Here is a 54,718-nt window from a genome sequence, read left to right on the forward strand (position 1 = left end):
CGCCCGCCCCCCCGGGGAGCGGGGGAGTGGCGCCGGCGATTGCGTACAATGTTAGAGCACCCCTACCCTTTGCCGCCATTCGCGCCGCCTCCCCACAGCGCCCGCTGCAGCAGGCCGCGCTTCTTCCTCCGCGACACAAGCTCCACATCGCTGACCAGCCGCGCACCGCCCTGGCGCCGTTCCAGCGTAATCTTGCGCGTATGAAACGCTTCCAGCTCGGCGCGGTGGGCGACACTGATGATGGTGACCTTCGGCAGTTGCTCGATCACCGTGCGCATCATCTTGTCCTGGCTCTTCTCGTCCAGCGCCGAGGTCGCTTCGTCTAGCACCACGATGTCAGGGGCATGCAGCAGGAGGCGGGCGAAGGCCAGGCGCTGCTTCTCGCCGCCCGACAGCGTCTGGTCCCAGGGTGCCTCCTCCTCCAGCCGGTCCTTCAGATAGCCAAGGCCGACCTTGTCGAGAGCGGCGGCGATCTCCTTGGTCTTCCAATTGTCGGCGGCGGCCGGATAGGCGGTGGCGCGGCGCAGCGTGCCAGACGGGATATAGGGGCGCTGCGGCAGCATGAAGAGCCGCTTGCCCGGGTGGAAATCGACGCTGCCGCTGCCCCAGGGCCACAGCCCGGCGATGGCGCGCACCAGCGTCGACTTGCCGGAGCCGGATTCGCCCGAGACCAGCACGCGCTCGCCAGGCTCGATCTCCACCTCGGTTTCCTTGACCACCGAGGTGCCGTCGTCGAGCGTCACGGAAAGGTTGTTGAGGCTGAGCATCGCGCCGTCCTCGGTCTCGCCGCGCTGGATGCGGCCGAGCGTATCGTTCGTCTCGGCGCGCTCCAGCCCGTCGAGCGACATCATCAGCGAGGCGATGCGGTGTGCCGACGCGTTCCAGTCGGCCAGGCGCGGATAATTGTCGACCAGCCAGCCGAACGCCCCCTGCACGAGGGCAAAGGCCGAGGCCGCCTGCATCACCTGGCCGAGCGACATCGAGCCGTCGAGGAATTTCGGCGCGCATAAAAGCACCGGCACCACCGGCGCGAACAGGCTGGAGCCTTGCGAGACCAGCGTGGTGCGCATGTGCTGGCCGGTGAGCCGCGCCCAGCGGCCGAGTACGCCGGCGAAGGTGCGTTCGATGCCGGCGTTCTCCTCCTCCTCGCCGCCAAGCAGCGCGATGCTCTCGCCGTTCTCGCGCACGCGCGTCAGCACGTAGCGGAACTCGGCTTCCGCCTGGTTCTTGGCCTCGGAAAGCTGGACGAAGCGGCGGCCGATGGCGAACATCGAGGTCGAGGTGATGGCCGCATAGATGACCGCGGTGACGACCAGGAAGCCAGGCACGGTGATGGTGGAGCCGCCCAGCGTGAAGCTCAGCGCGCCGCCGATGGTCCACAGCACGACGATGAAGGTCGAGGCCGACAGGAAGGCGTTGAGGACGCCAGCGATGAAGTCGACTGGCGATTCCGTTGCGATGCGCAGATCCTCGGTCAGCCGCGCCTCGGGGTTGGCATGGTCGCCCTTGACGAGGTTGAGCTGGTAATAGCGGCCGCTTGCCAGCCAGCGCTGGATGACCGCCGTGGTCAGCCAGGAGCGCCAGCGGCGTTGCATGGTCATGCGCAGATAGACCTGCGCGACCACCAGGCTGATGCTGCCGGCGACCAGCGGCAGGAAGATGGCGCTCAGCCAGTAGACGGTGTGGGCGTCGCGCTGCTCGATGGCGTCGAAGATCGCGCGGTTCCAGCGGTTGATGCCATATTGGAAGCCGACATTGACGCAGATCAGCGCCAGAAGCCCGATCGTCAGCGGCCAGGCCAGCTTGTCGCCGCGCAAACCCCAATAGCCGCGCCCGCTGATCCAGAAGCGCCTGAGCAGATATTTCTTGCGCGCCCGCTCGGCCTCCTCCGGCGAAAGCGCGGGACCGGGCTCGGCGGCCTCGGGCGGCGGCGACCCGGCATGGCCGATGGCCTCCGGCGCGGCATCGGCGGGCGTCTTTTCGGGCGGGCTCTCGCCGACCGATGGCTTTGCTTGCCGCGCCTTGTCCTCTTTCAGCCTGTCGTCTGGGTTGTCTTCCTGCGCCCTCTCCGCGCGCGGCTTCAGAGCGCCACGCGGTTTCGACTGGCGCGGCTTCAACTGGTGCGGAGTCTTGGGGCGCGACGTCGCCGGGCGCGGCTTACTCGCGCCGCGCTCAATGGCGCTGTCGGCTGGTTTCGGTTTGCGTTTAGCCGGGGGCATCGCGCGACAACGGCCCAAAAATCAAAAGGTTTCATGCGGGGCCGCGCTTCACCGCCACCCGGCCCTGTCGCGGCTTCTTGCCGGCCGGATCACGATGAATGCCGATGCAGGCTTCCCGATCAGGCGGCGTTGCCGCTGCGGGGATTGCGCAGCGGCTCGAAAATGACCTCAGCGCCGGCCGCGTCGAAGGCCAGCGCGTCGCGCATCGGCAGCGCCGCCGAAAAGAGGTAGCCCTGCGCGATCATGCAGCCCAGCGAGCGCAGGATCATGCGGTCGGCGTCAGTCTCGACGCCCTCGGCCATCACCTCGATCCCGAGTGTCCGGCCAAGGCCGATGACCGCCTCGACCAGCGCCTGGTCCTCGACGGATTTCGCCAGGTCGCGCACGAAATCCTTGTCGATCTTGATCTTGCGGATACGGCTGTCCTTCAGCGACACCAGGGTCGAGAAGCCGGTGCCGAAATCGTCGAGCACGATCGATATTCCGGCATCCGCCAAATGCCCGACCTTCTCGTCGACCCGGGCGCGGTCGACCGGCGCCTCCTCGGTGATCTCAATCTCGAGCATCGCGGCCGGCACACCCCTGGCCTTCAGGCCGGTGAGGATCATGTCGTCGATATTGCCAGCCTCTAGCTCGCGCGGCGAAAGGTTCATCGCGACCCGCACGTCGCGGCGCCCCTGCCGCACCAACTCGCCGATCATGGCGCAGCAGTTGAGGAACACCGTCTCGGTCAACAACGAAAGCAGGCCGGTCTCGCGCGCGGCGGTGACGATCTCGGGCGGCGAGATAGCGCCATGGTCATCATGATGCCAGCGCAGCAGCGCCTCGAAACCGACGACCGCGCTGGTGTCGAGCCGCACCAGCGGCTGGAACCACGAGCAGAGCCGGCCTGCCTCGATCGCGCCGCGCAGGTCGCGCTCGATGCGGTTCTTGCGTTCCAGCGCGGCGTCAAGCCCGGCGTCGAAGAGGTAGTATTCGTTCCTGCCGCCGCGCTTGGCCGCATAGAGCGCGAAATCGGCCTTGAGCAACATTTCCGTCAGGCGCGGCTTTTCCGCCTGATAGATGCCGATCGACGCGCCGACGCGCACCGAGTTCAATTCCGGATCCGGATTGGCGATGGCCGCGATGATGGTGGATGCAAGCTCGCCGGCTGGCTGCCGAGACCTACCGGCGGAGAAAAGCAGCACGAACTCGTCGCCGCCGATGCGCGCGACCGTGGCACCCTGAGGGGCGTGGTCCTCGATCCTGCGCGCCACCTTGACCAAAAGGTCGTCGCCGACGGTGTGGCCATAGGTGTCGTTGACGGATTTGAAGCCGTCGAGGTCGATCAGCATGGCCACGAACGGGCCGTCGGAAAGGCCGAGCTCGTGGATGGCCTGCTCCAGGCCATAGCGGTTGAGCAGGTTCGTCAGCGGGTCGCGCCTGGAGTTGCCCTCCATCTCGGCGGCGAGCTCGCGCGCCTCGTATTTGAGGCGGCTCGTCTCGCGGAAGCGGGATTGTCCGAGAAGCGCGCTTCTGATCATGCCGCCGAGGAAAAGCAGGATGGTGAAGGCAAGCACGTAATTCTCGACGCCGCCTTTGGCCAGCACGCAGCCGGCGGCGGTGAGAAGCGGCAGTGTGATGAAGTTGATCGAGGCCGGCGCGTAGGAGGTGCCGTAGGTGACCGAACCGGCCGAAATACCGGCAAGCACGATGAGATAGAGCGGCGCCTGGCTGGTCGTGTATCCGTCGCTCAGCAGTGCCAGAAACGACCAGGCGACGCCCGAGGCCAGCGCCAGCAGGCCATAGAGAGAAAGCCGGGCGCCGACCGCCTCCGGCCTGTCGTCGGCCGCGTCCGATTGGGCGACGGCAAGCACCACGCGCGCGCCGTTTATCAAGGCGATCGCAGTAAACCACAACACCGAGGCAGGGCCGCCACCCGACAGCAACTTCACCGCCAGGATCAGGGCCGAGAGCACCGTGCCGATAGGCATCGAAATGAAGACGCCTTTGGCCAGATTGGCGAGCTGATCGCGCAGGATGCCTGCTTCCACGGCTTCGCTCCGCCCCTCGGAAGAGGGACCCGCAACCAGCCGCTCATCATGCCTTGTCATGGCCCTAGTGGTTAGGCGAGCGGGATGAAAATCGTGTTAAGGATTTCAGCGGCTTACGTCGCATTTTCGATTAGGCCTGCCAGACAGGAGCCGTCGGGCACGGTTCTGGACATTTGCGAGCGTTACGGGTGGACAGGACGATCACACGCGCAAAAGATGCCGAGATGGAAACTCTTGGTCCGAACGATCTCCGGCTGATGCAAGGCCTCGCCCAGGACGTGACGGCGCTGCGGCCGGAACTGCTCAACGGCGATGCGACCGTCGGCGAACTGGCCTGGGTCTGGGCCAAGGATTTCGATGCGTTCAGCCCCTTCTGGCGGCATCGGTTGTGGTTCGTGGACGGGCGGGTGGCGGCGTGGGGGTGGGCCTGCCTGCCCCATCGCGTGCCGCGCGGCGACGGCACCGTGATCGAGGTCGAGACCGCCAATCTGATCTGGCAGACGCATCCCGACCGCGCCGCGATGCTCGGCGAAATCCTCGACTGGTACGACGACGTCGCCGGCGATGTCGACCGACTGCTGACGGCGCAATCCGCCGATGTCGAGGCGCAGCGGATTGTCGCCGCGCATGGCTACGCCTTCGACGCTGAAGCCGGCGCGGATGACGGGCCCTGGGTGCAGTTCAACACGCGGGAATTGACCGACGTGGCCGATCCGGCGCTGCCCGAAGGGTTCCGGTTCCTCGACGCCAACGACGTCCCGGCGGCCGACGCGGTCCAGGCGCATCGCCAGGCCTGGAACGCGTCACGCTTCAACGAGGCGGCGTTCGAGCGCGTGCGGCGGACCTGGCCGTACCGTGCAGACCTGCATGTGCTGGTCGCTGCGCCCGACGGCACGCTGGCCGCGACCGCGATCATCTGGCTGGACGAGACGACGCGGACCGCCGAATTCGAACCGGTCGGCACGCATCGCGATTTTCGCCGACGCGGACTGGGCACGGCCTTGCAATTGCACGGCATGCAACTGGCGAAAGCCGCAGGCGCCAGCCGCATGCTGGTCGCCTGCCGCGGCGCGCCGGCCGATCCTGCTGCCCGGAACATGTATTACGGCGTCGGCTTCCGCCCGATCAGCCGCGACCTGCCGCAGGTGAAGGTGGCGCGATAACCCTCGAAACCACCTGCTGCGACGATTTTACGGACCCTCTCCTTGACCTGTTAATGTTGCGTTAGCTCGCTTGCTTTCAAAATCGTCGCATGAAAGTCGCGGACTCGACGAGTGCCAGGTTCGGTCAGCGCGGACGCGCCATCCACGCGCCGACCGCGCCACCCGCCCGCGTGCCGAAAGCAGCGCGCGGCATAGGTCTCGTATTGGGCCTGATTGGCGCAACGAGCATCTTGCTGGCTGCAATGTACGCCGTGCTTTGGGTCCGCCCACAAATCGAAACGCTGAATGCGGAAACAGCCCAGACCGATCAAAAGATAATGGCGATCGTCAATCAACCGATCACCCATCTGCCCCGCTCCGGGCCGGTGGCAGAGTTCTCACCAGGCTGGTTTCATCCGGGCGCCACCAAGCCCGACTTCAACACCGTCGACATCCGCGCCACCCAGGAATTTCCCTATGAAGGCCATGTCACATCGGATGTGACACCGTCCGAAATGTTCGTCGGCAGCGAGCTCGAATTCAACGCGATGACCAAGTATTTCTACACTGACCGGAACCTGCCGAAGAAGCGGCTGTCCGACAGCGAAATGACCAAGATCGACGGACTCTATCGCGTTCTTGGACGGGACGAGCAGGCCATGACCATGCAGTGGCTGACACTCGCCGGCCTGTCCGTGCTCACAATCCTCGGGATTGCGTTGCTGTTCGAGGCTCGCCGAAAACAACGCCTCTCGGCTGGTTGAGCGGTGAATGCCGATGCGACCCGTACTGGCATCCGCATCCATCTTTGAGGGATCGGCCCATGTCGCTTTGACCCTCCAACGGTGTCGCCTGTAAGGATGGCTCCGGCTCGACAGGAGGATCGGGATGGGTCTGAGCGCTCGAACGCGAATTGAAGCTGATCGAGTCTAGTCCCGACGCATATTTCCGGGAACTCGCCGATGGCCTATCCGAATTGATCGGCATGGCACGGCGCGAGAAAAGCCCTATCGTGTTTGTGTGACCGGCAAAGCCCAACCGGAGTCTCAGCCCATGACCCTGACCAACCGCGACCTCATCGAGTTGACGGAATGGCGCCGCAAGCTGCATCGGCAGCCGGAAATCTCCAATGAGGAAGAAAAGACAGCCAAGGAAGTCGTCGCCTTCCTCGCCGATACGGGACCGGACAAGGTGCTGACGGAACTGGGCGGCCATGGCGTGGCGGCGGTCTATGACAGCGGGCAGGCCGGGCCGACAGTGTTGTTCCGTTCCGAGCTCGACGCGCTGCCGATCGAGGAACTTTCGGGCGTCGCGCATAGTTCTCAGGTGCCGGGCAAGTCGCATATGTGCGGACACGACGGGCACACCGCGATCCTGGCGGCGCTCGGCCGTCAGTTCGGACGCGAAAGGCCGGCGCGCGGCCGCGTCGTTTTGATGTTCCAGCCGGCCGAGGAAACCGGCAATGGCGCGGCCGGCGTGGTCGCCGATCCGCGCTTTTCCGAGGTCTCGCCGGACTTTGCTTTTTCGCTGCACAATCTGCCGGGCGTGCCGTTCGGCGAGGTGCGGCTGAAGGCCGGCACCGTCAACTGCGCCTCGCGCGGCATGCGCATCGTGCTCGAAGGCAAGACCGCGCATTCCTCGATGCCCGAGACCGGCATCTCGCCGATGCCGGCGGTGAGCGAGCTGATGCCGGCGCTCCCCGCGCTCGGGCGCGGCACCTTCACCGATGAGGATTTCGGCATGGTGACGGTCACCCATTGCGCGATGGGCGAAGCCGTGTTCGGCATCGCGCCCGGCTATGCCGAAGTGTGGGCGACGCTGCGCACAAGGCGCGACGAGCGCATGGCCGAGCAGGTCGCCGCCGCGGAAGCGCTGGCTGGAAAGATCGCCGCAAAGCACGGTCTCTCAGCGCGCTTCGACTACCACGAGATCTTCGTCGCCAGCGTCAACGCGCCGGACGCGGTGGAGCATCTCAACCGCGCGCTCGACGAGGAAGGTGTTGCGCGCAGCGAGGATGCACTGCCGATGCGCGCCTCGGAGGATTTCGGCATTTTCGGCCACAATGCGAAGTCGGCGATGTTCTTCCTCGGTGCCGGCGAACGCATCCCCTCGCTGCACAATCCCGACTATGATTTCCCCGACGACCTAATCCCGATCGGCTCGCGGATCTTCATGCGCACAGCGCGCAACCTTTTGGGATGAAGCCATTCGAGCGAGGCGCCCGTCAGGCCCAGCGCCTCGCGATGGCGACCAGCCCGAGGATCAGTATCGACATGCCCAGCAGGCACACGCTGACGGCGGCAATGACCGGCGATATCTGCATGGTGGTGTTGTTCCAGATCGCGATCGACAGCGTCGAGGTCGAGGGATCGGACAGGAACAGCGCGATCAACAGGTCATCGAAGGACAAGAGGATCACGAACAGCGCCGCCGAAATGATTGCAGGCGCGATTATGGGCAAGGTGACAAGCCGGAAGGCGGTGAGCGGTGAGGCGCCGAATATCAACGCCGCCTGCTCAAGCCGCCTGTCGAAGCCTTGCAGGGTGGACGTTATCATGACCACCACGATGGGCATGATCACCACCGCCTGACCCAGCGCCAGCCCGCCGACGCTGCCGGTGATACCGAGCTTGCTGAAAAGGAAGAACAGCCCGAGGCCGACCACCACGGAAGGCAGGAGCATCGGCGAGAGGATGAGCGCGTAGAAAAGCGGCGTGAGCTTGAACTTTGCCCTGACGAGGGCGAAGGAGGCAGGCAGGCCGAATGCGAGCGAAAGCACGACGCACAGGCCCGCGACCTTCAGGCTCACCCAGAATGCCCTTAGCCATTCCGGACGTTCGACCAGTTCCTTGTACCACTGGAAGGAAAAGCCGGGCGGCGGAAAGGTCAGATATCGCGCGGAGCTGAAGGAAATGGGAATGATAATGAGGATCGGCGCCACCAGGAAGATGACGACGAGGCCAACGAAGCCGTAGATGCCCCAGCGCATTATCCTGTCGGAGATTGAGGAACCGGTCATCGCTTGGCCTCCAGCGCCTTGCCCAGCCCGAACACCCGCGCATACACGAAGAACACGGCGAGAGTCGTTGCGAAAAGCAGAGTGGACAGCGCCGCCGCGAACTCCCAGTTGAGCGACCTGTCGACCTGCTCGTAGACGATCATCGCGATCATCTGATCCCTGCCGCTTCCGAGCAGAGCCGGGGTGATGAAGTAACCGATCGCCAGCAGGAAGACGAGCAGCGAGCCGCCCAGCACCCCTGGCAGGCTGAGCGGGAAATAGACATGCAGGAACGCCCTGACATTGGAAGCGCCGAAGAGCCCTGCCGCGCGCATCAGTCCCGGATCGATCCCGCGGAAGACGCTGGCCAATGTGAGGACCATGTATGGCAGCAGCGAGTAGGTCATTCCGACAAGCACCGCGCCCCTGGTATAGAGCAGCGCCACAGGACCTAGGCCCAGAAGACCGAGCGCCTCGTTCAGCAGTCCTTCGGGGCTCAGGATGACCATCCAGCCATAGGTCCTAACCAGAAGGCTGGTGAAGAACGGGATCAGCGTGCAAACTGTGAGGAACAGCGACAGCGGGCGTCTGCCGGTGGCGATCAGATACGCGACGGGATACGCAAGCACCAGCGTCACCAGCGTGGTGAGCAGCGAAATCTCGAACGTGTTCCAGAGCACCCGCAGATAAATCGTCTTGGAGAAGATCGGTGCGTAATATTGCGTGGTCAGCGTTCCTTGCGTCGATCCCAGGCTGCGCGCAACCATATCGACCATCGGGTAGATGAACAGAAAGCCGATCAGCGCCAGGACCGGCAACAGCATCAGCGCATAAGAGGCTTTCGGGTTTCGAAGGCGGGCGATCGCAGACATGGGCAACTTCAACCCTATTCGGTCAGAACCGAGATATCTTCGTCGGACCATCCGACGTTGACCCGATCGTCGATCGATGGGCGATAGACCCGCCCGGTGTTTGGAACCTTGACGGACAAATCGATCCGCCCGGCACGAACCGAGTAGGACAGGCTGTCACCGGTAAATACTGCTCCGGTCACAATGCCCTGGTGGATGTGCAGGCCTTCGCTTTCCGTCCCGGATGGGAGGAGCGCGATGCGCTCGGGCCTGATTGCCAGTGTGGCGCTGCCCGGACGCGCGCGCTCGGAGCGGCCGTGGATTGCCAGCCCCTCGCCTGCGGAGGCGACGAATGAGCCGTCGGTCTTGACGTCGTCCATGTTCACTTCGATGAAGTTGGACGCGCCGAGGAACCCTGCAACGAAGCGATTTGCCGGCCACTGATACATGGTCTCCGGCGAAGCGATCTGCTCTATGCGTCCATGGTTCATCACCACGATGCGATCCGACATCGTCAGCGCCTCATGCTGGTCGTGCGTAACGTAGACGACCGTGACACCAAGGCGACGCTGTATCTCCTTGATCTCCATCTGGACCTGCTCGCGCAGGTTCTTGTCGAGCGCGCCGAGCGGCTCATCCATCAGCAGGATCGATGGGCCGAACCCGATGGCGCGCGCCAGCGCCACCCGCTGCTGCTGGCCGCCGGACAATTGCGTGGGCAGCCGGTTCTCCAGCCCCGTCAGACGCACCATTGCCAATGCTTCCGCGACCGCCGCGTCGATCTCGGAAATGCTCCTGCGCCGCATCTCCAAGGGAAAGGCGACGTTGCGCGCCACGGTCCTGTGGGGGAACAGCGCATAGTTCTGGAAGACCATGCTGAGGTTGCGGCGATATGGAGGGATCTGCGTGCAATCCTTCCCATTGATGAGAATCCTTCCAGCGGACGGCGTTTCGAACCCTGCGATCATCATCAGCGTCGTCGTCTTGCCGGAACCGCTCGGCCCAAGAAGCGTCAGGAACTCGCCCGAGCGAACCTCTAGATCGAGACCCGGCACCGCCAGGAAATCGCCATAGGATTTGGAGACGTCCGCGAGATGTACCGCGGTTCCCCCTGCCGTCTCGCCACGGGTCAAGGCTTGCATCGTCACTTGTTTCCCTGCCAATTCGAAATAGCGGAGGCCCGCCGAGGGCGGTCCTCCGCTCGTGTCCACGCAAATTACTGGAGCAGGAATTCGCGCCAGCGTTCGCGAACGCCGTCGAGATTGTCGACCCACCAGTCGGCGTTGTTGATGAAGCCGATCTTGACATGGTCGGGGGCCGTGGAAAGCGTCGCCGCAATGTCGGCCGGAATGAAATCGAAGGCCTTGCGGTTGCTTGGCGCCGCGGCCACTTCCTTGGCAATCGCGGCCTGCACTTCGGGAGAGTGCCCGTAGTCGAGGGCGGTGTAGGCCAGCTCGACGTTGGGAGCGCCCTTGACGATGCCCATCGCCCAGATGTTGCGCATGGCCTGGTTCCATTCGATCGCGATCGGAGCGCCTGCGCGGATGATGGTGTTTGCCCGGCTCTCCCACAGCGAGCCCATCACGGCGACCCGGTCCGAGAGCAGCTGGGCTGAAACCGCGCCGCTATCCCACCACTTGACGACATCGCCACGGATCGCCTCGAGCACCTTGAAAGCGCGATCGACGTCGAGCGGATAGAGGCTCTCCATCGGCACGCCATCAGCCAGCAGGGCCTGCTCCAAGTTTGGATATTCAACCGACGCATCCTGCAGCATGCGCCGGCCCGGGTACGCGCCGACGTCCCAGAAATCCTTCCAGCTTCCAGGGCGCTTGTCAGCGAAGGATTCCTTGTTGTAGCCCAGCACCGTGGCATAGAGGGTGTCCGCGAACCAGAAGTCGCTGGTGGAATCCAGATCCTTCGGATTGGTGCGGGCGAAACGGCCGTAATCCAGCCGCTCGAGACTGCCGTGACGCCCGAGGATGATCATTTCGGGCGCGGCGCCAGCGGTGATGTCCAGCGTCACGTTGCCGGCCTGCACCATCGCCGCGATCTTGGCGGTCTCGACGACGGTCGGCACCACCTCGATGCCGGTGTCGCGCAGCAGCGGATCATACCAGGCGCGCCGATAGCCGTCTTCCGCCGAGCCACCGGTCGTCCTCAGATAGACTTTCCCTTTGGTCGCGCCGCGCAGAATGGCGGGCGATGCCAGTACAACCAGGCCGGTTATGCCCGCCATCTTTAAAAACTGCCGCCTTCTCATAAGGCGCGGCTTCACTTCCCTTCTCATGACTACTCCCCTTGAGCCTCTACAGCGGGCCGGTGGTTCCCGTTCGCCAGCCAATCCGTCGACTGCCCATGGCTGCCGACCTGGAGATCGTTGCACAGACCAAAAACAGCATCAACAAAAATTTTCTCTTTCACAAAAATTTTCTCTTTTGTTTTTTGGTTCATAGAAATATGTTTGCTAATCTTTTTTGACTTTCCAAATTCGGAGGTGACTCGTGTCCCCGCGCAAGGAAGCTTTGGATTCGGTAGAGCGGGGCATCGTCAGGCTGCTCCAGGACGACGGGCGCATGTCCACGATCGAGCTTTCGAGGCGGCTGTCCGCAAGCGAGCCGACGATCCGCAAGAAGCTGAACAGACTTATCGACGACGGGATCATGAGCATCCGGGCCGTGGTCGACCCGAGCCTGATTGGTTACAAGGTGGGTGCCTTTATCGGTCTTGTTGTCGAGCGCGGTCACATTGACCAAGTATCACAGCTACTTACTTCCTACAGTTTCGTCGACAGCGTCACAATAACCGCTGGACCAAACGATATAACAATAAAGGCTTATTTCGAGACCGTTGATGATGTACTCAATTTTGTTTCAAAAACACTCGCCGACGTCGGAAGCATACGTGACACAGACTCTACTATTATATTTCGTGAGATAAAATATTTTGGCTTGAAGGGGGTCGTCGGCATCGATGTCGAGAAGGACGGCTCCATAGCAGTGAATATGAGGAATCAGTCTTGACCATGATCGCCCGCAATTTCGAGGTCCAGAAGGGGACCGAGGCAACAATCAGCAAGTTGCCTTTCTCAAACGAGGAATATGAAAGGAGATTGGAGGCGCTGCGCCGGGAGATGCGCACGGCGGGAGCCGACGTGTTCATTTCCTTCGGCCCGGAAAACATCTTCTATCTCACAGGCCACGACACGCCGGCCTACCAGTACGTCCAGGCTTGCGTGGTCACGATGGACGCCACGCCGATAAACGTGATCCGGCACATCGATGCATCCAATACCCTATACAATTCATGGTCCAAGCTGGCAGTCGGCTATCAGGACGAAGACGAGCCGATCTCGGCGATTTTCGCACTGGTGCAACAGGTAGCCAAGCCGGATGCAACGATCGGCCTGGAGGATGAGGCCTTTTTCGTGTCGCCCAAGCGCTATGCGATGCTGACGGGCCTGCTGCAGGGCGCCGGTTACAAGACGACGGCGACGAACCCGGTCGGCACGCTGCGGCTGACAAAGTCGGCGGAAGAGATTTCCTGCATCAGGCGCGCCGCGCGTATCTCCGAAAAGGCGATGGCCGCCGCGATCGGCGCAGCCGGCGAAGGCGTCAACGAGAACTTCATCGCGGCGGAGGTCTGGCGCGTTCTCGTCGGCAATGGCGGAGAGTTTCCCGGGCTGCCGCCTTTTGTGACCAGCGGACCGAGGATGTGCCTGGCGCATGCCACGTGGTCCGGAAGGCAGCTCCAGGCCGGCGATTCGCTCGGTTTTGAAATTCCTGGAGTGGTGAACCGGTACGTGGCACCTATCTACAGATGCGGTACCATCGGCAAACCCAATGCGGGATTCGAGAAGCTGGCGGAAGCCTGCATCACTTCTCTCGAGGTGCTTACAGCCAGCATAAAACCCGGCGCGGTCGCGGCGGATATCCACCAGGTCCATGTCGACAATTTCTCACGCTACAAACTTATCGTGGATCACCGCACCGGCTACTCGGTCGGCGTCAACTATGCTCCCGATTGGGGCGAAGGCAACGAGTTGTCGATTACCAGAACCGAACGGCGCGAGCTCAAGCCGGGCATGGTCTTCCATTTGGTGCCCGGCGTCTTCATCGATGACCGCACGCATATCACGATCTCCGAGACGGTCCTTGTCACGGAAACCGGGTGCGAGGTCATCACACAGTATCCGAGGCCGCTCTTCATCGTCTGAGGCCATCCTTCCCGCGCCGGAGCTGCACGACCTGCCCAGAATTCTGCGAGGGGTCCATTCATGGCGCGGGCTTCCGCCGGGTATCAATCGCCATGCCGTCTAGGGCCGGCTCCGCTTCATCGAACGACTTCTTCGCGCGCGACGCGCTTGTGGTGGCACGCGCGCTGATCGGCGCCGAGCTTGCGTTGAACGGTGTCGGCGGCATCATTGTCGAGACCGAGGCTTACCGGCCCGACGATCCCGCCTCGCATGCCTATCGCGGCCGCACGCCGCGCAACGCGCCGATGTATGGCGCGCCCGGCACCGCCTATGTGTACCGCTCCTACGGGCTGCACTGGTGCCTGAACGCGGTGTGCCTGCCGGGCAGCGCGGTGCTGATCCGGGCGATCCAGCCGCAATCCGGCATCGCTGCCATGCGCGAACGGCGCGGCACCGACAACGACAGGCTGCTCTGCTCCGGCCCCGGCAAGCTCTGCCAGGCACTCGGTGTCGATGCCTCGCATAACGGGCTCTCGCTTGTCGCACCGCCCTTCGAGTTTGCACGATCGCAGACCGATCCGGCCGCTGTCGTGAGCGGACGCCGGATCGGCCTTACCAAGGCAGTGGACTTCGAGTGGCGGTTCGGCCTCGCCGGATCTGCCTATCTCAGCCGGAAACTCTGAGCGGCTGGCGACGGCCTTCAATCATGGTCAGGGTGCTGGCGGCTGGCATAGGTCTTGAGCGCGGCCGCCGGCGTCGTCGCCTCGGTCGTGGATCGCGGCAGGCTGCCGATCCGCTCCAGCCAGGCGATGCGGCTTTCGCAACCGAACTCCTGCTCGGGCGCGATGGCCTCCGGATGGTCGAGGCTGGCCAGCGCCACATCGAGCCGGTCCGCGCCGACATAGCGAAAATGCAGCGAAGTGCCGCATCTGGCGCAGAAGCCGCGTTCGACCGCTTCGGACGAGCGGAACCAGGCCGGCTCGCCCCGGGTCCAGGCGAAGGATGCCGCGTCGGTCTCCGCCAGCGCCCAGAACGGCGCGCCCACGGCCTTCTGGCACATGCGGCAATGGCAGACATGCGGCTTGGCGAGCCGCCCGCCGATGCGATAGCGGATGGCGCCGCACTGGCATCCGCCCGTCAGGTCATTGTCGCTTGCCAAGGCCAATCCTTTCGCCGGGACAAATTCATGGTTCAAGCCTAAGACCGATGAACCGGGTTGCCGGAAATCAGCAGCCGCAGCCCAAGGCCGACCATGACGAAGCCGCCTATAGCCTATGTATCCGACCCTGTCCTGTGCCACCGGCGACCTCGGCCTGTCGGCCAAACCAGCCGGCTCCGTCCAGCCCGGAAGGACAGCCGATCCGGGCGCGGTCTCACGGACGGACCGTCCCGTCCCAGTCGCAGGTTCTAAACTTCCCTGCTGTCGAAAAGGAATATCTGAACGCCTGACTCGTCGGGGGCGTAGAGCCGGCGATCCGCCCCGGCCGCCTTCCCCTCTGGGCTTGCAAAACCCTTTTTCATGGCCTCAAGATCGTCGAAATGCAGCGTCCCAACCAGGTAAACGTCGGACGGTCCGGTCAACACAGTGACAGGCCCCTGGCTGACCTCGTATTTCCTCAGACCCGGGATCTTCTTGGCCAGCGGTATATGCGTCTCGAAATAGTGCTTGTCGAACGCTTGAGCATCGACCGGCTGCCTATAGATGACGACCATTCCAGCCATTGCGGCCTCCTTTTTCGTTGCGGATGCAACCAAGGACGAAACGGCGCGTGGAAACGGAACGAAGCGCCGAAAAATTGCTGGAGCGCGCCGCGAAGGACGGCGATGGCGGCTTCCGGCCTTCCATCCGCTCTTGCCGCCATCTCGCTTGTGCGAAGAAGTATTCTGTGTTCTCTCCATCCTAAATTAGCGAGGACTCAAACGATGAGAATCGCGGTGATCGTCGCGCTGAGCGCGGCAGCGGCTGGATGCGTGTCCTCTCCTGTCGACTACGGCGCCTCGCTTCCGCAGCAGGATCCGAAATGGGCATCGCCGGAATGCCAGCAGGCCCGCACCGCGGCTTCGGATTACGCCGCCCGCGAGAAGGACCACCCCGGCTGGGGCTTCGGCGTGCTGGTTGGCCCCTACAGCATGGGGCTCGTCGCAGCCGCCAAGGAGCATGAGCAGCAGCAGCGACGGCTGCTCGCCCGCCAGATACATCTGCAGTGCTCGAGCCAGCCGCTGCCGAAGGAACTGGATTTCGACCCATCGACCTACGCGCCGAAGAAGACGCATTATCCGTAGGCGCTGGCCGCGGCCCGTTTACTCCGGCCACTCCGCCGCTTCTTGCCTGTCGAATATGTAGGTGAGGATCGCCACGCCCGCCGCGGTCGATAGCTGACTGGACAGCTTCAGCGTCGAAGGCGCCTGCCCCGGCTCGAAAAGGCGCGAGCCTTCCCCCAGCACCAGCGGGTGGACCATCAGCACCAGCTCATCGACAAGCCCGTGCCGCATCAGCGCGCGCAGCAGCTTGCCGCTGCCGAACATGATCAGCGCCTTGTCGTGACCTTGCTTGAGCGCACACACCGCCTCCCCGGCATCGCCGGCAAGCAGCGTCGAATTCTCCCAGCGCGGTTCGTAGCCGGCGTCATGCGAGGCGACAAATTTCTGCGCGCCGGTCAGCGCCCTGGTCATCGGACTGGCCGGCTGGCGGACAGCCCAGGCTTCGCGGAGATCCTCATAGGTCGTCCGGCCGGCGAGCAGCGACCAGCCGCCGGCCATGGCTCGGCCGATGGCCTCCTGCATCTGAGCGTCGCTGCCCGGAATGCCCCAGCCGCCATGCGCAAAACCGTTGCGCGTGTCTTCATCGGCCCGCGCCGGCGCCTGGAAGACGCCGTCCAGCGTCAGATGCTCGATGGCGACGACCCTTGCCATTTCAGCCTTCGCTCCATGCTTTCAGAAGCGGCCCGTCGCCGCCAAGGATCGGGTCATTGTCGGGCCGACCAACAGTCGGGATGGTGCGTAGCGCCTCGGCATGCTGATCGGGACTCCGGCACAAATCATATGTGCCGAAAGGCGGATAGGCGCCGACGACGAGCAGATCGGCGGAGGCTGACAGGCGTTGATGGCCGGTGCCCGCCGGCAGCACCGCCACATCACCCGCCTTGACCTCGATCACCTTGCCCTTGTCGCCGCCGAAGCGGACTTCGGCGGCACCGCGCGCGATGCCCAGAACCTCATGGATGCGCGAATGATAGTGGACGAAGCCGTAGATGCCGTTGCGCCAGCTGTCGCCCCAGCCATTGGCGGCGAAAATATCCTCGACGATGGCGGCCGGGTCGACGTCGTCCGGCAGTTGCACCGCGCCGGGATAGACGAGCATCGGCCAGCGCGGATGGTTGGGCACCAGCCCGTCATCGGCAAAGCGGAAGGTGAGAGGCTCGATCGGGTTGACGTGCTTTTTCACCTTCCCGCTCCTTTGAGGTCAGCGTCTGTTAAACGCCCTTCCCCGGATTTGGCTCCGGCTCATTGCTCATGGCAGCGCTGGAAGGTTTCCGGGGTCTCCGCCGTCCAGAAGAACCCGTGCAGCGACACGCTGACCTTGTCCGGCTCTGAGCGGGAGAGCTCGACCCCGCCCGCGCTCATCGGGCTGCCGCCCTTGAAGCATTGCGCGGCGATGCGCAATGTCTTGCCGCCCGTCTTCGGTTCGTCGAATTCGCAGCCGATCTCATAGAAGGTCAGGCCGTCCGGCAGGACCTCCAGCATATCGACCTCGCCGTTCACCTGCTCGCAGCGCGCCGGATCGGTCGACCATTTGCCGAGGAAATCCGCCGGCATCTTGGCTTGCGCGCCAACGGGCAGGAACGAAGCCAGTAGAACAAGACCTGCAAGCAGCCGTTTTGCCTTGGTCCGGTCCGGGCCGGATTGGTTTTGCGGCATGGCCGATCTGGTCGTAAGCATGGTTTTCTCCTTCCTGCCCCGCCCCTTCGCCACCGGCCCGCCCAAGGACCGGCGGCAACGATCACGCCATGTTTTGCGCCTTCATCCTGCTGGTCTTCACCTTGGCGGGTCTCGCCGTGGCGGTTTTCAAAACGGCAGCCTTGGCCGCCTTCGGCTTGGCGGCCGACGCCTTCACCGTTCCTGCCTTGGCGCCTTGCGCCTTTTTCGCCAGCGCCTTGCTCTCGCGGCGGAACGGCCGGCCGACCGGGCAGATCTCCTGCACGAAGGCGGTCAGCGTCGAGGCCAGCGTATCGGGCATCTGGCGGTAATAGACGAACTTGCCACGCTTCTCGCTCTGCACCAGGCCGGAATGTTCGAGCAATTGCAGGTGCTGCGAGATCGAGGGCTTCGACATGTCGAAACGCGCGGCGATCTCGCCCGCGCTCAATTCGTGATGCGCGACATAGGCGAGGATCTTGCGACGTACCGGCGAGGACAGCGCCTCGAAAATCAATTGGATCGACATGCGGCAATGCTACACGATAGGAAGTCGATTAGGCAATCAATTAATTGTTGACGCGTAGACGATAAGCTGATTACCTAAATGACGAAACCAACTCGAACGGGGCAAAGGGGCTTAAGACAAGATCGTCTGCCGGTGGCGGACGGCAAAGGAGGACCAGATGCGCCCGGTCTTGATAACCCTGTCCAAAATCGGCTTCGACATCGTTGCCACGATCGCGTTCTTCTACCTGGCCCTGCTCTCGGTGCCCTATGCGGTAGGCTTTGCCGCCGCCGGCCTTGCCTATCTCATCTCGTTCGTGCCGGGGCCTTCAGTAGACTTCGGCCGATCCGTGGACCAATCTTTCCTGACGGGCGGCCTGCTCTACACTTTGAGCATGGTTTACCTGATGCTTTTCTTCGCCATCGGCATCGAGATCGTGCGGCGGCTCGTCGGGTCCAAATCGATCTGGCTCTATGTCGTCAGCGCCTTCGTCACCATGGCCGTTTATATCAGCCCGGCATCCACCGCCTCGGGCCCGGCGAAAGCATTCGCCGTTGCGCTGCCGCTGATGATGGCCGCCGCCGTCGGCGCCGGCTACTGGCTGGTGACAATCAGGCTGCAGGCGTTCCTCATCCAGATTGCCAGGCGCCTCATCTGCGGCGCCGACGCCAAATCCTGCGTGTTTTCCTGAGGAGGTCAAAAAAATGACTGTATTCCGCCTTTCGACGCTCGGATTCATCGCCTCGTCCGTATTGGCGTTGCTTGCCTTCGCCGCCGGCACAGCCGCGCCTGCCAAGGCCGCGCCTGCGGAAGACCTCTACAAGCTCTGCCGGCAGGTGAAGAACGACGACACGGTCCGTCCCTACTCGCACGGGCTCTATGCCGGCACGGTCAAGGCATTCAAGAAGCTGTTCCCCGACGCCAAGTCTGCGCCGGAGGAATCCGAGCTCCAGACCGAGGCCAACTACCGCTGCATGGACGGCAAGGTGCTGACCTGCTTCATCGGCGCCAATCTGCCCTGCGCCAAGATCAATGCCGAGCGCAACAATCCCGGCGCAGCCGAATACTGCAAGACGGCGAAGAACGGCGACACCCCGCCGATGGTGTCGACCGGCCACGATGCTCTCTATGCCTACACTTGCCAGAACGGAAAGGCGGTGGTCAGCGGCACGGTGTGGGCGCTCGACAAGCGTGGCTTCGCCAAGAAGCTTTGGGCCGAGGTGCCCCGACACTGAAGCGGGGATTGCAAGCTGGGACCGGCGACCATGACGAGGGCGGGAGAGCCCTTACCATCTATATCCTGCTCGCCGTGGCGCTGATGGCGGTCGGCATCGTCACGGTGCCGATCGCCGCCGTGATGGCGTGCCTGGGTCTGCTCCGACGCGATACGCCGCCATGGCTTCGCAGCCACTACGGATTTCAGCTGCGCAGCATACTGATATTCCTGCTCTCGCTCGCCGCGATCATCCTCATGCTGCCGGGCGTGGACGGCGCAGTGGCATGGGCCGGCTATGTCATGCTGGCAGGCGTGGTCGGCCTTGGCTGCTTCCTCGTACGCTGCGTCTGGGGTCTTGCCATCCTGTATCGCGGGAAACCGGTCCCCGCCTGGCCGATCTAGGCTGCCCTCCGGTATGCAACTCGCCTGCGGATAAGCATGAGCGCGACGGCAAACGCCGGAAGCGCCGCCGCTGCGACGACAAGGAAGACGAATTGCAGCCCCGCCGACGCGGCCACCAGACCGAGCGCCGGACTGCCGAAGCCGAGCGCCACATCGAGGAAGACAGTGTAGAGCCCCATGGCAAGGCCGCGGCTGTCTGACGGAAGATGGCTCACGGCCTCGGCGCCGAGACCGGGATAGACGAGCGAATATCCGAGGCCCGTCAGGCCTGCTCCCACCGTTGCAACAACCGGTCCGGGCGCCAACCAGATCAACAGCAGGCCCACCGCTTCGACGGCCACGAAGATTGCGGCGACGCGGGCGCCTCCAAGCCTGTCAGGCAACTGGCCGAAACAGAGCCGCGCCGCGATCAGCGACACCGCGTAGGCCGTGAAGGGGAGCCAGACGGGATGCCAGCCGCGCTCGGAAAAGAGCAGCGCCGCGAAGGACAGGATCGCGCCATAGCCGAGGCTGCTGAGAGCCGCTCCTACGCCGGGAAGCCAGACGGCTTGCGCGACGCTCATCCAGGATTGCCGAGCCGTGGCGCCGGCCGGCCTGATGCCGCGCATCGGCAGTGTGGCGAGGAGGGTTGCAAGCGGCAGAACGATCGTGGCGAGGGCGATCGCGGCGAAGCCTCCGGCTGCATAGAGCGCGGATCCGACGGGCGCGCCGAGCGCCAGCGCGGCGAACATCGCGGTGCCTACCCAGGCGATGACCTTGCCGGAGTGCCGTCCACCCGCAAGAGCCAGCCCCCAGGCCACGCCGCCCGTGATGATGAAGCTTTCCGCCGCCCCCAGCACGGCCCGGCCGACGAACAGCATGGACGCGGACGCCGTTGGCCGGTCGAGCAATGCGAGCGATCCTAGATAGATGAATCCGGCCAAGGCGGCGGCGATCAGGCCGACGACGGCGGCCCGCTTGCCGCCGCGCGTATCGGCATAGTTTCCAGCGCCGATCCGCGACAAAAGCGAGGCGACGAACTGGCTGCCCGTCACCAATCCGACGGCGAAGGGTCCTAAGCCTAGCCCCTGGTGAAGGTGCAGTGGCAGGACCGGCAGCGCCAGGCCGATCAGCAGGAAGCCGGCGAAGACAGCCGCCATGATCGGCAGCAGCCCCGCCATGGTTCCGCTTCCATTGCCTGTGGTGTCCATCGCGACCATCGCCCGCGCCTAGATAAGGATGACGTTTCGCCAAACCGCCATCCTTGATCTAACTCTTTGTTGGAGCATGATCTTCTCCGAAAACCGGTTTCCACTTTTCGGGATCATGCTCTAGACCTCAAGCATGACCTTGATCGCGCGGCGCTCGTCCATTGCGCGGTAGCCTTCCGCCACCTCGGCCAGCGGCAGCTTGAGGTCGAAGACCTTGCCTGGCTTGATGCGGTCTTGCAGCACGCGCTCCATCAGGTCGGGCAGGAAGCGGCGCACCGGCGCCGGGCCGCCCAGCATGCGCTTCTGGCCGAAAAACAGTTTTTGACCGTCGAAGCTCACGCCATGCGGCACGCCGACATAGCCGATCGTGCCGCCGGGCCGCGAGCAGGCCAGCGCCTGGTCGAAGGATTCTCCCGTGCCGACGCATTCCAACACCGAATCCGCACCGACCCCCTTGGTCAGTTCCTTGACGCGCGCAATGCCTTCCTCGCCGCGCTCGGCCACGATGTCGGTGGCGCCGAACTCGCGGGCGAGCCTCTGGCGGCTCGCATGGCGGCTCATGGCGATGATGCGCTCGGCGCCCATCTCCCTAGCCGCGAGCACGCCCATCAGGCCGACCGCGCCATCGCCGACAACCACGACCGTCGAGCCTTCGCGGACCTCGGCCGCGTCGGCCGCGTACCAGCCGGTGCCGAGCACGTCGGACACGGCCAGCAAGTCAGGGATAAGCTCGGCCAGCGGAACCTCGGAAGTTGCCACCAGCGTCCCGTCGGCCAGCGGCACGCGGGCGTAAGGCGCCTGGGCGCCGCTCATGAACTCGCGCTGCTCGCAGGAGGACTGGAAGCCGAAGCGGCAATGCGGGCAGGTGTTGTCGGAGAGGCAGAAGGAGCCGACGACGAACTGGCCGGGGCGGACATTGCGCACCTCGCTGCCCACCTCGACGACGATGCCGCAATACTCATGACCCATATGCATCGGCCCGTCGACCGACTGCAGTCCGCGATAAGGCCACAGGTCAGAGCCGCAGATGCAGCTTGCCGAGAGCTTGATGATGGCGTCCGTCGGACGCAGAATTTTCGGGTCGGCGACTGCCTCGCAGCGGATGTCGCCGGGCTTGTGAAGGACGGTTGCAAGCATTTTTGCTTTCCTTTCGTCAATCGGGTCAGGCGCCGTAATCGGCGTCGCTGACATGTTCCAGCCAGTCGACGACCTTGCCGTCCTTGACCTCCTGGAGGGCGATATGGGTCATGGCGGTCTCGGGCGACGCGCCGTGCCAGTGCTTTTCGCCGGGCGCGAACCAGACGATGTCGCCGGGCCGGATCTCCTCGACGGGGCCGCCCGCGCGCTGCACGCGGCCACGGCCGGAGACGACCATCAGCGTCTGTCCGAGCGGGTGCGTGTGCCAGGCGGTGCGGGCGCCGGGCTCGAAAGTCACCTGCGCGCCCTGCACCCGCGCGGCGTCGAAGGGATTGAAGAGCGGATCGATGCGGACCGTGCCGGTGAACCAGTCGGAGGGGCCCTTGCCCGAAGGCCTGGTGCCCGCGCGAAGAATGTCCATGGTGATCTCCTTTACGTCGTCAAATGCGTTCGATGTGAAGGGGGAAGGCGCCACGACTGTGCAAGGTCTCCCGGCCCTCGTCGAAGCGGCCGAGCCTGATCAGCCCGGGATGGCGATAGCCGGCGTAGAACATTGCCAGGTTGCCCCAGGGCATGAAGTAGCAAAGGTCGTAGGGCTGCTCGTTGCCAAACGGACCGCTGCCCTCCTCGGTCAGCTTGCGCGGCAGGTAGGCAATCTTCTCGTTATGCGCGTAGTCCTCGATCTTGAGGTCGAGCGGCAGCATCGAGAAGAAATCCTGCGCCGAAGGATTGTCGTGGAGCGTGGCGGTCATGGTCCGGCCATCGAACGTCATCCTGATCCTCATGTCGGTCGGCTCCTGGTTAGCCGGGTCCCTGCCCTGTTGGCTGTTGGCCGGCCGCGGCGAGACCATGGTTGCCAGCGCCGCGCAGAGCAGCGTTCGCCGGCTGAACGATTGCCGCTTCATCAATGACTGCTCCCGCGTGCTGTCGCTGCGGCGGCAAGCAGCGCCGACCCCAGAAGCAGCACGGCGCCGAGCGCGAACGGGCTCCACCAGCCGGCGGCGTCGAACAGCAGCCCACCCGCAAACGCGCCGAAGGTGATGGCGAACTGGATCAGCGCGACCTGCAGACCGCCGCCCGCCTCGAGATCGTTGGGGATCACCTTGGTCATCCAGGTGTTCCAGGCGACCGGGATCGGCGTCGTGAACAGGCCCCAGCCGATCAGCAAGGCAGCGGTCGCGGTGGCGAACGGACCGAGCGCGATCAGCGACAACGCGATGACCGCCAGAACCGTCGGCAGGCCGATCAGCACCGCGCCGAGATGCGTGCGAAGGATGAAGCCGACCAGCGATGTCCCCACCAAGCCGGCGAGCCCTAGGCCAAGAAGCGCCATCGACAACGTGTTCACGCCGAGGCCGGTGACGCCTTCGAGGAAGGGGCGCAGATAGGTGGAGAGTGCGAACTGGCCCATGAAGGCGAGCGTGGTGGCCGCCATGCCGATGGCGAAGAGGCGATTGCCGAGCAAGCCGAGCATTTTGCCGACCGAAGCCTGCCCACCGGCGGGCATTTTCGGCAGGACGGCGAGTTGCCAGACGATCGCGACGAGGCCGATCGGAACGACGATGAAGAAGGCGCCGCGCCAGCCGATCAGTCCGCCGAGAAAGCTGCCGAGCGGCGCCGCGATGACCGCGGCAAAGGCTGTTCCGCCCTGCAGCATGGCGATCGCCTTGGGCAGGTCGGCGCCAGGCACGATGCGGGCCAGGATGGCAGTGGACAAAGACCAGAAGCCGCCGATCGAAACGCCGATCAAGGCCCGGCCGAACATGAACATGAGATAGTTCGGCGCGAAGGTGATCGCCAGGCCGGAGACCACGAGGATGGCCGTGTAGAGGACAATGACGGTTCGCCGGTCCAGCCGCGACAACAGCCCGTTGCCAAACAGGCTGGTGAGGACAGCGAAGAAGCCCGAGATGGAGATCGCCTGGCCCGCCTGGCCCTCGGAGATGGCAAGTTCATTGGCGATGGGGGTCAGCAGGCTGACCGGCATGAACTCCGAAGCCACCAGCACGAAGGTGAGCAGCGACAGACATGTCACCGCTGTCCAGGCGCTCGATGCTTTCACCGCTTGGGCTTTCACCAGTTGGCTGTCGTAGGTCGTGTCCATGCGCCGCGGCCCGCCGTCGGGCCCTCCAGTCATTGCGTTGGCGGGTATATAAAGCACCGGCACTATCCGGATTAGCCATTGCAATCTGCATGGACTTATCCATTCTTGATATGAATTGACGAGCAGCGGCCACGAATCGCCACGGCTTGAAGCGAGCGGCCGAGCCAGGATGGTGCCTATGCAGCGCGAGGATCTGAAGGATTTGCTGTGGTTCCTGACGGTGGCCAGGGCGCGCAGCTTCACCAGGGCGGCGGCCGAGCTCGGGACGTCGCAATCAACGCTCAGCCATACGATCAAGCAATTGGAGGCGCGGCTCGGCGTACGCCTGCTCACCCGCACGACGCGCAGCGTGGCGCCCACGGAAGCGGGCGAGCGGCTCTACCAGTCGCTCATCCCGCGGTTCGAAGGCATAGAGTCCGACCTTTCGAGCCTTGTCGCGTTCCGCGACAGGCCCGCAGGCACGGTGCGCATCACGCTCTCGGACCATGCGCTGCGGATGATCGTCTGGCCGAAGCTGCAGCCGATGCTGCGCGACTATCCCGACCTGCGCGTCGAGCTCTACAGCGACAACGGCATGCGCAACATCGTCGAGGAGCGCTTCGATGCCGGCGTGCGGCTCGGCGAGAGCGTCGACAAGGACATGATCGCGGTGCGCATCGGCCCCGACTGGCGGCTGGTGGCCGTCGCCTCGCCGGACTATTTTTCTCGCCGCCCCATCCTGAGGGCACCGCAGGACCTGGTCGCGCATGATTGCATCTGCCTGCGGCAGGCGTCGTTTGGCGGGCTCTATGCCTGGGAGTTCGAGAAGAAGGGCCGCGAGCTCAGGGTCCGGGTGGACGGCCAGCTGACCTTCAACACGACCATCCCCATGGTCGACGCCGCGCTCGCCGGCTACGGCATCGCCTACGTCCCGGAAGACCTCGTCAGCCAGCACCTGGCCGAGGGCCGGCTCAAGCTGGTGCTCGACGACTGGAGCCTGCCCTTCCCGGGCTACCACCTCTACTACCCGAGCCGGCGACAGCTCTCGCCTGCCATGGCGGTGATCGTCGAGGCGCTTCGGCATCGCGTTTGACATGACGGCAGAATGTTCTGGTTGTTTCCGCCGGCTGGACCAGCAGGATGTCCGGCGCTTGCCCCGCCCTCCAGATCGCCGTCGTCAGCGGCAATTGGCTGTTCGTCGCCGACCGGATATAAGCATTTCCTATTGCAATCCCCGGAAGAAAAAGGTTCATTAAAATTTCCGGGGGAGAATAAAATCGTGAATAGGGGTGTGGTGCGGCTTCTTCCGAAGCCCAGGGTTTCTATATTCATTTGCGGTTGTGGACATACGGGGTCGACCTTGCTCGCCCGGATATTGGCCGCCCATCCTGATATTTTCGCCATTCGGCGCGAGACAAGTGCTTTCGTCTCCCGAAACGGCGCGCGATGGACCAAGCTAAGCCTGATCTTATTGCAAGCGGCAATTTCACGCCGCAGCATCTGGGTCGAAAAGACGCCGAACCATATCCACTACACAAGGCAGATAATCGAGACGATCCCGGGCGCGCGCTTTATCGTCGTCACACGCGACGGCAGGGATATCGTGGCTTCGCTCGGACAGCGTTACGACGGCGATTTCGACAAGGCTTTCCAAAGATGGATCGCCGACAGCAAGGCCTCGATGCTGCGCGTCGAAAAGGGCGAAAGCATCCTGTGGCGTTATGAGGACTTCATCGAATCGCCGGCGCTCTCCATCGAACGGCTATGCCGCTTCATCGGCGTGGCCTTCGACCCAGGCATTCTGAACTATCACCAGCAGCCCGTCGTGTGGGGGCGGGAAAAAGCGGTGCGCACGGCGCATTCCGCTCGCCGGCACACGCAGGTGAACCAGCCGATCACCGACTACAGGGGGAACTGGCGATCCAGCCTGCCGACGGAAGTGGCCTGCCGCTTCGAGGCAGGCGAAGCGCGGGAGATCATGGACTATTTCGGATACGCGCAGACCGAGCGTCCGGCGCGGCATTTGACATAACAAGCCGGCTTTTCCGGCTGGCCCCGCCGCATCCAATCGCCACAGCATCCCGCAGGCGGAAAGCCGCCTACGGCGCGATCGCGTTGCTCACGGAACTCGCGATGTTGACGAATTGGGCATTCAATGCACCACCCAGCGAGGTCGCGCCCACTAGGATCGCCACGGCGACGAGCACTCCAATGAGCGCATACTCTATCGCTGTCGCGCCAGATTCATCGGCACAAAACCACTCGATCATACGCTGCATTTCTAACGCCCCAGCCAACAACAGGCCCGGGAGTTTACCGCGACAGGCCTGCACTTCGATTAATCGAGCCCGTCAAATTGAAAGGAATTGCAGCCGGTTCCGACCGGTATGGTGCTGGCTGTGCCGACGCTGCTGTAGCGATCGCGCATAGAATTCCGGCGCCCGTCCCCACTATCTCTTTGTTTTTTAAGCAATTCCGGACGGAAAACCGCTCACACTTTTCCTGGAATTGCTCTAAAATCTCACATCCAGCCTTGCATTGAACCCGTTCTGGCTGGCGCCCGAGGCGAGCTGGCCGCGATAGTCGAGGCCGAGCGTGGCGTTGGGCGAGAGCGCAAGGTCGAGGCCGGCCTCGACCAGGGCGGCATCCCTGGCGATCGGAGCGGTGATGACGAAGGGATCGGAGCCGTCGATGGTGAAGACGGCCTCGGCCTTGGCATCGTAGGCGTGACGCCAGCCCAGCGTGCCGCGCGCGGTCGCCGTCATCGAGCCGAGGCTGAAATCGGTCGAAGCGCGCAGGCCGAGCGTGGTGAAGGTGGCGTCGGTGGTCGAGGACGGGCTGGTGAGCGCCGCCGCGCCGCCCTTCTCGGCGAAGCCATCGCTGTGCAGGTTGATGTAGGCGAGATTGGCAAAGGGCTCGAGGCCGACCGATCCAGCTTTCAAATCGTAGGCCAGCTCGCCGAAGGCTTGCGCCGTGCCGGCGTTGTAGTCGGCCGACAGATGGTCGCTGAAGCCGGGGAAGTCGACACTGCGCGCGGTCGATATGTCGTGCCAGGTATAGGCCGCCCCCGCCCGCAGGCCCAGCGCGCCCCACTGGCCGCCGCCATAGAGGCCGAGATGCCAATTCTGGCTGTTGCCGGACGACATGTCGGCGTCGAAGCTGGTGTGGCTGTAGCCGGCGACGACGCCGGCGCGCCAGCCGCGGCCAAGCGCTGCGTCGATGCCGGTGAGGAAGCCACCTGTGGACGAGGAGACGCCGCCGTCCAGATGCCCCCAGTCGCCGAAGGCGTTGCCCCAGGCCGCGGGCGCCAAAGTGTCGGCCGGAGCGAGCGCGGCATCGATCGCGGCCGTGGCGCGATTGTCGGTGCCTTCCTCGCCATAGGCGATGACAGGTGCAGAAGCGGCGGCGACAGCGCCGAAGGCGGAGCGCAGGCGTGCATCGATGATGTCGCCGATGAGCTGGCTGGTCTCGATCAGCACGCTCCTGCCCGAAGCGTGGATGCCGCCCGACAATTGGTCGAAAGCCGAACGCGCCGCGTCAGCGCTGGGCACGCCGGCAACCGCGTCGAACAGCACGTTGCCGTCGCCCAGGCCTTGCACGGCATCGGCCACGGCGCATTGGTTGGCGCTGCCCGCCACGGCGCAGAAGTCGACATTGTTGCGCACGGCCCTGATATAGACCGAGGTCGGATCGTAGGTGAGCTTGAGATCGACGAAGGGCGTGTTCTGGTCGAGCGTGTCATAGGCGCCGCTGACCCCCTTGGCCGCCGTCAGGATCTTGTAGTTGGTTCCGGGCGTATAGCTGCCGGTGGCCTTCGAGGCGTAGACGGTGCCGCCTTCGATGGTGGCGGTGCCGGTCACCGAGATCAGGTCCGAGGTGCCGTCGGGCGCGATCTCGGCGAAATAGGTCGAGCCGGCCTGCTGCACATAATTGCCGTCGATGGTCAGCGTGCCGATCGAGCCGCCCGGCGAGACCGTGCCGCCGGAAGCCACGGTGACGGTGCTGCCGGTGCCCGAACCGATTTTGCCGTAGCCCATCAGCGTCGCCGTGTCGCCGACGGTGAGCGAACCACCGAGCTTTGCCGTGCTGCCCGCGGTCGAGCCGACGACCAGCGTGCCGCCGGCTACCGTCGTCAGACCGGTGAAGGCTGAACCATCGCCGTCATAGGTGAGCTTGGCCGAGCCGCTCTTGGTGAACCCGCCGGCGCCGGAGAGCGTGCCTGCGAACGAACCGTCGAGGCTCTGGCCGACGGTCAGCGTGCCGGCGCCGAGCTTCAGCGCGCCGCCGCTGCCGGAGAGATTGTTGACGCTGGCATCGCCGGCGAGGCCGGTCAGATCGAAGGCACCGCCATCGATGGTCAGGCTCGAGCTCGCGGCGATCGATCCGGTTCCCGTCAGCGCAAGAGTGCCGGCGGCGATCGTGGTCGCGCCAGCGTAACTGTTCGCGCCGCCAAGCCTGAGCGTGCCGGCGCCCTCTTTGGTCAGGCTGCCGGCGCCGCCGACGACCTGGTTCAGCAAGAACTGGTTGCCTGCGTCGGCGATGTCGATCACACCGTCGCCGGTCAGCGTCACGGCGCGGGTCGTGCCGGTGTCGGCCGTTCCGGTGACCCTGAGCGTGCCGCCATTGAGGGTCAGCCCGCCCGCGGCATCGCCGAGATTGGCGTCCGAGGAGACCGACAGCACGCCGGCCGCCAGCGTGGTGCCGCCGGAATAGATGTTGGCGCCGTTGAGCACCAGCGTGCCGGCGCCGGTCTTTTTCAATCCATCCGTGCCGGCTAGCACATTGTCGATGGTCGCCGTCCATGCCGCCGAGCCAGCGCTGCCGTCGCCGACCCTTATCTCCACCGGTGCCGGATGATCGGCATCAGCCACCAGGCTCAGCGGGTCGCCCGTCAGGCGATAGCCGTCGGCGGCGAACTGCATACCGGTCGCGGCGACGGCTCCGTCCGAATTATCTACGTTGACCATGCCGGCGGCCCCGCCGAAAATAGCGAAGCCAGGTTGCGGGGCCATCGGGGCAGTGACCGAGCCGTTCGCATTCGTCCAGACCGGCGAGGTGCGCGACCAGGTGCCACTGCCGCCGCCAAGCTGGGTGCTGTTCGCCAGGCCATCGGCGTTCCAGAAGTTGAGCGTCAACCCGGCGGTGTTGATCAGGTTGATCTTCTTGTCGACGGTCAGAATCTGAATCGAAGCGCCAGCGGGTGGAGCAAAACCGCCGCCGGTGATGGTCAGCGTGCCGCCCCATGTGAAGAGGTTATACAGGCCCGGTCCCATGTCGCCGGTGTCTGTGACCTTGAGCGTCGAGCTGCCTATCGACAGGTTGCCGGTGACGTCGACGCTGTCGCTTTGGCCGGGCGTGCTGAAGTTGGCCCCCGGTGCGCCGAACTCGAAATCGAGCGTCGCGCCGTCACCGATGGACAGGTCGCCGTTGACCGTCAAGGTGCCGATCGAAGCACCCGGCGCCAGCGTGCCGCCCGAATTGACTATCGTCGATCCGACGCTGCCGTGGCCACCGAGCGTGCCGCCGTTTCCGACCAGAACGTTGCCGGCGATGGCCGCGCTCGAATGGCCGTCGCCGCCGACGATCAGTGTGCCGCCCGAAACCGTCGTCAGCCCGGTGTAGGTGTTCACGCCGTTCAGCGTCAGCGTGCCGGAGTCGGACTTAGTCAGCGCCACCGTGCCGGCGCCGTTCTGGATAATGCCGCCGAAAGTGCCTGAACCGGAGACCAAGAGCGAGCTGGCGCCCGCCGCCGAATTGGTGACAAAGCTGCCAGTCAGGCCGTCCAGCGTCGCCACGATCTGGCTGTGACCGCCAAGATCGAAGGTGCCGGCATTGGTGGTGTCGAGGGCGCCGGGGCCGATAAACCCACCAGAGCCAAGCTTGATCGTGCCCGCCTGGATCGTCGTGCCGCCGCCGTAAGTGTTGGCGCCGCCCAAGGTCAGGATCCCGCCGCCGGTTTTGATCAGTTTGCCGGCACCGCCGATCGTTCCATTCATCGCGGTGTCGGTGCCCAGGCCGCCCACGGTAAGCGTCTTGCTTCCGAGCGTAACGCTGGTGCCCGCCGCGCCGGCGAGCGAGCCCATGGTCTGATCGGCCGCGGACATGTCGAGACCGGCGCCCGGGCCGCTGAGCTTCAAGGCAATGGATTGCGAAAGGCTGCCGACGCCGCCCATGGCCACCGTACCGGCCGCAATGTCGAACGTGCCGGCAAAGGAGCTGGCTCCGCCGAGCGTCAGAGTTCCCGCGCCGTTCTTGGTCAGATTTCCGATGCCGGACAGGGACCCGTTGAGGGCCAGCGCGTTGTTGCCCGCCAGGGTCAGCGTGCTGCCGGCGTTGAGAACAATGTTGTTGGCGACGTTGAAAGAGGCCCCTGTGGAGTTGAGCGAAGCGTTGCCACCGACGGTCAGCGTGCCAGATCCCAACGCGCCGGCATTGCCCAGTATGATGCCGCCGGCGTTCAGATTGACGCCGCCGGCAAAGAGGTTCGCGCCACTCAGCTTCACCACGCCGGTGTCGTTGATGGTCAATCCGCCACCGCCGGTGATCATCCCGCTCAGTTCGAAGGGATTGGTTCCCGCCAGCGTCAGACGCGTGCCGCTGCTTAACGAGATGGCGTTGGCAAGGTTCAGATTGGCCACCGAGGCGGCGATAGCGCCGCCATTCACGGTCAAGGTACTGTTACCGAATGCACCGGCATTATCGAAATTGACGAGGCCGTCATTGATCGTTGCGTCATGGCTGGCTACGGCGCCCTGAAGGTTCCACGTGCCGCTGTTGATCTCCAGATGTTCGAAATGCAGATAGGTTGAAGCGCTGATTGTGGTCACCGCGCCTCCGGTGCCAGACCCCGGACCGGTCGTCGAATTCTGCAGCACGAGCGCGGTGGCAGTGCCTATTCCGGCATCAACCGTTCCCGCCGCCGCGACCTCGCCGACGCCGGCGACCGAGGTCTCGGCGGCGTTGCCATTGCTGGTCACGCTCGACCCGGACACCGCTGTGAACGTGTTGAAGGCCGCGGTGTCGCCGAGATAGACGCTGCCATTGACGGTGCCGGCATTGACGAAGCTGTTTCCGCCGATCCCGGAGGCACCGAAGACGACGCGGCCGGTAATCGTGCCGCTGTTGGTGAATTGGATGTTGCCGCCGCCATAAACTATGACAGCCACCGAATCGTCCGCGGTGCCCGCATCGAGCACCGACATGCCGATGGTGCCGCTGTTGGTTATCGAGGTCGTGCCGCCCCGGGCATTCTGCACGACAAGCGCCTGGCCGCCGAAACTTGTGGATGCGCTGTTCGCGAGACCGTTGATGACGCCGCCGGATTTGTTGTCGACAATGATGGCGTTGCCGCCGAGGGTATTGTTGCCGAGGACCGCGCCGCCCTCGGCGGAACTGCTTAGACCACCCGCCAGCGGATCGATGGTACCTTGGTTCGTAAGCGTTATGCCATTGCCGGAGAGCGTAAGCGCGTCGGTTGGAAAGGCCGGGTCGACGCCCAGAGCGGCGCCGCTCTGCACATTGAACGTCACGCCGTCGATGTTGCTCACAAAGTCGTTGGTGACGGGGCCTGGGGCGCAGGTGATCGTCGTGCTGACCATCGAGCACGCGGCGTAAGCGGCCTGGCTGGTGGAACTGAGCAGCAGGGCCAAGACAATCTTTTGGCCGGCGCTGCCGCGCCCCGCCAGCAAACAACCGACATTCATCTTGCCATTTCCACCCGCAGTATCCGACCGACCTTGCATCGGACAGATTCAACGATTGCATTCTTTAGCGGGACCCAATTGCCGGGCAAGTACTTTTGTTCGACATGCGGCTGGTCCGGATATTCCGCGCCGGCATGATGAAATCGGGCAACATATTACGTTAGTCTAAAATAACAGCGACGGAGTTGTCGTGGCACTTTGGAGTCATAGTGTCGGTTTTCAGTCTCGCCCACACGATGATCGCGATCAGCGACACCAACAGCATGAACAGCGCATTCCTGTCGAACCTCCGGACGCGACTATCCAGATTGCGGTGACCGCAGCCAGGACCGACAGGCTAAGGCCAAACAGGAAACCGAGACGCCTAGACTATGCTTTCAGGCGCTAAAGCTTGGTTTCCTGCAAGGATAAGATGTGCGGACGGGAATCGAAAATCCACCGGTTACTGCGTGAGCAACCGGGATACTTTAAGGCGCGGCGCGAAGAAGCAGCGCAAATAGGGCTGGTTGGTGATGACGTATTTGTTCTCGCAGATATGGTATCGGCCGTCCGGTGACTCCTGCACGCGTTCGCGCGGGATGTTGAATCCATCGGGCAAATAGACGTAGCCGCCATTGGCCGTGGACTGCACCGAAGACTCCGGTATGGGGCGGCAATCGGTGCCGCCGCAGCATTTGAAGTTCGTTACCGGGTCGACCTTGTTTTCGTACCAGTCATGGGCGTTGGCGCCTGTCGCGGCGGCAAGGCACATGGCGGCGACGATGACCCTTCGCATGGCATTCCTCGACGAGGCGGAGGCATTGCTCATTCGGGTGTCATGTATATTAGCGTTTCGCGGGAAACGCCATGTTAGGCGAAGATCTGGCGGCGACTCTCGGACAGCCACAAGTGAGGCCGGATCCTCAGACAGAGGTTCGGCCTTGCCCCCTCACACCAACCGCTGCCCACCGTCGATGTGGATGGTCTCGCCGGTCATGAACGCGTTCTGCATCAGATAGAGATAGGCCGGCGCGATGTCGGCGGGCCTGGCGATCCTGCCGGCCGGGATGCGGGCGCCCATCTCATTGAAATAGCCCGTCTTGGCCGCGCCGACGATCTCGTCCCACATCTCGGTGTCGACCCAACCGGGCGAGACGATGTTGACGCGGGTCGGCGCAAGCTCCAGCGCGAGCGCGCGGGCGAAATAGCTGAAGGAACCGGCGACCGCCGAGACCACCGAGCCGCCCGGGACCGGCGGGCGGTCCTTGTTGATGCCGGAGGTGAAGATCATCGAGCCACCTTTGTTCAGCGTGCGCACGGCGTGCTTGGCGAGCATCACGGCGCCGATCAGCTTGCCGTCGACGAAGCCGCGCACGGAATCCATGTCGGTCTCGCCGATCGGATCGTTGGGTGGCGGCGTGCCGGCCGTCGCCACCAGATGATCGAAGGCGCCGACCGCATCGAACAGGCGAGCGACGTCCGCCTCGTTGGCCATGTCGGCGGCGATGCCCGTCACGCGCCCCGACTCGGGGAGCCGCATTTCGGCGGCCTTCAGCCTGTCGCTGGAGCGGCCGGCAATCACCACTTCCGCGCCGCTTTCAAGTGCGGCGCCCGCGACGCCGAAGCCGATGCCGGAACTGCCGCCGACGACAATGATCTTCTTTCCCGTGATACTGCTCATGGGTCTTCTCCGTCTTTCCGTGATGGGTTTCGAAATCAGGCGCGACCGGCATGGGCCGCTTCGATGTCGGCGAGGATGATCTTCTTCATCGAATACATCGCCTGGCGCGCCCGGCCGGCCTTCGCGCGGTCAGGGTCGTTCATCAGCCGCAAGGCTTTACTGGGAATGACCTGCCAGTAGACGCCGAACTTGTCCTTCAGCCAGCCGCAGGGCTGTTCCGAGCCGCCGCCGGCGGTGAGCGCGCTCCAGAAATAGTCGGTCTCGGCCTGGTCTTCGGTCTCGATGTAGAGCGAGATGCGCTCGTTGAAGGGCGGCACCCCGCCAGCGTTCAAAGCGGTGAAGCGCTGGCCTTCGAGCTCAAAGTCGAAGATCGCGTGCGGCTTGTCGGTGAACTCGATCGAGCCGAGCGCCCGGCTGTTCTTGAAGACCGAGAGATAGAAGTCGCGCGCGGCTTCGGCGTCCAGGTTGAACCACAGGAAGGGATGAACGGTAACCATGGCGTCCTCGCAGGCTTGAGTGAGCGTTGATCACAAATTCTGTGAGGATTTTTGGCTGGAACAAGCTCGACGGACAAACCAAAATTTGGCAAGGATTTGTTACCATAACTCACAGATCGCTCTCGCCATGACCCGCAGACTGCCGCCGCTCAATGCCCTCCCGGCCTTCGAGGCCGCCGCTCGCCACCTGAATTTTTCCAGGGCCGCGGACGAGCTCAATCTCACGCATGGCGCCGTCAGCCGGGCGATAAAGCATCTGGAGGAGCAGCTCGGCGTGCAGCTCTTCGAACGCGCAACGCGCTCGGTGCGGCTCACCCCTGTCGGCAAGCCCTATGCGGTTGCCGTGCGCGAGGCCCTCGACCAGCTCGCGCTGGCGACGCAAACCGCGACCTCGCGCCATTCCGGCTCGACGCTCAACGTCAGCACTTCTGACGGCTTTGCCGGAAAGTGGCTGGTGCCGAGGCTCTACCGTTTTCACCGCGCGCATGGCGATATCGACGTGCGCGTCTCGACCACGGGCAGGCTGACCAATTTCCGTGGCGACGGCATCGACGTCGCCATCCGCTATGGCGCCGGCCACTATCACGGACTGACCTCCGAGTTCCTTACCGGCGAGGAAGTGTTTCCCGTCTGCAGCCCGAAGCTTCTGGAGGGGCCGCATCCACTGAAGACGCCGCGAGACCTCAAGCACCACACGCTGATCCGCGACGGCTACCGCATCGACTGGGCCGCGTGGCTGGCCAGCGCCGGCGTCGAGGGCGTCGACCCGAACAGCGGCCTCACCTTCGATTCCGCCACATTCGCGGTGGAATCGGCCGTGCAGGGCGAAGGCGTGGTGCTCGGCCGCACCATGTTGGTCTCGGCAGACCTCGCAACGGGGCGGCTGGTGCGGCCTTTCGACCACGCGCTGAAGGCGGTCTCCAGCTTCTATCTGGTCTACCCGCCGGAAGCGATCCGCCAGCGCAAGGTGAAGGCGTTTCGGGATTGGCTGTTTGGCGAGATTGGGCCGCTTTAACAGAGGGCTCTCGGCTGGTCAGATAATCGAGCCGGCCGAAGCAAAGCTCATCGAAAATCCCCTGCTTGCGAAGACGTCCCGATTGCGCGATGCTCCGCAAAATGGCTGGCGAATATCTAGACCACAAACTGGAATGCCCGTTTTGCGGCACCATCCGTCTGCAGATCCCGGCCGGTGCTCAACCCGCAACAGCGATCCATTGCGCCGAGTGCGGCGAATATCTCGGTACGTGGGACGAGCTTCAAACCGATTTCGAGCAGCAAGGCGGTACGAACGGCGTGTTCCGGCTGGATAAGGGGCGAATACAGAAGCTCAATTCCAGTCGCTGAGAAGGCCGACGACGACGGCTTGCGTGTCGCCTGATCGACCAAACGGCGCGCAGAACATTGGGCTTGCCAGTAGGACATGGCCACATCCACCAAGTCCTTGACGGCTCAAACTCATAAACCCATATCGCAGCCAGGGCGCGGACCGCCGCGGTCTCCGCCCCTTCAAACTCAAATTGTTCGTTCGACTTGGAGGATCTTATGAACGATCGGATGTTCGACAGCCCTGTTTTCGTCAAGAGCGGGAACAGCCTCATCCAGGAAATCGCTTGCCTCGAAGACGCCCTGGAATTTCTCTATGAATGGCCCAAGAACAGGCGTGGGCCGATCTATGAAACGGCGCTGCGCGCCTGCCGGCGGGCATTCGACAGCGGGTTTCCGCTGACCGCCGCCAGAGAGGCATTTTGCGGTTTCGCGAAATCCGCCAAAATCCAGGAAGAGGTGAGCACCGCCCTGCCCTGGATGATCGGCAAAGGCGGCAAAGGCGGCGGGCTCAGCGCCTAGCGTCGTCGCGGATCGAGGAAGTTCGCTATGCTCGCAAAACCGTTCGAAAAGCCAATCCGCGTCTGGGTAGGACTGGGATTTCCGCGTCAGTTGAACACCGTCGTGGACGCCTATCAATTCGTCATCGACTGGTGCGGCAACAGCCCCGAGCAGAAGGCTGCGATCCGTGCCTGCAAGGCCGCCCTGGCTGGAGATGTCGATGCGGAAACAGCAAGGGGTGTTTTCGTCGCCTTTGCCCGCAGGAAGGACATCCTCATCGAGGATGCAGCAGTGCCTCCCGCAACGGGAACGGCCCAGCCCCGGCATGCTTGACTGGAGAGGCGACCAACGCCGCCTCTCACCTTTCGTTGCAATTGCAGCCAAGACCGCCGCGACAACCTTCAAGCATTTCCCTCGACAGGAACCAGATCGGAGCTGCCGCGTCATAGGAACAGATCTTTGTCGCGGTCCCGGAGCGATCTCGATGGTCAGGTTCCTTGTTGTTGTCGCAGTGGCGCTCGCGTTCGCGTGCGGCGTCGCGCGAGCAGCCAAGCTGGATCTGGATACGGTCAACCAGGCTCAATTCGCCGAAGGCCAACCCAGCGGCGTCAGCCCGATGCTGCTCAAGGCGCAGGTGCTTCTGGATCGCGCCCGCTTCTCGCCCGGCCTGATCGACGGCCGTGTTTCACAGAACTTCACCAAGGCTGTCGCGGCCTTCCAGGCGGCGAACGGACTGCCTTCCGCCGGCAAGCTTACACGGGAGACCTGGGACAAGCTCGCAGCAACGTCCGCCGGCCCGGTGCTGACGACATACGAGGTCACGGCCAAGGATGTGCGCGGTCCCTTCACCAGACGTATCCCCACCCGCATGGAAAGTATGGCCCGCCTGAAACATCTCGGCTATCGCAACGCGCGGGAGAAGCTGGCGGAGCGGTTTCATGTCAGCGAACAATTGCTGAGGATGCTCAACCTCCGCGCGGGATTCAGCAAGGCGGGCACGACCCTGGTCGTGCCCGATATCGGCCGCCGCGATCCTCCTTCACAGATTGTGAGCGTCGAAGTTGACAAGGCATCCCGCCAGGTGCGCGCCCTCGATGCGTCGGGCAAGGCGACTGCCGTCTACCCGGCCTCTATCGGCAGCGAGGAAAAACCGGCGCCGAGCGGCGCGGCCGAGGTCAAGCGCGTGGTGCACAATCCGACCTATCACTATAATCCGAAATTCGCCTTCAAGGGGGTGAAGACCAAGCGCCCCTTCACCATCGCCAAGGGACCCAACAACCCCGTCGGATCGGTGTGGATCGACCTTTCGATCGAGAGCTACGGCATCCACGGCACGCCCGACCCGGGCAAGATCGGGACCACCTTCTCGCATGGCTGTATCCGGATGACCAACTGGGACGCCGAAGACGTCGCCGCCATGGTCAAGCCGGGAACGAAGGTCGACTTCAAGGACGAGACAGCGCAGGATGGGCAAGCCCAGTGACTGGCGCCGCTCGCAACCCGGCAGGCAGGCCGCTGCATAAATCCAGCTTATCATGACCCCTAATTTTTGAAGACGTTACACGGGCTTTTCACGCCTGTAGCTTCGACCGCGGTTTTTCTCAATCCGGCCGAATTGGTGATTTGATGCAGACACATGCGCGGGTGGTGATCGTTGGCGGCGGCTGCGTCGGCGCGGGTATTCTCTATGGCCTGGCCAAGCGCGGCTGGACCGACGTCGCGCTGCTCGAACGCACGCAGCTCACCGCGGGGTCGACCTGGCATGCGGCGGGACTGATCCCTTCCTATGCCCGCAACATCAATGTCGGGCGGATGATCAACAAGACGATCGAGATCTATGAGGGGCTGGAGGCCGATACCGGACAGCCGGTCGGCTGGCACAAATGCGGGCAGCTGCGCATCGCCAATTCGAGGGACCGGCTCGACGAGTATAAGAGCTATATGAGCGTTGCCGAGGTGCAGGGCATGCGGGCGCAGCTGCTCACGCCCGACGAGGCGCGAAAACTCTGGCCGCTGCTCGACAACAAAGAAATGCTCGGCGCGCTCTACCATCCCGACGACGGCCATATCGCGCCGGCCGACGTCACACACGCGATGGCCAAGGGCGCGCGGGATCTGGGCGCAAAAGTCTATCTCAACACCGAGGTGACCGGCTTCAAGCGGACCGCCGGCGGCGAGTGGCTGGTTGAGACCAACAAGGGCGACATCACCTGCGAGCATGTGATTTGCGCCACCGGCAATTACGCGCGCCAGACCGGAGCGCTGCTCGGCCTCGATATCCCGGCGATCCCGATCCTGCATCAATACTGGATCACCGAAGCGGTGCCGGAGGTGGTGGAGCGCAAGCGCGCCGGCCGGCCCGAAATGCCGATCCTGCGTGACGAAGGTTTCGAGGGCTATCTGCGCGAGGAAGGCGACGGGCTGATGTTCGGGCCCTATGAGCGCACGGCGAACCTGAAGCTGTTCGCCGAGGACGGCGTTCCCGCCTGGTTCGGCGCCGACCTTCTCGAAGAGGATTTCGACGCGGTGTCGTGGAACTGGGAACAGGCGCTGCAGCTGGTGCCGGCGCTCCGCCGCGTCGGCATCAAGGCCAATGTGCGCGGCCCTTTCCAGATGACAGCGGACGAGCTGCCTTTGATGGGGCCGGCCTGGGGGCTGCCCAATGTGTGGCTCGCCGAAGGCGTGCCCGGCGGCATCCTGTGGGGCGGCACGATCGGCTATTATCTGTCGGAGCGGATCGTCGAGGGCGGCAACAGCCTCGATGTCTCCGACCTCGACCCGCGCCGTTTCGGCGACTACGCCAACAAGGAATGGACGCGCGAGAGGGTGCGCGAGGCCTGGGGCACCCATGCCGAGCAGAAATATCCGGGGCAGGACATGCCCGCCGCGCGGCCGCAGAAGACGGCCCCGTCCTATGACAGGCTGACGGAGCTCGGTGCGGTCTGGGGCGTGCTCAATGGCTGGGAGATGCCCAACTGGTTCGCGCGCGACGGGGTCGAGGCCAAGGACCAGCATAGCTGGCGCTGGACGCCCAAGGGGAACCTCGTCGGCGAGGAGGTGCTGGCGGTGCGCAACGCCGTCGGCCTGGTCGAGATGACGCCGATGACCAAGTTCGAAGTGTCGGGACAAGGCGCGGCCCAATGGCTGGACAGGATCATCGCCAATCGCCTGCCGGCGGTCGGCAAGGTGACGCTGGCGCATCAACTGACCGCCAGCGGCGGCGTGCAGGCTGAATATATGGTGGCGCGGCTTGGCGAAGACCTGTTCTACCTGATCTCGACGCCGCGCGCCGAGCGCTGGAATTTCGACGACCTGTCGAGGCTGCTGCCCGCCGACGGCAGCGTGTCCTTGAAGAACGTCACCAACGACCGCGGCTGTTTCACGGTCGTCGGCCCCAAGGCGCGCGACGTGCTGCAGCCGCTGACCGAGATCGACCTTTCCAACGAAAGCTTCCCGTGGTTCGGCGTCAAGACCGGCAATGTGGCTCTGGCCAGCGACGTGCGGCTGCTGCGCGTCAACTATGAAGGCGAGCTCGGCTGGGAACTTTACCATCCCCTGCCCTACCAGGGGCAGTTGCTCGATGCGATCCTGAAGGAGGGCGAGAAGCATGGCCTGCGGCTGGTCGGGCTGCATGCGCTGGAGTCGCTTCGGCTCGAAAAATCCTATCGCGCCATGTACCGCGACATGAACCCTGAGCTCAACGCGCTGGAGAGCGGGCTTGAGCGCTTCATCCGGCTCGACAAGGGCGACTTCGTCGGGCGCGACGCGGTCAAGAAATACAAGGAGCGCAACGACCAGCGCCGCTCGGTGACGCTCAGGATCGACACCGACGGCGCCAGCACGCTTGCCAATGAGGGGCTCTACAGCGACGGCGCGCTGGTCGGACGCATCACGTCCGGCGGCTATGGCTACGCGCTCGGGCATGACGTGGCGCTGGCGTTGCTGCCCGAGCGTTTTTCCAGGCCCGGCACCAAGCTGGACGTCGCGATCCTGGGCGACTGGAAGGTCGCTGAAGTGATCGCGGATTCGCCTTACGACCCGACCTCGGCCAGAGCACGGATGTAGCCGTCGAGAACTGACCGCCGAATGCATTCTTGAGGGAAGCCGAGCATGCGCATCGATCGGATCAACGTCTATTCGGCGGAGCTGCCGGTCAAGAACGGCGTCTACCGCATGGCCAGCGCCGATGTGGAGGCGCTGGACTCCACACTTGTCGAGATCGTCACCGATGACGGTTTTGCCGGATGGGGCGAGACCTGCCCGATCGGCCCGGTCTACCAGCCGCATCATGCGCTGGGCGCCCGCGCCGCGATCGCCGAAATCGCGCCCGGCTTGATCGGATCCGAGATCGCCTCGATCAGGCTGCTGTCGAAGCAGATGGACGAACGGCTGAACGGTCACGGCTATGCCAAGGCCGCCTTCGACATGGCCTTCCTCGACCTGCTCGGCCAGAAACTCGGCGTGCCGGTCTCGACGCTATTGGGCGGGGCGCTGACGGATCGCGTGCCGGCCTATTATTCGCTGATCGTCGGCCCGCCAGACGAGACGGCAAGGATCGCCGCCGACAAGGTAAAGGCCGGCTATCCGCGCCTGCAGGTGAAGATCGGCGGGCGCAATCTTGAAGAGGACGTGGCCGTCGTCCACAAGGTCTGGGAAGCGGTCGGCTACAAAGCGCGTATCGCCGTCGACGGCAACCGGGGCATGACGGTCGCCGCAGCGATCCATCTCGACCGGCTCTGCCAGGCGATCCCGTTCGTCTTCGAACAGCCCTGCAACACGATGGACGAGATCGCGACGCTGAAGGGTCGCGTCACGCACCCCGTCTATCTCGACGAGAGCACCGAGGACCAGAACGCGGTGCTCAGGGCAATCTCGCTCGGCATCGCCGACGGCTTCGGCTTCAAGGTCACCCGCCTCGGCGGTCTCACCAAGATGACGACGGTGCGCGACCTCTGCGCCATCCGCTCGCTGCCGCACAGTTGCGACGACGCCTGGGGCGGCGACATCATCGCGGCGGCCTGCGTGCATCTGGCCGCCACGGTCGAGCCGCGCCGCATGGAAGGCGCCTGGATCGCCCAGGAATACATCAAGGGCCATTTCGACCAGAAGCACCCGGTCGTCATCAAGCAAGGCCACATCGCGGTGCCGCAGCGGCCGGGGCTGGGCGTAAAGCCGGAGCCCGGCATGTTCGGCAAGCCGGTGGCGATATACGGGCCGTGAGCCGGTCGATCACTTCGTGAACGACGCGGATCGTTCCGCCCTGTCCTGCGTTCTTGTGACACGCAAGGAGGAACGGCGATGGACGACGATCGTACCGGGAAGATCAGGCAGCGCGCCTACGAGATATTTCAACGCGAGGGCGGTATCCTCGGCAATCATGAACGGCACTGGCAACAGGCCGAGTTGGAGATCGACCGCGAGGCGGCCTTGCCGCTGACGGCGGGCGATGCCCTGCCCGAAACGCGCGAGATCGACAGCGCGGATGTGCTGACGGTGGAGGCGCTTGCCATGCGCACAGGCATTTCGGGCGACGAGGCGCAGGAACTGCTCGACCGTCTGGGCAACGATCGCGCGGCGATCGAGCAAGCGGCGCGGAGTCTGAAGGCGAAGCGGCGCAACTGACAAGCCGGCAATCAACCCACCTGCGCTCCCCGATGAGAACCACGGGCATGCCCCCAGGGCACGCGCGGCGGCTGCACGCGGCATGCACCTCTGCATCCGGGTTGACAGGGCAACTCCTTCGCCCTAGTTTTCGCGTTAGTGGCCACTAACGCGAAATACTGGACAGCGCTCGGGGATCCGACACGGCGCACGATCTTCGAACTACTGGTCGACCGACCCAGTTCGGTGAGCGGGTTGGCCAATGTGTTGCCTGTCACCCGGCCTGCAGTTTCGCAGCATCTGAAGGTGCTCAAGGATGCCGGGCTGGTGGCTGACACGCGCTCGGGCAAGGAACGCATCTACCGGATCGACCCGGACGGCCTCGCGGCCTTCCGGGCGGAGATCGACCAGTTCTGGGTGAAGACGCTCGCGGCCTACGCGCAGCGTGTCGAGCAACCGACGGAGGACGAAACATGATCAGGCAGCCGGTACCCGCACCCGTGAAACATTCGGTCGTCGTCGCGGCGCCCATCGCGCGCGCCTTCAAGGTGTTCACCGAGGATTTCGGCAGCTTCAAACCGCGCGAGCACAATTTGCTAACCGTGCCGATCGCGGAAACGATCTTCGAACGCAAAGTCGGCGGCCATGTCTATGATCGCGGCGTCGACGGCTCGGAGTGCCGCTTCGCCCGCGTGCTCGCCTATGAGCCGCCGAACCGGCTGCTCTTGAGCTGGGACATAAGCCCGCGCTGGCAGATCGAAACCGACCTCGCCCGCACAAGCGAGTGGGAAGTCCGTTTCACGGCCGAGGCGGAAAACCGCACCCGTGTCGAAATCGAGCACCGCCATCTCGAACGGCATGGCCAGGGCTGGGAAAGCGTGCGCGGCGGGGTCGACAGCGATCAGGGCTGGCCGCTCTACCTGCAGCGGTACCAGGCGCTTTTTACCCGGGCGGCCTGACATCATCTCCCCGGTTGCCGAAGGACATGGCCGCACGACAGCGATTGGAAGGAGAGCGACAATGGAAGCCTATTGGTTGAGCACCCTCGGCGTGCTTGCGCTCTGTCTCCTGTCGGTGGCGCTGGCGGTCCATTCCGGCTCGTCCAAGGGATTTGCGGGCAAGCTTTCTGGCCCGGTCATCCCGGCGGACGACGATAATCCGCTCTACCGGATCGATCGTGTCCACATGAACTCCGTCGAGGCGCTGGCCCCCTTCGTCGTGCCCGTGCTGCTGGCGATGATGGTGGGCGTCGGGCCGGTGACGCTCGCCGTTCTGGTGTGGGTCCACCTGGCGATACGCCTCGTCCACATGGCCATCTACCTGCGCGGCGGGAACGCCGCCAAGGGCGGCAGCGTCAGGACTATACTTTATGTCTCGGGCGCGCTGGTCACGCTTGTCCTCATCCTCGTGACGACATGGGCAGCACTTCGCTGAGAGCGCTCGCTTTTCGCTCCGTCGGCGGAACCCTCGGCTCCATCGGAGGTTCATCCCCTGTACAACCACAGGAGATGCGTCATGGATCACACCAGCCACGTAAGACTGACCAATGCCGAGCTCACGCCCGACATCCTCGAAGGCGCGACCATCTACGGCCCCGATGACGAGAAGATCGGCTCGGTCGACCACCTGCACGGCAGCCAGGTCGTCATCGATGTCGGCGGCTTCCTCGGCATCGGCGCCAAGCCGGTGGCTGTCACAGCCAGCCAGCTCGATTTCATGCGCGACGAGGACGGCGACGTGCATGCCGTCACCAGTTGGACGAAGGACCAGTTGAAGGCGATGCCGGAGCATCGCGACTGACGCGTTGCAGTTAGGAATGAATGAAGAGTCCGGGCCGGCGTTGTCGGCCCGGCTTTTTTGCACGTGGCAATATTGATCATCGGCCTGACGCCCTTCAACCCAGATTGCCGGTTCACACGAATTTCGCGTCCGTGAGATCGTTCATGTCTGTGTCACGAGCTTCCATTGTACTTGCATATCGGAACTTCTGGTCTGGAGGAGGCAAGGCGATGACGTGGAAGGGCGCGGCGGCATTTTGCTTGACGACAACGGTGATGGGCGGGGCGATGTGCGGACAGGCGCTGGGCTGGGGCCAGGAAGGGCATGCGGTGATCGCCGAGATCGCGCAGCATAGGCTGAACCAAAACACCTATGACGTGATCGAGCGGCTCTTGCGCTCGCATCTGAAGCTCAAGCCGCCGGCCACCGTCTCGCTGGCCACGGTGGCAAGCTGGGCCGACGATTATCGCGCCGACCACAAGGAGACGTCGAACTGGCATTTCATCGATATTCCGCTGGCCTCGAAACCTGGCGACGCATGCGGCGTGGGATTCAAGCCTGATCCTGTTCAAATACTATGACTGGGGCAAGGTGGCGCTCGATCTCGAGACCGACGTCATCCCGCATCTCACGCCGATGCCTGCCGCCGACCAAACGCCGGAAAAGTGGCTGGCCGAATGCCACGAAAGGGCGGAAGACGCCTATCGCGCGCTGCCGCAGGGCACGGTGATCAAGTCCGACAACCCGCACGCAGTGATCCTCGACCAGGCCTATTTCGACCAGTTCTCGCCGGTCGCCATCCAGCAGCTCGCGCTCGGCGGCCTGCATCTGGCCGCCGTGCTCAACGAGACGCTGGCGGTGGACAAATGGAGTCAGGCTGCGGACAACACATTGGTGCGCGGCATCGGACAAGGATGCCGGCAACGGCCGCCATGCACTTCAGCTGTTGCACGCCTTCTCGGTCAAGGCACGTACTTCCGTCGGCGTTATGCCGTAGCGCAGCCGGAACTGCCGATAGAACGTCGATGGCTCGTTGAAGCCGACCTCAAAGGCGATGTCGGCGATGCGCCGCAGCAGCTGTCGGCGATCGGTGAGGCAGCTATGGACATAGGCGAGCCGCTCGCCGTTGACATAGTCGGAAAAGCTTGTGCCTTCCCCGGCAAAGAGCTGGCGGACATAGCGTTCGCTGATCCCGAACTTGCGCGATATCTGCGCGGCATTGAGCCCGGGATCGGTGAGATTGCGGGCGATGTGCTGCTTGATGCCCGCAAGCCTTGCCGCGCGAACACCGGGAGGATGCGTATGGGCCTCCATGCCACCGAAGGAGACGGCGAGAAGATCGGTGATATGGCGGGAAGCGAGAGGCGCGAGCGTCTCGGGGCCGTCCATATGCAGCAGGGACCAGAGGTAATCGAACAGCAACCGGTGGGCCGGGAGCGTGCGGCCGAGACTGTCGGGACGCACGTCGTCGAGGTTCTTCACCAGCGGGGCCAGCAGCGAGCGCTTGAACTGAAGCGCCATGGTCCATTGCGAATCCTCGCTGACGACCGAGTAGCGCCGGTCCATCGGGAAGATGGCGGCGGTGCCGGGATCGGTGCTGAAGTCGCCACGCCCGGGCATGGTGAAGCGGTAGCCGCCCTTGTTCCAGGACAGGATGATATCGTCGTTGCCGTCGGCAATCAGGGCGCTGTTGCGCTCCCAGACCATGGGAGAGACGGTGCCCTTGGTGAGATTCATCTCAGGCAGAATCAGGGTGCGGGCCGAGAATTTGAGAGGCGTGTCGGCACGTGGCGTGATGTCCAATCGCATCTGGATGCGACCATAGAAATCGCGAATGTACTCGTCCCGGTGATCTAGGGGAATGTCGTCGGCCGAGAATGTAGCCACCCGATCAGCGCTCGGCATCGTGCTCCCTGTCGAAGACCGCCTGAAGTTGGACGGCGTCGGCCCGCAATTGGCGTTTGCCTGTCCGCTGACGCTTGAGAACCCTCATTTCCGTCGTGGCTCGAGCCCGATCCGAAATGGTCTCTCAGCTTTATGAAAATGAGTTAAGTGTGACAAATTTGCAAGACTGAAATTCTGGAACAACAACTGTTCCGTTATTGCAATTTTGACTTCCGTATTCGCCACACGCACCCGGATTTTCTCTGCTAGCGGTGCGTTGAAGGGGCGCTACTCGATTTTCACGTCCGCAATGAGCGGGCATGTCTTCGCAAATTGGCTGACGGCCCCGGAGGCCCGCTCATGCATGAGCGGGAAGGAATGTGGACGCAATTTTTGAACTGGCAATCCAACGAGGAACGTATCCGATGAAGATCATACCCACGTCCATGGCCGCCATGGCGATCGTTCTTGCCGCCGGCAGCGCTTTCGCGGCCGATGCGCTCGCCCCGGAAGCAGCTCCGATGCCGCCGGCGGAGGAGAGCTTCAACTGGACGGGGCCCTATTTCGGCGGGTTCGGTTCGTTTGCCGTAGGCGACATGAACCTCAATTCGCGGCAGATCTTTGCCGACGGAAACCCGCCGCCGATCAATGGCGCGTTCGAGATTTCCGCGAGCGGTTTCCTCGGCGGCGTCCAGGCAGGCTATGATTGGCAGTTTGACAACCGCTGGGTGATCGGTGCCGTGGCGGACATCGCCGCATCCAGCTACGGCGCTTCGGTAACGGCCTCGGTGGACGGCACCGAGATCTTCAATGGCGAAGTGGACGTCAAATATCTTGGCACCGTGCGCGCGCGGCTGGGGCACGCCTGGGACCGCACGCTCGTCTACGGCCATGGCGGCCTCGCCTTCGGCAAGACCGAGCAGACGCTGACCGTTGGCGGGACGACTGTGTTCAACGAGGAGCAGACACGCGCCGGCTGGACGATCGGCGCAGGCCTCGAGCACGCCATCACCGATCGCATCTCCTTCGGCACCGAATATGCCTATGTGGACCTTGGCTCGAAGCAGATACTCGACAATGGCGAGGGGCTGACGATCAAGGACGACGTCGCTTTCCACACGCTGAAGGCCTTCGTGAATTTCCGTTTCTAAGCGCGTCGCGATCTTTCGGATTCGCTACTCGTTTCAAGTCTTGTTCGATCCATGCCGCTCAGCCAAACCACGGCGCACTTTGAGCGACATGCATCGGCGCAATTCGTGGAAAGATGTGCGGCGACAGGCCGCCCGGCGAATAAAAAGCCCGCTTCGGCATGCCGAAGCGGGCGCAGATTTCTGACTGCAAGCTTACTTGCAGTCTTTCAGCATCTTCAGCGCCTTTTCGGCATTGGCCTGGGACGTGTAGGCCTTCGTCCCGGCGTCGGTCAGTTTCTTGCCGTCGGGTTTCGTGGAAACCACCGAGCATTTCTTGGTCGTGGCATCCTTTGCCACCCAATACTGCGTGGCCGCAAATGCCGGCATGCTGAAAAGCGCAACAACCGAAGCTGCAACCAGAACCTTGCGAATCATAGCGTTCTCCCAAGTTGAATTCGGCTCGGCCCACTCATCCGGAAGTGCCCATCACGCGGATAGCCGAGCCGAACCGCTGGCGAGCCGTATCGCGAATTAACCGCCAAGGGCAATTTACAAAAATGTAAAGTTCGGCAGGGCTGCGGCGACACGCTGCGCCCGCCCCTTTTCGCGTCATATCGGCGTGACGCCAGCCGAATGCCGCAAGCGCTTCGCCGGCATCGCGGGTACCCAGCGCATCGGGACGACCTGCATCAAGCCGGCGGCGTATAGGCGACCTTCTCGCCATCCTCCTTGACGAATTCATGCACCGGATTGTCGAGCAGCGGCAGCACCACCTCCGATGGCCGACATAGCCTTGTGCCCTTCGGCGTTTCGACAATCGGCCGGTTGATCAGGATCGGATGGGCGAGCATGAAATCGATCAGCTCGTCATCGCTCCATCTCGGATCGGCGAGGCCGAGTTCGGCGTAGGGCGTCCCCTTCTCCCGCAACAGCTCGCGCGCAGAGATCCCCATCGCCGCAACCAGTTCCAGCAGCCGCCCGCGGCTTGGCGGCGTCTTCAGATACTCGACCACAACCGGCTCCTCGCCGCTGGCGCGGATTATGGCGAGCGTGTTGCGCGAGGTGCCGCAAGCGGGATTGTGATAGATCGTGATCGTCATGGCTATGCTTTCAGTGGCTGATATTACTGAACGGTTTGGGGTCCACCATGGAACTGCATCGCCCAGCTTAGCTAAGCCTGGTTGGCGGCGCCGTCGAGGTCGAGCTGTCGACACGACCTTCAAGCTGCAAGCCGCGTGACCTCTGGCTTAGGCAACAGGCAGCGGCAAGCCAGCCTTGCTGCCGCGCGAGCCGCTGCTGCTGCGACGGTCGGTCGGGCTGCTAAAATCTGATCATGCCATTGGCCTGCAACAGGTAAAGGCCCACGAGAACGATGGCGATCAGCGCCACCCAAACGGCTGTCCTGCTCATTCGTAAATCCCTGTCGATCGGCAGCAATGAACGCGCTCGCGCCGGTTGCGTTCCATGCGTGCCCGGTTGCACGTCACCCAGGGCAGGATCAAATGACGAATTGGTGAGACGGCCGCGCGTCAGTCCTTCGGCGCGTTGCTGTAGAGCGCCACGCCGACGCGGTCGTTGCGCCGCCATCGTACCAGGGCGCGATAGGCCATGTCGTCGGCCGGAACCTCGAGCAGGAAGCGGTCCGGGATGTTCACATCGGCGGCGATACGCAATTCGGCACCCTGCTCATGCTGATTCCTGACCGAGCAGCCGATCCTGACGCCATTGACGACGATCGTGGCTTCCTTGAGCACGAATTCGCGCACATGAAGACGGCGCTCGGTCTCGGGATAATCGGCCATATCCGGCGGGCTCCTCGGGCGAGGCTCTTCTCGCCACGGGGCAGCACCATAGCGGCGAGGCGTTTCCGTTCCGTTAGCGATCACTGAAACGGCGAAGCTCGTCCTGGCCCCGCTGCGGCTCCTCCGCAGGAGAGTGGTTCTCCGGCGCTATTTCGCGCCGGGGGCGAACCCGCTCGCATGCAGCACCCAGCGGCGGCCGTCACTGCGGAACTCGGTGTGCGACAGCGGCTCGATGTCGACCTTCCAGACCGAGGAGAGCGGTGCACCCAGCACATGCACCATGGCGGCGCGGATCGGCACGGCATGCGTGAGCGCCATGGTGTGGCCGCCCTCGGAGGCCAGGTGTTCCATCAGCGCGGCGACGCGCCGGACGACGGCGGCAAGCGATTCGCCGCCATGGGGCGCCGCGTCCGCGTCGGCGAACCAGGCCGCCATGCCTTCCGGGTCCTCTGCCTGCACCTCTTCGAAGCTTCGGCCGGCCCAGCGCCCGAAATCCTGCTCGCCAAGCAGCGGCTCGACCGTCGCATCAAGGCCGAGCGCCTCGGCCGTCTGCCGCGCGGCCAGCGCCGGGCTTGTCCAGACGCGGTCGGCGCGGCGCAGCGAAGCGGCCACCGCGACGGCGCGATCGAGGGCTCGCGGCTCCAGCGCCTCGTCACGCGGAAAGCGCCCCTTGCGCGTGGCCTGCGTCGCGCCGCTTGCGATCATCGTCAGGCGGGCGAGCATCCCAAAACTCCGTGGTCCAGTGAAATTTCGGCCGCGCGAAGCCGTGTTGGCCATTAGATGTCGTTGACAGGCGAACGAAGTGCTGACAAGTGTTTTAGCGCTATACGGGATTGGAAGCCGGTGCGAATCCGGCACGGTCGCGCCACTGTGATCGGCATCAGCCGAAAGTCAGGCCTTATTCCGCAGCATTGTTCGATCAACGGGACGCAGTATCCCACGGGAGGTCCATATGTCCGACACCACCTTCGCCCCCAGCTACGGTCCGGTTGCGATTCCGGTTCGCGAGCTTCTGCCCTGGGCTATCTTCGGCGGGCTGCTTTTGATGCTGGCCATCTATTTCGTCGGGGCTGAAGAAGGCGCGACGTCGCTGATCCGCGGCACGGCGGTGCACGAATTCGTGCATGACGGCCGCCACCTGCTCGGCTTCCCCTGCCACTAAAGCGGCTCGGCATCGCCGAACTCGCTTTCGATTCTGGTCTAACGCGATTCCGGACGGAAAACCGGCACGCAGTTTTCCTGGAATTGCTTGGTTGGTTGAACGCAATTCCGGACGGAAAACCGCTACGCACTTTTCCTGGAATTGTTTGGTTGGTTGAACGCAATTCCGGACGGAAAACCGCTACGCACTTTTCCTGGAATTGCTCAGAGGGATAAGTGACATGGTTGGAAAACTTTTGCTGCGCGGCATGCTTGTCGGGCTGGTTGCGGGGATTCTGGCGTTCGCCTTTGCCCGCGTCTATGGCGAGCCGCAGGTCGACAAGGCAATCGCCTTCGAGGAATCACAGGCCCAGGCCGCCGGCGAGGCACCGGAGCCCGAGATGGTCAGCCGCTCCACGCAGGCCGGCATCGGTCTCGCAACCGGCGTGCTGGTCTACGGCGCCGCGCTCGGCGGACTGTTCTCGCTGGTCTTTGCCTATGCCTATGGCCGTCTGGGCTCGCTTGGGCCGCGTGGCACGTCGGCGCTGATCGCGGTGCTCGGCTTCCTGGCCGTGATCGTGGTGCCCAGCCTCAAATATCCGGCCAACCCGCCCGCGGTCGGCAATGCCGAGACCATCGGCTACCGCACCGAGCTGTTCTTCATCATGATCGTGGTCTCGATCGCGGCCATGGTGGCGGCGGTGGGGTTGGCCCAACGGCTGTGGAAGCAGCTCGGCGCCTGGAACGCCTCGATCGTCGCGGGCCTCGCCTTCCTCGTCGTCTTCGCGCTGGTGAAGGCAGCGCTTCCCGACATCAACGAAGTGCCTGAAAACTTCTCGGCGACGGTGCTTTGGCAGTTCCGTGTCGCCTCGCTCGGCATCCAGCTCGTGCTCTGGACCGTCGTCGGGCTCGGCTTCGGCGCGGTTGCCGAGCGCGTGGTGGCGGTGCGCGACCAGCGCGGCCCTGCCCGGCGCTACGCCTGAAATCCGATGTACCGGCCGCCACGGTTCCTCGCCCTGGCGGCCAAATTGGCTCAACGGTCGATACGACCGCTGAACCACTTTGGTCTTTTGTTTTCTCGCAACTCCGGACGGAAAACCGCGGCACACTTTTCCTGGAATTGCTCGGCTGCGCTGCTGTTGGCACTTCTGGCCACGGCATCGGCGCAAGCGCATAGTGGCTCCTCGACCCCGCCTCCCCCCGGCATCCAGATCCCCAGCCTCACACACGGCCAGATGGCGGTGATCGCGCGCTACCGCGGCGACATTCTCGCACTTGCGCAAGCACAGACCGTGACCGACCCGACCTTCCGGCGGCTCTACAATCACGGCAACCTGCAATTCACATACTGCCTATGGGGCCTGATGCCGGGCAGCCTCGGCGACGAGGAAAGCCCGTTCAACGAATGCAGCCATGCCTATCTCGCCACCGCCAAGGCGCTGCTGACCTATATGGCGACGATGCCGTCGGCCGCGCACGAGGCAAAGGCGCTGATCTCCGCCATCGATGCCGACATGGTGCGCAGCGGCGCCTCCTGGATCCTGTGCCAGTACAGCGGCGAGGCCTTCAGCACCGGCGCGGTCGTCGAGCCCAGATGGCGGGAGATGGTCTTCCATCTGCCGAGCCTGGCGGTCGTGCTGGCCATGATCGCGGCTCTGATGACGGCCGCGTGGTCGATCTTCGGTGCGAGACGCGCACGCGCGGTCTGACTGGCTCAGGCCGGCTGACCCAGATGCTCTTCCTCAATCTGCCGGTGCGCGATCTGCAGGCAGCGACCAAGTTCTATCTCGCGATCGGCGGCAAGCTCAATCCGCAGTTTTCGAATGATCAGGCCAGCTCGATCATGTTCTCCCAAACGATCGGGATCATGTTGCTGACGCATCAACACTACAGCCAGTTCACAGCCCGGCCGATCGGCGACGCCAAGCGCGAGAGCCAGATGCTGATCGCGCTGACCGTCGACAGCAAGGACGCGGTCAATGCGGTGATCGAGAAAGGCGTTGCGGCAGACGGCCGTGCCGATCCAAACCCGGTGCAGGATCTCGGTTTCATGTTCAACCGCCACATCGAAGATCCGGACGGCAATGTTTGGGAGTTCCTGTGGATGAATCCCGCAGCCATGCAGCAGCCATGCAATAGAGCGCCTGTAGCGCCCCCGTACTGGAATGACGCCCTGGAAGCGACGGGCAGCAGCACCCTCGCTTCCATGTCCGGGCAATGCCTGCAGTCGTCCTCGACCAACCTTGGCATCCCTGTGTCCGCGCCCACGCCTGGGGCGTGCCGTCGCCAGTCCGGCTAGCGCATTGCGGCGCGCTGGCGTAAGCATCGGCATCGTCCGGCCTCCGGATTCGCAGCCGCCAGCAGCCATGTTCGCCCCCGAAGCCTTTGCCGTCACCGCCGCTATATGCAGCGCGCTGAGCTCCATGTTCCTGAGCGAGCTCAAGGGTCGCGTTCCCTTGCTGCAGCTCGCCCGCTGGCAGATGCTCGCGACCTTCGTGATGACCGGCTCGGTGTCGCTGGCGATCGGCGGCTGGCACACGATCGGACCGAGGGAGTTCTGGCTGCTTGCCGGATCGAGCTTCGCCGGCATCAGCATCGCCAGCACGACCTATTTCGCCACCATCTATTCGGTCGGCCCGCGCATCACGGCGCTGCTGTTCTCGCTCACCTCGCCTTTCGCGCTCGCGCTCGGCTATCTCGTGCTCGGCGAAACCATCAGCCGCTGGCAGGCGCTGGGCGTCGCACTGGTGCTTGCGGGCATCGTGCTGGCGATCGGCATGCCGCGACGCTTCCTCAAGCGCGGCGACCTGGCGCCGGCGATGCCGGTCGTCACCCCGTCCACCGTGCCGGTCAGCACCGCGCCCGGCCCGCCGCTTACCGGGCGCCTTGGACCAGGCGTCGTCCTCGGCGTAATAACTGCGCTCGGCCAGGCGATCGGCACGCTTCTGGCGCGGCCGGCCATGGCCGCCGGCGTCGAGCCGTTCAGTGCGATGGCGCTGCGCTCGGGCCTCGCCGTGATCCTGTTCGTCGCGCTTGGCGCGACGCCGTTCGGCAGGGGGAAACGGGAGGCTGTCCAGTTCGGCACGGTCGGGCTTGCCGTGCTTTCCGCCTTCGTCCGCACTTCGCTCGGCATGTCCTGCCTGATGGCGGCGCTGCGCACCGGCAATGTCGGCATCATCTCGACGCTGTCCTCGATGACGCCGGTCCTCATCCTGCCGATGGTGTGGCTGCGCAGCGGGCACAGGCCGACAACCGCAGCCTGGGCCGGCGCATTGCTGGCGATCCTAGGCACGGCGCTGATCAGCCTTGGGAGAGTCTAGCCCCGGACGTTAGGTGTATCGCGGGCCGACTCCAAGAATGCCTGTCTCACCCATGCGCGTGCTCATGGTGATGGCCTTCCGGTTCCGCCATGGCGAAGGGCAGATCCTCGCTGTCGGCACCCGCTGCCAGTTGCAGCCTGGCGCTGAACTCATGCGGCTCGGCCGGAGCGACCAGGCTTTGCAGATAGTGGTGATCGCCGCCGACCGGAGACAGCGACAGGCTTTCAACCGCGCCGCCGGCCCTTTCGATGGCGACGTTCGCCCGCAGGCCTTCGGCGTGACGCGACAGGCGCAGCCGCATGCGCTCGCCCTGCGGCGTGTCGACGATCTCGAGCAGCCCGCTGGCGAGCTGGCCCGAGACCAAGAAGGGGTCGGGCGCATGGTGGTAACCGCCCTCGGCTTCCGGCTCGGCAAAGCGCACCGTTGCGACGTCAAGCGCGGGAATATGCGCGAAGAGCTCGGTCTTCAGCGACGCAGCGATGTTGTTGGCTGCGGCAAGCAGCAGCCCGTCATTGACCGCGATCTCCACATCGACATGCAGCTTGTGGCCGAGCCAGCGGGCCTTGGCGTCGACCACTCTTTCGATCCCCGCGACGCGGTCGGCGGCGTGGCGAATCTCGCCAACGAGGCCGGGCTCGACGCCGTCCAGCATGCGCGTCAGCACCGAGCGCGCCGATTGCCAAACGATGCCGAAGATGGCGACGGTGATGATGAGGCCGATGATCGGGTCCGCCAGCGGATAGCCAAGCCAGACGCCGAGCGCGCCGGCGACGACGGCGAGGCTGGTGAGCCCGTCGGTGCGGGCGTGATAGCCATCGGCGATCAAGGCGGCGCTGTTGATCTGACGGCCGACACGAATGCGGAACACGGCCACCGCCTCGTTGCCGAGGAAACCGATGATGCCGGCAGCCGCAAGCCAGCCCAGGAACTGGACCGGCTGCGGGTTGAACAAGCGGCTGACCGCCTCATATCCGGCGACGAGCGCGCTCGCCAGGATGATGAGCACGATGATGATGCCGGCAAGCTCCTCGACCCGGCCGAGGCCGTAGGTGAAGGTGCGGGTCGGCTTGCGCCGGGCCAGCGCGAAAGCGATCCAGAGCGGAATGGCCGTGGTCGCGTCGGCGATGTTGTGGATGGTATCGGCAAGCAGCGCCACGCTGCCCGAGACCATGACGACGACGATCTGCAGGGCGGCGGTGATCGCCAGGATCGCGAACGACCATTTGATCGCCCATATGCCGCGATCTGTGGTGGCGATGGTGGCGTCGATCACGCCATGGGGTGGCCGTGCGGTCCGTGATGGTCGTGGCCATGCCCGCCATGATCATGCCCGCCGTGGTCATGTCCGTGCGAGCCGAAGCCGAACCAGTCGAGAACTTTTCCCACATCGCCGCCTCACAGATATTTGGTGAGCTGCTTCAGCTCTTTGAGCGTGTCCCTGGTCGGCTCGCCGCCTTCGACAAGGCAATGCTCGATATGGTCGTGGATCAGCTCGCGCTTGGCGTTGCCGACGGCGCTTTCGACGGCATGGAGCTGCTGCGCGAGATCGAGGCAGGAACGGCCCTGCTCGAACATTGTGAGCACCGCGGCGAGATGGCCGTGCGCGCGCTTGAGCCGGACGATGATATCGGGATAGGAGCTGTGTACTGTCATGCTGGTATCCTATCCCCCTGGATACCACAACGTGCAAATAGACCCTGACATTTCGCTTCCAGAATGCTTCGCTCGCAACGGCAGGTATCGGCCGGCCAAGCCTTTGCTGGGGTGGCACTGCTCTGTCGCTAATGCGCCGCCGCCCTGGCATAGCGCCCGGGCGGCTGGCCGACATGGCGACTGAAGGCGGTGCTGAAGGTGCTGGCGGAGCCATAACCGACGCGCTCGGCGACCTCGGCGATATCCGCCTCCTGCCGTCGGAGCAGGTCTTTCGCCAGCGCCATGCGCCAGGCGAGCAGATATTCCATCGGTGGCACACCGACGCTGCGCATAAAGCGGTCGAAGAAGGCGGAGCGCGAGAGTGCTGCCTCCTTCGCCAGCTCGATAATTGTCCACGGTCGCGCAGGATCGGCATGCATCAGGCGGATCGCCTCGGCCAGCCGCGCGTCGCCCAGGCCGCGCAGCAGGCCGGCCGGCGCGTCGGGCGTCTGCGTCTGGCGCAAGGATTCGACCAGCAGGATTTCCACAAGACGGGTGAGCACAAGGTCGCGCCCCGCATGTTGCCCGGTGGCCTCATCGATCAGCAACTTGACCAAGGTCGACAGCCGCTCGACGCCGCGGACATGCACCTGAGCAGGCAGGAGCGAAACCAGCAGGCCGGAATCCTCGGTATCGAACAGGAAATAGCCGCCGAGCATGCGCAGATCGGGCGGACCGTCCTGCCGGCCATGCCGCACCTCTTCCGCGGCGGCCGCGGCGAGATTGGGGTCGATGAGGGTCGGAACGACGGGCTCGAAGCCCGTCATGGTGAAGCCAGGTGTGGTCGGCAGCAGCAC

60 protein-coding genes, 2 pseudogenes and 1 riboswitch (1 of these 63 cut by a window edge) are annotated in these 54,718 nt (G+C 64.1%); of the genes and pseudogenes, 31 read left to right on the top strand and 31 right to left on the bottom strand.

What is annotated here, in order from left to right; all coding sequences use genetic code 11:
- Positions 1-62: 62 nt before the first annotated feature.
- Together LB572_RS27110 and LB572_RS27115 are read right to left on the bottom strand one after the other, a co-directional pair.
- Positions 63-2,219 (bottom strand): ATP-binding cassette domain-containing protein, encoded by a 2,157-nt coding sequence (locus LB572_RS27110; RefSeq protein ID WP_412033593.1) that lies wholly within the window; start codon positions 2,217-2,219, stop codon positions 63-65.
- Between the two features lie 119 nt (positions 2,220-2,338).
- Positions 2,339-4,252, bottom strand: a complete 1,914-nt coding sequence (locus LB572_RS27115) for a putative bifunctional diguanylate cyclase/phosphodiesterase (protein ID WP_224669908.1) — start codon at positions 4,250-4,252, stop codon at positions 2,339-2,341.
- A gap of 224 nt (positions 4,253-4,476) precedes the next feature.
- Here LB572_RS27115 and LB572_RS27120 point away from each other — a divergent pair, with 224 nt between their 5' ends.
- From LB572_RS27120 to LB572_RS27130, 3 genes are all read left to right on the top strand, one after another.
- Positions 4,477-5,415: a GNAT family N-acetyltransferase gene (locus tag LB572_RS27120; RefSeq protein ID WP_224669909.1), complete on the top strand. Its 939-nt coding sequence runs from the start codon at positions 4,477-4,479 to the stop codon at positions 5,413-5,415.
- Between the two features lie 89 nt (positions 5,416-5,504).
- Entirely contained in the window at positions 5,505-6,158 is a 654-nt protein-coding gene (locus LB572_RS27125) for a hypothetical protein (RefSeq protein WP_224669910.1), read from the top strand.
- Between the two features lie 289 nt (positions 6,159-6,447).
- A complete protein-coding gene (locus tag LB572_RS27130; RefSeq protein WP_224669911.1) occupies positions 6,448-7,596 on the top strand; it encodes an amidohydrolase in 1,149 nt (382 codons plus the stop codon).
- Positions 7,597-7,618: 22 nt separating this feature from the next.
- On the opposite strand, the gene LB572_RS27135 is transcribed toward LB572_RS27130, so the two are convergent.
- From LB572_RS27135 to LB572_RS27150, 4 genes are all read right to left on the bottom strand, one after another.
- Positions 7,619-8,413, bottom strand: a complete 795-nt coding sequence (locus LB572_RS27135) for an ABC transporter permease (RefSeq protein WP_224669912.1) — start codon at positions 8,411-8,413, stop codon at positions 7,619-7,621.
- Positions 8,410-9,264 (bottom strand): ABC transporter permease, encoded by an 855-nt coding sequence (locus LB572_RS27140; protein ID WP_224669913.1) that lies wholly within the window; start codon positions 9,262-9,264, stop codon positions 8,410-8,412. The genes LB572_RS27135 and LB572_RS27140 overlap by 4 nt, the downstream gene beginning before the upstream one ends.
- A gap of 14 nt (positions 9,265-9,278) precedes the next feature.
- Positions 9,279-10,385, bottom strand: a complete 1,107-nt coding sequence (locus LB572_RS27145; protein WP_224669914.1) for an ABC transporter ATP-binding protein — start codon at positions 10,383-10,385, stop codon at positions 9,279-9,281.
- A gap of 74 nt (positions 10,386-10,459) precedes the next feature.
- Positions 10,460-11,482 (bottom strand): extracellular solute-binding protein, encoded by a 1,023-nt coding sequence (locus LB572_RS27150; protein WP_181179935.1) that lies wholly within the window; start codon positions 11,480-11,482, stop codon positions 10,460-10,462.
- A 265-nt stretch (positions 11,483-11,747) separates the two neighbouring features.
- Between LB572_RS27150 and LB572_RS27155 the strand changes: the two genes are divergently transcribed.
- The 3 genes from LB572_RS27155 (at position 11,748) to LB572_RS27165 (ending at position 14,121) form a co-directional block, all read left to right on the top strand.
- Positions 11,748-12,266, top strand: a complete 519-nt coding sequence (locus LB572_RS27155; protein WP_140810542.1) for an Lrp/AsnC family transcriptional regulator — start codon at positions 11,748-11,750, stop codon at positions 12,264-12,266.
- A gap of 2 nt (positions 12,267-12,268) precedes the next feature.
- Positions 12,269-13,459, top strand: coding sequence for a M24 family metallopeptidase (locus LB572_RS27160; RefSeq protein WP_224669985.1), 1,191 nt, complete (start codon positions 12,269-12,271; stop codon positions 13,457-13,459).
- 92 nt (positions 13,460-13,551) lie between these two features.
- Positions 13,552-14,121, top strand: a complete 570-nt coding sequence (locus LB572_RS27165; protein ID WP_224669915.1) for a DNA-3-methyladenine glycosylase — start codon at positions 13,552-13,554, stop codon at positions 14,119-14,121.
- A gap of 17 nt (positions 14,122-14,138) precedes the next feature.
- On the opposite strand, the gene LB572_RS27170 is transcribed toward LB572_RS27165, so the two are convergent.
- Positions 14,139-14,597, bottom strand: coding sequence for a GFA family protein (locus LB572_RS27170; RefSeq protein WP_224669916.1), 459 nt, complete (start codon positions 14,595-14,597; stop codon positions 14,139-14,141).
- A gap of 248 nt (positions 14,598-14,845) precedes the next feature.
- Positions 14,846-15,160 carry an EthD family reductase gene (locus LB572_RS27175; RefSeq protein WP_224669917.1) on the bottom strand — a complete coding sequence of 105 codons (315 nt, stop codon included), beginning with the start codon at positions 15,158-15,160 and terminating at the stop codon, positions 14,846-14,848.
- A 201-nt stretch (positions 15,161-15,361) separates the two neighbouring features.
- On the opposite strand from LB572_RS27175, the gene LB572_RS27180 reads away from it, so the two are divergent.
- A complete protein-coding gene (locus LB572_RS27180; protein ID WP_224669918.1) occupies positions 15,362-15,721 on the top strand; it encodes a hypothetical protein in 360 nt (119 codons plus the stop codon).
- An 18-nt stretch (positions 15,722-15,739) separates the two neighbouring features.
- Here LB572_RS27180 and LB572_RS27185 read toward each other — a convergent pair whose 3' ends face one another.
- The 4 genes from LB572_RS27185 to LB572_RS27200 form a co-directional block, all read right to left on the bottom strand.
- Positions 15,740-16,351 carry a dihydrofolate reductase family protein gene (locus tag LB572_RS27185; protein ID WP_224669919.1) on the bottom strand — a complete coding sequence of 204 codons (612 nt, stop codon included), beginning with the start codon at positions 16,349-16,351 and terminating at the stop codon, positions 15,740-15,742.
- Between the two features lies 1 nt (position 16,352).
- Positions 16,353-16,883: a cupin gene (locus LB572_RS27190; RefSeq protein ID WP_224669920.1), complete on the bottom strand. Its 531-nt coding sequence runs from the start codon at positions 16,881-16,883 to the stop codon at positions 16,353-16,355.
- 59 nt (positions 16,884-16,942) lie between these two features.
- Positions 16,943-17,377, bottom strand: a complete 435-nt coding sequence (locus LB572_RS27195) for a hypothetical protein (RefSeq protein ID WP_224669921.1) — start codon at positions 17,375-17,377, stop codon at positions 16,943-16,945.
- Between the two features lie 61 nt (positions 17,378-17,438).
- Positions 17,439-17,882, bottom strand: coding sequence for a metalloregulator ArsR/SmtB family transcription factor (locus LB572_RS27200; protein WP_318014070.1), 444 nt, complete (start codon positions 17,880-17,882; stop codon positions 17,439-17,441).
- Between the two features lie 157 nt (positions 17,883-18,039).
- Between LB572_RS27200 and LB572_RS27205 the strand changes: the two genes are divergently transcribed.
- From LB572_RS27205 to LB572_RS27215, 3 genes are read left to right on the top strand one after another with little or no spacing between them, the layout of a single operon-like run.
- Positions 18,040-18,552 (top strand): hypothetical protein, encoded by a 513-nt coding sequence (locus LB572_RS27205; protein WP_224669922.1) that lies wholly within the window; start codon positions 18,040-18,042, stop codon positions 18,550-18,552.
- Between the two features lie 13 nt (positions 18,553-18,565).
- The gene (locus LB572_RS27210) at positions 18,566-19,096 is read left to right on the top strand and encodes a hypothetical protein (RefSeq protein WP_140811526.1); all 531 of its coding nucleotides are present in this window, start codon (positions 18,566-18,568) and stop codon (positions 19,094-19,096) included.
- Positions 19,097-19,104: 8 nt separating this feature from the next.
- Positions 19,105-19,479, top strand: a complete 375-nt coding sequence (locus tag LB572_RS27215) for a hypothetical protein (RefSeq protein ID WP_224669923.1) — start codon at positions 19,105-19,107, stop codon at positions 19,477-19,479.
- Here the strand turns inward: LB572_RS27215 and LB572_RS27220 are convergent.
- The 5 genes from LB572_RS27220 to LB572_RS27240 all read right to left on the bottom strand — a co-directional run bounded on the left by LB572_RS27220 (position 19,476) and on the right by LB572_RS27240 (position 23,910).
- Positions 19,476-20,678 (bottom strand): arabinose transporter, encoded by a 1,203-nt coding sequence (locus LB572_RS27220; protein WP_224669924.1) that lies wholly within the window; start codon positions 20,676-20,678, stop codon positions 19,476-19,478. The two genes, LB572_RS27215 and LB572_RS27220, sit on opposite strands and share 4 nt — an antisense overlap.
- A 111-nt stretch (positions 20,679-20,789) precedes the next feature.
- The gene (locus LB572_RS27225; RefSeq protein ID WP_224669925.1) at positions 20,790-21,806 is read right to left on the bottom strand and encodes a zinc-dependent alcohol dehydrogenase family protein; all 1,017 of its coding nucleotides are present in this window, start codon (positions 21,804-21,806) and stop codon (positions 20,790-20,792) included.
- 25 nt (positions 21,807-21,831) lie between these two features.
- Entirely contained in the window at positions 21,832-22,227 is a 396-nt protein-coding gene (locus tag LB572_RS27230) for a cupin domain-containing protein (protein WP_140806720.1), read from the bottom strand.
- 19 nt (positions 22,228-22,246) lie between these two features.
- Positions 22,247-22,711 (bottom strand): cyclophilin-like fold protein, encoded by a 465-nt coding sequence (locus LB572_RS27235; protein ID WP_412033594.1) that lies wholly within the window; start codon positions 22,709-22,711, stop codon positions 22,247-22,249.
- Positions 22,711-23,910 carry an MFS transporter gene (locus tag LB572_RS27240; protein ID WP_140806718.1) on the bottom strand — a complete coding sequence of 400 codons (1,200 nt, stop codon included), beginning with the start codon at positions 23,908-23,910 and terminating at the stop codon, positions 22,711-22,713. Before LB572_RS27240 ends, LB572_RS27235 begins: the two co-directional genes overlap by 1 nt.
- Before the next feature lie 178 nt (positions 23,911-24,088).
- Between LB572_RS27240 and LB572_RS27245 the strand changes: the two genes are divergently transcribed.
- On the top strand, positions 24,089-24,982 hold the full coding sequence (locus LB572_RS27245; protein ID WP_224669926.1) for a LysR family transcriptional regulator: 894 nt from the start codon (positions 24,089-24,091) through the stop codon (positions 24,980-24,982).
- A gap of 12 nt (positions 24,983-24,994) precedes the next feature.
- Positions 24,995-25,921 (top strand): sulfotransferase family protein, encoded by a 927-nt coding sequence (locus tag LB572_RS27250; RefSeq protein ID WP_224669927.1) that lies wholly within the window; start codon positions 24,995-24,997, stop codon positions 25,919-25,921.
- A gap of 67 nt (positions 25,922-25,988) precedes the next feature.
- Here LB572_RS27250 and LB572_RS27255 read toward each other — a convergent pair whose 3' ends face one another.
- The 5 genes from LB572_RS27255 to LB572_RS27275 form a co-directional block, all read right to left on the bottom strand.
- The gene (locus tag LB572_RS27255) at positions 25,989-26,168 is read right to left on the bottom strand and encodes a Flp family type IVb pilin (protein ID WP_140806715.1); all 180 of its coding nucleotides are present in this window, start codon (positions 26,166-26,168) and stop codon (positions 25,989-25,991) included.
- 234 nt (positions 26,169-26,402) lie between these two features.
- Positions 26,403-31,538 carry an autotransporter domain-containing protein gene (locus LB572_RS27260; protein ID WP_224669928.1) on the bottom strand — a complete coding sequence of 1,712 codons (5,136 nt, stop codon included), beginning with the start codon at positions 31,536-31,538 and terminating at the stop codon, positions 26,403-26,405.
- 496 nt (positions 31,539-32,034) lie between these two features.
- Entirely contained in the window at positions 32,035-32,367 is a 333-nt protein-coding gene (locus LB572_RS27265) for a hypothetical protein (protein ID WP_224669929.1), read from the bottom strand.
- Between the two features lie 153 nt (positions 32,368-32,520).
- Positions 32,521-33,252: an SDR family oxidoreductase gene (locus LB572_RS27270; RefSeq protein WP_224669930.1), complete on the bottom strand. Its 732-nt coding sequence runs from the start codon at positions 33,250-33,252 to the stop codon at positions 32,521-32,523.
- Between the two features lie 35 nt (positions 33,253-33,287).
- Positions 33,288-33,749 carry a VOC family protein gene (locus LB572_RS27275; RefSeq protein ID WP_224669931.1) on the bottom strand — a complete coding sequence of 154 codons (462 nt, stop codon included), beginning with the start codon at positions 33,747-33,749 and terminating at the stop codon, positions 33,288-33,290.
- Between the two features lie 127 nt (positions 33,750-33,876).
- On the opposite strand from LB572_RS27275, the gene LB572_RS27280 reads away from it, so the two are divergent.
- The 13 genes from LB572_RS27280 (at position 33,877) to LB572_RS27340 (ending at position 43,534) form a co-directional block, all read left to right on the top strand.
- Entirely contained in the window at positions 33,877-34,764 is an 888-nt protein-coding gene (locus LB572_RS27280; RefSeq protein ID WP_224669933.1) for a transcriptional regulator GcvA, read from the top strand.
- Positions 34,765-34,865: 101 nt separating this feature from the next.
- Positions 34,866-35,093: a hypothetical protein gene (locus LB572_RS27285; protein ID WP_224669934.1), complete on the top strand. Its 228-nt coding sequence runs from the start codon at positions 34,866-34,868 to the stop codon at positions 35,091-35,093.
- Between the two features lie 198 nt (positions 35,094-35,291).
- Positions 35,292-35,594: a DUF982 domain-containing protein gene (locus LB572_RS27290; protein ID WP_140806708.1), complete on the top strand. Its 303-nt coding sequence runs from the start codon at positions 35,292-35,294 to the stop codon at positions 35,592-35,594.
- A gap of 27 nt (positions 35,595-35,621) precedes the next feature.
- Positions 35,622-35,906, top strand: coding sequence for a DUF982 domain-containing protein (locus tag LB572_RS27295; RefSeq protein ID WP_140806707.1), 285 nt, complete (start codon positions 35,622-35,624; stop codon positions 35,904-35,906).
- Between the two features lie 151 nt (positions 35,907-36,057).
- Positions 36,058-37,056, top strand: a complete 999-nt coding sequence (locus LB572_RS27300; RefSeq protein ID WP_224669935.1) for a L,D-transpeptidase family protein — start codon at positions 36,058-36,060, stop codon at positions 37,054-37,056.
- 143 nt (positions 37,057-37,199) lie between these two features.
- Positions 37,200-39,638, top strand: a complete 2,439-nt coding sequence (locus LB572_RS27305; protein WP_224669936.1) for a GcvT family protein — start codon at positions 37,200-37,202, stop codon at positions 39,636-39,638.
- Between the two features lie 45 nt (positions 39,639-39,683).
- Positions 39,684-40,793: a mandelate racemase/muconate lactonizing enzyme family protein gene (locus LB572_RS27310; RefSeq protein WP_224669937.1), complete on the top strand. Its 1,110-nt coding sequence runs from the start codon at positions 39,684-39,686 to the stop codon at positions 40,791-40,793.
- Positions 40,794-40,871: 78 nt separating this feature from the next.
- Complete coding sequence (locus LB572_RS27315) at positions 40,872-41,195, top strand: DUF2934 domain-containing protein (protein WP_224669938.1); 324 nt, start codon at positions 40,872-40,874, stop codon at positions 41,193-41,195.
- Between the two features lie 138 nt (positions 41,196-41,333).
- The gene (locus LB572_RS27320; RefSeq protein WP_140806702.1) at positions 41,334-41,651 is read left to right on the top strand and encodes an ArsR/SmtB family transcription factor; all 318 of its coding nucleotides are present in this window, start codon (positions 41,334-41,336) and stop codon (positions 41,649-41,651) included.
- On the top strand, positions 41,648-42,133 hold the full coding sequence (locus tag LB572_RS27325; RefSeq protein WP_140806701.1) for an SRPBCC family protein: 486 nt from the start codon (positions 41,648-41,650) through the stop codon (positions 42,131-42,133). Before LB572_RS27320 ends, LB572_RS27325 begins: the two co-directional genes overlap by 4 nt.
- Positions 42,134-42,194: 61 nt before the next feature.
- Complete coding sequence (locus LB572_RS27330) at positions 42,195-42,608, top strand: MAPEG family protein (RefSeq protein ID WP_224669939.1); 414 nt, start codon at positions 42,195-42,197, stop codon at positions 42,606-42,608.
- Between the two features lie 81 nt (positions 42,609-42,689).
- Entirely contained in the window at positions 42,690-42,974 is a 285-nt protein-coding gene (locus LB572_RS27335; protein ID WP_040980340.1) for a hypothetical protein, read from the top strand.
- A gap of 209 nt (positions 42,975-43,183) precedes the next feature.
- Entirely contained in the window at positions 43,184-43,534 is a 351-nt protein-coding gene (locus LB572_RS27340; protein WP_224669940.1) for a S1/P1 nuclease, read from the top strand.
- Here the strand turns inward: LB572_RS27340 and LB572_RS34515 are convergent.
- Together LB572_RS34515 and LB572_RS27350 are read right to left on the bottom strand one after the other, a co-directional pair.
- Complete coding sequence (locus LB572_RS34515; protein ID WP_263498377.1) at positions 43,506-43,865, bottom strand: hypothetical protein; 360 nt, start codon at positions 43,863-43,865, stop codon at positions 43,506-43,508. The two genes, LB572_RS27340 and LB572_RS34515, sit on opposite strands and share 29 nt — an antisense overlap.
- A gap of 27 nt (positions 43,866-43,892) precedes the next feature.
- A complete protein-coding gene (locus LB572_RS27350; protein WP_224669941.1) occupies positions 43,893-44,858 on the bottom strand; it encodes a helix-turn-helix transcriptional regulator in 966 nt (321 codons plus the stop codon).
- 404 nt (positions 44,859-45,262) lie between these two features.
- On the opposite strand from LB572_RS27350, the gene LB572_RS27355 reads away from it, so the two are divergent.
- Entirely contained in the window at positions 45,263-45,988 is a 726-nt protein-coding gene (locus LB572_RS27355; protein WP_224669942.1) for an outer membrane protein, read from the top strand.
- A gap of 192 nt (positions 45,989-46,180) precedes the next feature.
- Here the strand turns inward: LB572_RS27355 and LB572_RS27360 are convergent, their stop codons facing one another.
- The 4 genes from LB572_RS27360 to LB572_RS27375 form a co-directional block, all read right to left on the bottom strand.
- Positions 46,181-46,402 (bottom strand): hypothetical protein, encoded by a 222-nt coding sequence (locus LB572_RS27360; RefSeq protein ID WP_224669944.1) that lies wholly within the window; start codon positions 46,400-46,402, stop codon positions 46,181-46,183.
- A 254-nt stretch (positions 46,403-46,656) separates the two neighbouring features.
- The gene (arsC, locus tag LB572_RS27365; RefSeq protein WP_224669945.1) at positions 46,657-47,067 is read right to left on the bottom strand and encodes an arsenate reductase (glutaredoxin); all 411 of its coding nucleotides are present in this window, start codon (positions 47,065-47,067) and stop codon (positions 46,657-46,659) included.
- A gap of 429 nt (positions 47,068-47,496) precedes the next feature.
- Positions 47,497-47,769 (bottom strand): PilZ domain-containing protein, encoded by a 273-nt coding sequence (locus LB572_RS27370; protein WP_224669946.1) that lies wholly within the window; start codon positions 47,767-47,769, stop codon positions 47,497-47,499.
- 147 nt (positions 47,770-47,916) lie between these two features.
- Entirely contained in the window at positions 47,917-48,492 is a 576-nt protein-coding gene (locus LB572_RS27375; RefSeq protein ID WP_140806693.1) for a histidine phosphatase family protein, read from the bottom strand.
- 85 nt (positions 48,493-48,577) lie between these two features.
- Positions 48,578-48,721, top strand: a riboswitch (adenosylcobalamin (AdoCbl) riboswitch).
- Between LB572_RS27375 and LB572_RS27380 the strand changes: the two genes are divergently transcribed.
- From LB572_RS27380 to LB572_RS27400, 5 genes and pseudogenes are all read left to right on the top strand, one after another.
- Entirely contained in the window at positions 48,722-48,931 is a 210-nt protein-coding gene (locus LB572_RS27380) for a CbtB domain-containing protein (RefSeq protein WP_140806692.1), read from the top strand.
- Between the two features lie 220 nt (positions 48,932-49,151).
- The gene (locus LB572_RS27385) at positions 49,152-49,892 is read left to right on the top strand and encodes a CbtA family protein (RefSeq protein WP_140806690.1); all 741 of its coding nucleotides are present in this window, start codon (positions 49,152-49,154) and stop codon (positions 49,890-49,892) included.
- 156 nt (positions 49,893-50,048) lie between these two features.
- Complete coding sequence (locus LB572_RS27390) at positions 50,049-50,618, top strand: hypothetical protein (protein WP_224669947.1); 570 nt, start codon at positions 50,049-50,051, stop codon at positions 50,616-50,618.
- 14 nt (positions 50,619-50,632) lie between these two features.
- A pseudogene (locus tag LB572_RS27395) lies at positions 50,633-51,034 on the top strand (VOC family protein); the annotation flags it as partial.
- Positions 51,035-51,275: 241 nt separating this feature from the next.
- The gene (locus LB572_RS27400) at positions 51,276-52,229 is read left to right on the top strand and encodes a DMT family transporter (protein ID WP_224669948.1); all 954 of its coding nucleotides are present in this window, start codon (positions 51,276-51,278) and stop codon (positions 52,227-52,229) included.
- A 46-nt stretch (positions 52,230-52,275) separates the two neighbouring features.
- On the opposite strand, the pseudogene LB572_RS27405 reads toward LB572_RS27400, so the two are convergent.
- From LB572_RS27405 to LB572_RS27415, 3 genes and pseudogenes are all read right to left on the bottom strand, one after another.
- Positions 52,276-53,615: pseudogene (locus tag LB572_RS27405) on the bottom strand (cation diffusion facilitator family transporter).
- A 9-nt stretch (positions 53,616-53,624) separates the two neighbouring features.
- Positions 53,625-53,882 (bottom strand): metal-sensing transcriptional repressor, encoded by a 258-nt coding sequence (locus LB572_RS27410; protein ID WP_224669950.1) that lies wholly within the window; start codon positions 53,880-53,882, stop codon positions 53,625-53,627.
- A 128-nt stretch (positions 53,883-54,010) separates the two neighbouring features.
- On the bottom strand, positions 54,011-54,718 hold the 3' portion of the coding sequence (locus tag LB572_RS27415) for an AraC family transcriptional regulator (RefSeq protein ID WP_224669951.1). It continues 195 nt past the right edge of the window; the window shows 708 of its 903 coding nt (coding positions 196-903); the start codon falls outside the window, past its right edge — the gene reads right to left on this strand; the stop codon is at positions 54,011-54,013.

Source organism: Mesorhizobium sp. BH1-1-5 (genome assembly GCF_020165615.1).
Lineage (GTDB): Bacteria > Pseudomonadota > Alphaproteobacteria > Rhizobiales > Rhizobiaceae > Mesorhizobium.

Coding starts and splice junctions, on each gene's coding strand:
- LB572_RS27370 (WP_224669946.1), bottom strand. CDS start 47,769: ATGGCCGATTATCCCGAGACCGAGCGCCGTCTTCATGTGCGCGAATTC.
- LB572_RS27225 (WP_224669925.1), bottom strand. CDS start 21,806: ATGCTTGCAACCGTCCTTCACAAGCCCGGCGACATCCGCTGCGAGGCA.
- LB572_RS27120 (WP_224669909.1), top strand. CDS start 4,477: ATGGAAACTCTTGGTCCGAACGATCTCCGGCTGATGCAAGGCCTCGCC.
- LB572_RS27220 (WP_224669924.1), bottom strand. CDS start 20,678: ATGGTCGCGATGGACACCACAGGCAATGGAAGCGGAACCATGGCGGGG.
- LB572_RS27335 (WP_040980340.1), top strand. CDS start 42,690: ATGGATCACACCAGCCACGTAAGACTGACCAATGCCGAGCTCACGCCC.
- arsC (WP_224669945.1), bottom strand. CDS start 47,067: ATGACGATCACGATCTATCACAATCCCGCTTGCGGCACCTCGCGCAAC.
- LB572_RS27160 (WP_224669985.1), top strand. CDS start 12,269: ATGATCGCCCGCAATTTCGAGGTCCAGAAGGGGACCGAGGCAACAATC.
- LB572_RS27410 (WP_224669950.1), bottom strand. CDS start 53,882: ATGACAGTACACAGCTCCTATCCCGATATCATCGTCCGGCTCAAGCGC.
- LB572_RS27130 (WP_224669911.1), top strand. CDS start 6,448: ATGACCCTGACCAACCGCGACCTCATCGAGTTGACGGAATGGCGCCGC.
- LB572_RS27240 (WP_140806718.1), bottom strand. CDS start 23,910: ATGGACACGACCTACGACAGCCAACTGGTGAAAGCCCAAGCGGTGAAA.
- LB572_RS27290 (WP_140806708.1), top strand. CDS start 35,292: ATGAACGATCGGATGTTCGACAGCCCTGTTTTCGTCAAGAGCGGGAAC.
- LB572_RS27340 (WP_224669940.1), top strand. CDS start 43,184: ATGACGTGGAAGGGCGCGGCGGCATTTTGCTTGACGACAACGGTGATG.
- LB572_RS27245 (WP_224669926.1), top strand. CDS start 24,089: ATGCAGCGCGAGGATCTGAAGGATTTGCTGTGGTTCCTGACGGTGGCC.
- LB572_RS27230 (WP_140806720.1), bottom strand. CDS start 22,227: ATGGACATTCTTCGCGCGGGCACCAGGCCTTCGGGCAAGGGCCCCTCC.
- LB572_RS27250 (WP_224669927.1), top strand. CDS start 24,995: ATGTTCTGGTTGTTTCCGCCGGCTGGACCAGCAGGATGTCCGGCGCTT.
- LB572_RS27360 (WP_224669944.1), bottom strand. CDS start 46,402: ATGATTCGCAAGGTTCTGGTTGCAGCTTCGGTTGTTGCGCTTTTCAGC.
- LB572_RS27325 (WP_140806701.1), top strand. CDS start 41,648: ATGATCAGGCAGCCGGTACCCGCACCCGTGAAACATTCGGTCGTCGTC.
- LB572_RS27285 (WP_224669934.1), top strand. CDS start 34,866: ATGGCTGGCGAATATCTAGACCACAAACTGGAATGCCCGTTTTGCGGC.
- LB572_RS27350 (WP_224669941.1), bottom strand. CDS start 44,858: ATGCCGAGCGCTGATCGGGTGGCTACATTCTCGGCCGACGACATTCCC.
- LB572_RS27305 (WP_224669936.1), top strand. CDS start 37,200: ATGCAGACACATGCGCGGGTGGTGATCGTTGGCGGCGGCTGCGTCGGC.
- LB572_RS27125 (WP_224669910.1), top strand. CDS start 5,505: ATGAAAGTCGCGGACTCGACGAGTGCCAGGTTCGGTCAGCGCGGACGC.
- LB572_RS27310 (WP_224669937.1), top strand. CDS start 39,684: ATGCGCATCGATCGGATCAACGTCTATTCGGCGGAGCTGCCGGTCAAG.
- LB572_RS27180 (WP_224669918.1), top strand. CDS start 15,362: ATGAGAATCGCGGTGATCGTCGCGCTGAGCGCGGCAGCGGCTGGATGC.
- LB572_RS27145 (WP_224669914.1), bottom strand. CDS start 10,385: ATGCAAGCCTTGACCCGTGGCGAGACGGCAGGGGGAACCGCGGTACAT.
- LB572_RS27135 (WP_224669912.1), bottom strand. CDS start 8,413: ATGACCGGTTCCTCAATCTCCGACAGGATAATGCGCTGGGGCATCTAC.
- LB572_RS27270 (WP_224669930.1), bottom strand. CDS start 33,252: ATGAGCAGTATCACGGGAAAGAAGATCATTGTCGTCGGCGGCAGTTCC.
- LB572_RS27400 (WP_224669948.1), top strand. CDS start 51,276: ATGTTCGCCCCCGAAGCCTTTGCCGTCACCGCCGCTATATGCAGCGCG.
- LB572_RS27315 (WP_224669938.1), top strand. CDS start 40,872: ATGGACGACGATCGTACCGGGAAGATCAGGCAGCGCGCCTACGAGATA.
- LB572_RS27255 (WP_140806715.1), bottom strand. CDS start 26,168: ATGCAGCGTATGATCGAGTGGTTTTGTGCCGATGAATCTGGCGCGACA.
- LB572_RS27185 (WP_224669919.1), bottom strand. CDS start 16,351: ATGGCAAGGGTCGTCGCCATCGAGCATCTGACGCTGGACGGCGTCTTC.
- LB572_RS27210 (WP_140811526.1), top strand. CDS start 18,566: ATGACTGTATTCCGCCTTTCGACGCTCGGATTCATCGCCTCGTCCGTA.
- LB572_RS27110 (WP_412033593.1), bottom strand. CDS start 2,219: ATGCCCCCGGCTAAACGCAAACCGAAACCAGCCGACAGCGCCATTGAG.
- LB572_RS27280 (WP_224669933.1), top strand. CDS start 33,877: ATGACCCGCAGACTGCCGCCGCTCAATGCCCTCCCGGCCTTCGAGGCC.
- LB572_RS27140 (WP_224669913.1), bottom strand. CDS start 9,264: ATGTCTGCGATCGCCCGCCTTCGAAACCCGAAAGCCTCTTATGCGCTG.
- LB572_RS27205 (WP_224669922.1), top strand. CDS start 18,040: ATGCGCCCGGTCTTGATAACCCTGTCCAAAATCGGCTTCGACATCGTT.
- LB572_RS27200 (WP_318014070.1), bottom strand. CDS start 17,882: ATGTCGATCCAATTGATTTTCGAGGCGCTGTCCTCGCCGGTACGTCGC.
- LB572_RS27275 (WP_224669931.1), bottom strand. CDS start 33,749: ATGGTTACCGTTCATCCCTTCCTGTGGTTCAACCTGGACGCCGAAGCC.
- LB572_RS27380 (WP_140806692.1), top strand. CDS start 48,722: ATGTCCGACACCACCTTCGCCCCCAGCTACGGTCCGGTTGCGATTCCG.
- LB572_RS27235 (WP_412033594.1), bottom strand. CDS start 22,711: ATGAAGCGGCAATCGTTCAGCCGGCGAACGCTGCTCTGCGCGGCGCTG.
- LB572_RS27375 (WP_140806693.1), bottom strand. CDS start 48,492: ATGCTCGCCCGCCTGACGATGATCGCAAGCGGCGCGACGCAGGCCACG.
- LB572_RS27300 (WP_224669935.1), top strand. CDS start 36,058: ATGGTCAGGTTCCTTGTTGTTGTCGCAGTGGCGCTCGCGTTCGCGTGC.
- LB572_RS27175 (WP_224669917.1), bottom strand. CDS start 15,160: ATGGCTGGAATGGTCGTCATCTATAGGCAGCCGGTCGATGCTCAAGCG.
- LB572_RS27265 (WP_224669929.1), bottom strand. CDS start 32,367: ATGCGAAGGGTCATCGTCGCCGCCATGTGCCTTGCCGCCGCGACAGGC.
- LB572_RS27195 (WP_224669921.1), bottom strand. CDS start 17,377: ATGCTTACGACCAGATCGGCCATGCCGCAAAACCAATCCGGCCCGGAC.
- LB572_RS27385 (WP_140806690.1), top strand. CDS start 49,152: ATGGTTGGAAAACTTTTGCTGCGCGGCATGCTTGTCGGGCTGGTTGCG.
- LB572_RS27295 (WP_140806707.1), top strand. CDS start 35,622: ATGCTCGCAAAACCGTTCGAAAAGCCAATCCGCGTCTGGGTAGGACTG.
- LB572_RS27165 (WP_224669915.1), top strand. CDS start 13,552: ATGCCGTCTAGGGCCGGCTCCGCTTCATCGAACGACTTCTTCGCGCGC.
- LB572_RS27150 (WP_181179935.1), bottom strand. CDS start 11,482: ATGGCGGGCATAACCGGCCTGGTTGTACTGGCATCGCCCGCCATTCTG.
- LB572_RS27330 (WP_224669939.1), top strand. CDS start 42,195: ATGGAAGCCTATTGGTTGAGCACCCTCGGCGTGCTTGCGCTCTGTCTC.
- LB572_RS27355 (WP_224669942.1), top strand. CDS start 45,263: ATGAAGATCATACCCACGTCCATGGCCGCCATGGCGATCGTTCTTGCC.